Raw genomic sequence first — 55,490 nt, 5'->3', positions numbered from 1 at the left:
GTGGCCGGCATGGTTGCGGAAACGGGTGCGCGAGGACTGGCCGGAGGACGCGGATGCGATCTTCGCCGCCAGCGAACGGGAAGCCCCGCTGTGGTTGCGGGTCAACCGGAGGCGTGGCGCCCGCGATGCCTATCGGCAACGGCTGCTGGATGCCGGCATCACGTCCGTCCCGGCCGACGGCCTGGCCGACGCGCTGGTCCTCGATGCGCCGGCGGCGGTCACCACGCTGCCCGGATTCGCCGCAGGCGACGTCTCCGTCCAGGACGGCGCGGCGCAGCGGGTCGCCTACCTGTTCCAGGATCTCCCGCCGGGCGCGCGCGTGCTCGACATGTGTGCCGCGCCCGGCGGCAAGACGGCGCATCTGCTCGAACGCGATCCTTCGCGGCAGATGCTCGCACTGGATGTCGACGAACGCCGCCTGCAACGCGTCCGCGAGACCCTGCAGCGTGTCGGCGTGGACGCTGCGCTGCGCGCCGCCGATGCGACCGACACCGACGCGTGGTGGGATGGTCAGCCTTTCGATGCCGTACTGCTGGACGCTCCGTGTTCCGCGACCGGCATCGTGCGCCGGCAACCCGATGTTTTGCTGCACCGGAGGCCGGAGGATCTGGTAGCGCTGACCGCACTGCAGGCGCGGCTGCTCGATGCGGCGTGGCAGGTGCTGCGTCCGGGCGGCCGGCTGGTTTACGGGACCTGCTCGCTGGTGCGCATGGAAAACGCGGTGCAACTCGACGCCTTTCTCGGACGACATCCTGACGTCACGCCCGAGATGTTGGGCGACGATTACGGACATCTCGATGGCGCAGGGCGACAGCGCCTCCCTGGCGAGCAGGGCATGGATGGATTCTTCTACGCGTGCATGCGCAAAACGTGAGTCGTGTTGCAGGACGCTCCAACGATCGCTGACCCGGGCGCCATGTCAGGCGAAACCGGAGCTGCGTGCGGCATACTTCACGTGTGGAGGCGGCAGTTCCAGTTCACGTTGCGTTGACGCGTGGTCCAGGAGATGGCGCAGACTTCCCCGGTGAAGGAAGTCCGTGGTCGCCGCCGTCCATGATCGAGCCGTTGCCACTCGCAGGATCCGAGGACATGCAGGGAAGACTTACACGCCGACAGGAGGTCGCGCGCGCGCTGGCGTGGTGCGCGGGCTTCAGCGCCAGCGCACTGCTGGTGGTGCCGAAGGGCCTGTCGGTGTTCGCGGTGTTGATGCTCGCGGCGTCGCTGGCCGCCTTGCCGGATGTATGGCGTGCGGATCGCCGTGCCCCGCGTGCGCTGTACGCGCTGCTGGTCGTCGCCCTGGTGGTGATCGCCGTCGTGGCCGCGTCCATGTGGGTGCGCGGCGCGCCGCTTTCGGTGCTCGACAATCCTTCCCGCATGCTGTTGCTGCCCTGGTGCGCCTGGCTCGTCTGGGCGACGGGCGTGCGCATGTCGGGCCTCTGGTACGGCGCGCTGCTGGGAGTGCTGATCGCCTGTGTGGTCTCGATCGTGCAGGCCTCGTGGGGTATCGAGCGGGTGGGCAGCGACGCCAATCCCATCGTCTTCGCCAATGCGGTGCTCGCCCTGCTGGTCGTGTCCGTGTTCTGCCGTCCCCGACCGGGCGGATGGCCAACCTGCCTACTGCTGGCCGCCATGATCGTGCTGGCCAATGTGGCCGTGATCCTGAGTGGCAGCCGCGGCGTGCTCCCCGGGCTGGCGCTGATCGTGCTGATGCTGCTGCTGGGCAGTGCCTCGCGTCACCGCTGGTGGCGACTGGGCGGCGCGCTCGCCGTGCTGGCGGTGCTGTTCACGGCGATGTGGACGGTGCCGTGGCTGTCCTCGCAGTTCCGGCTGGACGAGTTGCATGCCGACGTGTCCGGGCTGGCGCATGGGCAGGTCGACAAGCCCATCAGTGCACGCATCGCCTTGCTGTCGGTAGCGTGGGAGGCGTTCCGCGAGGCGCCGCTGACCGGTGCGGGCGTCGACGCGTTTGCGGCCCAGGTCGACGCCAGCGTCTATTGCCGAGGCGCCGAGCGGCATTTCTGCGGACTGGCCCATGCCCACAACGATGTCGCCCACTGGGGCGCGACCCTGGGCGTGCCGGGCCTCGCAGCGCTCGGCGCCGTGTACCTGGTGCCATTGCTGATCGCTGCGCGCCGCCTCCGCCAGACGCGCCCTGGGCTGCCGCTCGGGCCCGCCTGGACGGCCGCGCTGCTGGTCGTCGCGTATCTCGTATCCGGACTGACCCAATCGATGTTCGCGCATGCGCTCAGCACCAGCGCCTTTGTGGTGTTCGTCGGGCTGCTACTGGGCGGCACGCTGGTAGAGCCGGCAACGCCGGGCCGCCACGTCGATTCACATTAATAAACCCGAGTGAAACATGGCGGTATCGACGCCGGTTTCTCTCATACGTCAGTCAGAGACCGCTTCCTAGAATCCGCGCTCCCCCGCAAGACCTCTCCATATGCTGCGCGTGAACCTGATCGGCTGGGACAACGGCGTCGGTCTGAGCCGCGACCTGCGTCTCATCGAACACGTGCTGCGGGAAGCTGGTCTGCAGGTCCACCTGCAGCCGGCGCGCGGGCGCGGGAAGCTGCGGAAATGGCTCGGGCCGTGGCTGCAGCGCGCGCGCTTCGGTGCCCGCCGCCTGCTGAGGCGCCAGCGCTATCACCTGAACATCATGCTTGAGCACGTCAAGCCCGAGTATCTGCAGGCGGCCGAACGCAATGCCTTCATTCCCAACCCGGAATGGTGCCTGCCCAGTGATCTCCGACGCCTGCGCCACGTCGACGGGGTCATGACGAAGACCCACCATGCTGCCGCGATCTTCCAGCGACATCGTGGCAACGTGGCGCCGATCGGGTTCACCAGCAGCGACCGTTATCTGCCCGGGGTCGAGCGCACGCGCACCTTCCTGCACCTGGCCGGGCGCAGCAGCGCCAAGCGCACGCGGATGGTGCTGGAAACCTGGATGCGGCATCCCGAATGGCCGACATTGACCGTCGTGCAGCATCCGCGCATGGCGGAATTCCGGCCGCGGGCGGCGAACATCGTCCATCGCGTGGACTATCTCGACGACGCGGAACTGCGCGAGATCCAGAACGCCAACCTGTTCCACGTGTGTCCTTCGGAAACCGAGGGTTTCGGCCATTACATCGTCGAGGCGCTCAGTGTGGGCGCGATCGTGCTGACGACCGATGCCGAACCGATGAACGAACTGGTGACCCGCGAGCGGGGCATCCTGATGCCGCATGCGCGCACGGGAACGCAGCAATTGGCGGTGCGTTATCTGGTCGAGTCGGAAGCGCTGGAGACGGCCGTCGCCACGGCGCTTGCGCTGAGCGACGGGGAGTGTGCGCGACTGCGCGAGGAGGCCCGGCGTTTCTTCCTGGCCAACGATCTGGCCTTCCGGTCACGCCTCGTGGACGCGGTCCGCAGCCTGGCCGGTTCACCGGACAGTCGTGCCGCCCCCGAGCGCAAGGACGACTGGAGCACCGGCCCCGTGGACGTGCAGTCGGCGCAGGCCTGAGGCGACACCCCTGCGTGCCTCGGCCGGCGTCTGCACGGTCATGGATGCCGTGCCCGCGGCATGCCAGACCCCTGCCACGCGTCCCGCCACGCCTGGAACATCAGCACGCTCCACAGGTGGGTGTGCCACTTGCGCTGGCCCCTGAGGAAGTCCGACCAGACCGCGCGGATGGCGGCCGGATCGAAATGACCCTCCTCGCGTAGGCGACGCTGGTCCAGCTGCGCCTCGGCCCACTCCCGCAAGGGGCCGCGCAGCCAGTCGCCGACCGGGGCGCCGAAGCCGGATTTGCCGCGGTACACCAGCGGCTCGGGCAGATACCGCGACAGCAGCTTTTTCGGCAGGTACTTGAGCTCGCCCTCGCGGTACTTCATCGACAGCGGCAGCGACCAGGCGAATTCCACCACGCGCCAGTCCAGCAGCGGCGCGCGCGCTTCCAATGCGACGGCCATGCTGGCGCGATCGACCTTGGTGAGGATGTCTTCGGGCAGGTAACAGGCGAAGTCCATCGCCATCAACTGGTCGGCCGGCGTGCCGTGCCGGAGCAGCGCGGCGGGGTCGTCGTAGGCGGTGGCGCGCCGCTGCGCGCCATCGACGACGCGTTCCGGATGTCGCCAACGGCTGATGCGATGGCGCGCCACGTGCTGCAGGTCGCGCGTGGCGAGTTCGGCACGCAGCGCCGGCAGGCCACCCAGCCGCGCGCGTTCGCCGGGCTCGCCGGCCAGTCGCGCGAGGAGGCGTCGCGGCAGGCGTTCCAGGCGCGCATCGTTGCGCAGCGCGCGCAGGTAGCGGCCGTAGCCGAAGAACAGTTCGTCGCCGCCGTCGCCCGACAGCGCCACCGTGACGTGCTGCCGCGCCAACCGGCACAGCAGGGCGGTCGGCAGTTGCGAGGAATCGGCGAACGGCTCGTCGTAGATGCGTGCGATGGTGGGAACGAGATCCAGCGCCGCACGTCCGTCGGCCCGCAACTCGGTATGGTCGGTGCCCAGCTGGCGTGCCACGGCGGCGGCATGGGCGCTCTCGTCGTGCACGGCATTGTCGAAGCCGATCGAGAAACTGCGTACCGGACGGGTCGCCTGCGCCTGCATCAGCGCGGTGACCAGCGAGGAATCGGTGCCGCCGGACAGGAACGCGCCCAGGGGCACGTCCGCCTCCATGCGCAGCGCCACGGCATCGCGCAGCAGGCCGTCCAGCGCCTCCAGCGCCGATGCGTCGTCGCCATCGAATCCTTCGCGAATCGCCGCGTCCTGTCGTGCCCGCGCATCCCACCAGCGAAGCGCATCGGGCAGCGTGCGCGTCGCCACGTGCGCCCCGTCGAGTCGCACCAGCGCCCCTGCCGGCAGTTTGCGGATGCCTTTGAGGATGCAGTGCGGCGCCGGGATGTAATCCAGCCGCAGCAGCAGTGCCAGCGCATCCGGATCGGTCTCGGCCTGCAGCGACGGGCACGCGCGCAGCGCCGCCAGTTCGCTGCCGAACAGGAACGTGCCGTCGCCGGTCCAGCCGTAATGGAGCGGCTTCTTGCCCACGCGGTCGCGCGCCAGCCAGAGCGTTCGCGAGTGCCGGTCCCAGGCGGCCAGGGCGAGCATGCCGTTGCCTCGGGCCAGCGCCGCGTCGACACCCCACCGGGCGATCGCGGCGAGCAGGACTTCGGTGTCCGAGTGGCCGCGGAAGACCTGTCCTCCGGCAGCCAGCTCGCGGCGCAATTCGCCATGGTTGTAGATCTCGCCGTTGAAGGCGATCACCCAGCGTCCATCGTCCGACACCATCGGCTGATGGCCTTCCGGGCTCAGGTCGATGATCGACAACCGCCGGTGCGCGAGGACCAGGCCCGCGTCCGCGTCGACCCAGGTGCCGGCATCGTCGGGCCCGCGATGCGCGATGGCCGCGCCCATCGTCCTGCCCAGGCCATGCAGCGCGTGTTCGTCGTAGCGTCCGGAAGGCGCGATGGCGCCGGCGATGCCGCACATCGGGCGTCAGTCCTGCGGTGGCGTGGAGACGGGCAGGCCATGCTGCAGCATCCACAGCATGATCGCCTTCTGCCGGACGTAGTTCGCGCGCACGTAGGCGTAGACCAGTCCATGCCAGCCGTCGCGGAAGCCGCCGCGCAGCAGGTAGCCGCGCCAGAACCGCCAGGCGGGCGACAGCACCAGCGCGGTCAGCGTCGCGCGCCGCCCGCGCGCGAAGTCGTACTCGGCCATCATCCGCGCATAGCGCTGCGTCTTGGCCAACTGCTGTTCCAGCGAGCGGTAGGGGTAGTGGATCAGGTCGCCGGCCAAGGTCCGTACCGGGCCGTCCACCGACGCGGCCTCGTGTACCTCGCGCTTGCCGCGCCAACCGCCACGCCTCCGGTCGAACAGCCGCAGTACGCGGTCCGGGTACGCATTGCCGTGGCGCAGGAAACGGCCGAAATAGTCCGACAGCCGCGCGAACCGGAAGCCGGCCGCGTCGTCGAAGCCTGCCGCCTGCGCCGCCAGGATCGATGCCCGCAGCGTCTCGCCGATGCGCTCGTCCGCGTCCAGGCACAGCACCCAGTCGTGGCGGGCCTGTTCGACCGCGAACTGCTTCTGGCTGCGGAAGCCGTCGAACGGCCGCTGCAGCACGCGTGCGCCCGCTGCCTGCGCGATGGCGACCGTCGCATCGGTCGAATACGAGTCCACCACCACGATCTCGTCGCAGAACGCCAGCGACGCCACGCAATCCCCGATGCGGTCGGCCTCGTTGAACGCGATAATGCAGGCCGAGATCGCAGGCCGGTGGGTTGAGGACACGTCGATGGCGGAGTACCTGATGTTCGGGACGGAGCGCTATGCGCTGCCCATCTTGCAGCCGCTCGCCGATGCGCTGCAAGACGCCGGACATGGCGTACATGCCTGGCTGGTGGATGGCGCGCGCGGTGCGGCGCTGCGCGGCGACGTACGCACCGTCGCCGATGCGCGCGCGGCGGTCGCGCTGCGCCCGCAGGCGGTGTTCAGCGCCGCCAACTGGGTGCCGACCTTCGTGTCCGGCGCGAAAGTGCAGCTGTTCCACGGCTTCAACGTGGAAAAGCGCGACTCGGCACGCGGCCATTTCCGCGTGCGCGGCCTGTTCGACCTGTACTGCACCCAGGGGCCGGCGACGACCGCGCCGTTCGCGGCGCTGGCCGCGCGCGAGGGCCACTTCAAGGTGGTCGAGACCGGTTGGCCGAAGCTCGATCCGCTGTTCAGGGGCGCCGATCCCTTGGCCGACGCATGGCGGGCCGAAGCCCGTGGCCGCCCCGTCGTCATGTTCGCCTCCACCTTCACCGAACGGCTGAGCGCGGCGCCGCACCTGTTCGATGCGATCGCCGCCGAGGTCGAGCGGGGCGACCGGTTCTGGCTGCTGACCCTGCATCCGAAATGCCCGGAGGCATGGTTCGTCCGTTACCGTCGCCTGTGCGGACCGAACGCGGCGTTCGTCGATCCGGTCGATCTGGTCAGTGCGCAGCGCGCCGCCGACGTGCTGGTCGCCGACACCACGTCCGTGGTCAGCGAGTTCGTGGTGCAGCGCAAGCCGGTGGTGACGTTCCGGAACCGCGCGCCGAAGCCGCACATGCTGGAATTCGAGGCGCCCGAGGACTTGGGCGCGATGCTGCGGCAGGCGTTCGATCCGCCGGCGGCGTTGCGCGATGCGCTGGCGGCGTACGCCGACGATATCCATCCGCGTCGCGATGGACTGTCCTCGCGACGCGTGATCGCGGCGACCGACGCCCTGATCGACGGGCGACTCGGTCCGCTGCGGCGCAAGCCGGCGGGCAGCCTGCTGCGTGGCCTTCAGATCCGCCGCGAGCTGGGGTACTGGGGCCTGCCCGGCCGCTAGTGCGGTTGCATCGTCTTCCGGACGTCATCCATTGACGGCACAATCCCGTATGCGAACGCTGCGAAGGGGGCACGCCGCCATGAAGATCACCGTCATCGCCAGCACGTACAACGCCGAGGAATGGCTGGAGAAGGTGCTGCTGGGATATCGCTTCCAGACCTTCCGCGATTTCGAACTGATCGTCGCCGATGACGGCTCGCGCGATTCCACCCGCGCGCTGGTGGAGCGTTTCGCCGCCGACTACCCGGTCCCACTGCGGCACGTGTGGCACGAGGACGACGGCTATCGCCGGCAGGAGATCCTCAATGCCGCCATCCTGCAGGCGCGGCACGACTATCTCCTGTTCACCGACGGCGACTGCATTCCGCGCCGCGATTTCGTGCAGGTGCATGCGGAACAGGCCGAACCCGGACGCTTCCTGTCGGGCGGCTACTGCAAGCTCAGCATGAAGCTCAGCAAGGCGATCTCCGCCGACGACATCCGCGACGGCCGCTGCTTCGACCGCGACTGGCTGCGTGCACAGGATCGCCTGGGCCTGTCGAACACGCTGAAGCTGGGCGCGGGCAAGGCGAGTGGCCGATGGCTGGATGCGATCACCACCGCGCGGCCGACGTTCAACAACTGCAACTCGTCGGTCTGGAAGGCGGACCTGCTGGCGATCAACGGCTACGACGAGCGCATGAAGTACGGCGGCCCCGATCGCGAACTCGGCGAACGGCTGGAGAACAACGGGATCCGCGGCAAGCAGATCCGCCACCGCGCGGTGTGCGTGCACCTGGACCATGCACGCGGCTACAAGACGCGCGAATCGGTCGAGCGCAATCTGGCCATCCGCGCGCAGACCCGCGCCAAGCGCATCACCTGGACCCCGTACGGCATCGACAAGTCCGCCGGTACGCGGGCCGGCTGACGCCGCGCCTCAGTCGCGTGCGCGGTCCGGCAGCGCCGACCACGCGGCGATCACGTCGGCCGCGGGAATGTCGCGCACGCGACTGGCCTCGCCCCGCTCGCCACCCAGCACCGTGATCGTGCCGGGGCCGATCGGGCGCCATTTCGCGGGCGATGCCGCGCCGAACATCACCACCAGCGGACAGCCCAGCGCCGCGGCCGCATGCGCCGGACCGGTATCCACGGACACCAGGCTGTGCGCCTGTTCCAGCAACGCCAGCAGGCGCGGCACGGGCAGTTCGCGGGCGGCGTTGTGCAGGCGCGGGTCGCGACCGGCAGCGGCCGCGATCTCGTCCAGTACGCCGTGTTCGGCGGGCGATCCGCACAGCACGATGCGGGCCTGCGGCAGGCGTTGCCAGACCGCCGCCGCCAGCGCGGCCCACGCGGCGGGCGGCCAGTATTTGGGGTGCGACACGGTGGCGACATTGCCGCGCTTGTGGGTGCGCTTGTTGCCGGGCTGGAACAGGACACAGGTCCCTTCGAGCCCATGCCGCGCGCGCCAGTGCGCCAGGTCGGTGCGGTCCTGGTCGGTGACGCGCAGGCACGGGAAGCGGTAGGCCGACGGCTCGACCTGCGCGGTCGGGTAAGGATGGCGGGGGTCGCGCATGCCGATGCGCAACCAGCGGTCCGGCCACAGGCGGGTGGTGCCGTTCTCCTCGTCATCGTCCTTGCGCCGCTGCACGATGTCGTCCGGATGCAGGTCGCCACGATCCAGCAGCCGCAGCGTGGGCGCGTCCGTATCGCAGACGTATACCGGCCCCCGGCCGCGCTGTCGCAGCCAGCGCACGGCCTTCCACTGGCTCGGGCAGAGCAGGTAAGGCGTGTTGCGGCTGGTGACCAGCTGCACGTGCCCGACTTCCGGCATCGGCGCCAACAGCGGCGGCGTCCATGCGCCCGTGGTCAGCACGTCCACGCGCTGGCCATAGCGCGCGTGCAGCAGGCGGATCAACGGGGTCAGCATCACCATGTCGCCCAATGCGCCGCAGCGGACGATCAGCGGGCGTGCCATGCCGCTCACGGGGTCTTCCCCAGGGCATGCAGGTGGCGGTATTTGTCGATGACGGCGCGCGCATGGCTGGCGTGGAACCACCAGCCCTGGCGGCCGTCGCGCCATGCGCCACGCAGCAGGTACATCTTCAGCCAGTACGCGGCGGCGTGCGTCCAGGGACTCAGCGCGGAGCAGCGTTTGCCGTCGGCGTGCCGCTGCTCGGCCCACAGGCGGGCGTAGCGCGCATTCTTCGCACGGTGCGCGTCCAGCGTGCGTGCGGTGTTGTGCTCGATGACGATGTCGCAGTCCTTGACCCGCTTGCCGGCAAGATCGGGCTTTTCGTGCACGCGCATCGGCAGGTAGCGATGGTCGGGGCGGACCAGTCGCTCGGTCCGTTCGGATCCGCTGAGCATGCGGCCCAGGAACCAGTTGCAGCGCTTCAGTCGCCACACGTCGGCCTGTTCGACCTCGCCGCTGGCGAACAGCGCGCGCAGCCGCGCTTCGCTGCCCTCGGCCAGCCACTCGTCCGCATCCAGCAGCAGCAGCCACGGCTGCGTGGCGCGGCGGATGGCTTCGTTCTTCTGGCCGGCGAAGCCCAGCCAGTCCTGGTGTTCGACGCGCGCGCCATGCGACCGCGCCAGGGCCACGGTGCCGTCGTCGGAACCGCAGTCCAGCACCAGGATTTCGCGGCACACGTCCTGCACCGACGTCAGGCAACGACCCAGCCGGTCGGCTTCGTTCCTGGTGATGATCACGGCGGAGAGCGGAAGCGGAGCGGTCATGGCGCAGGCGGCGGCGTCGGCACCGGTCACCAGCGCAGGCGGCGTTGCGCCAGCGCGTGGGTCAGGCGTTCGTGGACGGCCACCGCTTCGGCCTCGGGGACGAAGCGCAGCGCCAGCGGCGCGGACAGGCCGCTGGCGCCGGCGGTGTCCAGCCACAGCGTCGCGGTGCGCAGCCGATGGTCCAGCGGCGAGCGCGACAGGCGGAGCGCCTGCAGTTTGTCGATTTCCGCGAAGCGCCAGTAGCGGGACCACCAGCCGCTGCGCACCGCCACCAGATGGTCGTCCAGCGTCCACCCCATGCGCTGCGCCTGCCGGCGCGCGGCGTACGCAGCCGCCATGATCCACGCCAGGCCGGGCAGCCAGACCCAGGCGCCGATATGCCAGGCCGCCAGCGCCGTCACCGGCAGCAGCCAGGCGAGCGACGGCAACCACAGCCGCCAGCGCGCGGATGCATGCACGCCCTGCCAGTCCTCGCGCGGCCACCGCACCTGCGGCAGCAGGTGGCCGATCAGTGTGTCGCAGGCTTCCGGCGTCGCCACGGGGGCGACCTCCTTCAGCGCGCGCGAATCCTGCTGTCCCGACTTCTCGGCCACCGCCGTGTCGATGCGCAGCGAGCGGCGCTTGAACAGTCGGTGCAGCACGCCTTCGTGCAGCGTCCACGCCTGGATGCGCCGGCGCGCGACGCTGGTGCGAAGCCGCGCGAAGAGGCCGCGCTCGACCATCAGCCGGCGCGGCTCCTCGGTCAGGCGGAAGCCGTGGAACTGCGAGAGCGCCAGCGCCACGGACAGCAGGCGCACCAGCGTCAGTGCGATGCCGACCAGCGCGATGCCCCCCGCGGCGCCACCCAGCCAGCCCAGGTGCAGGCCTTCCGCATAGCCGTACGCCTGCTTCGCCCCTTGGCGGAAGAACTGCTCGATCATGTTCTCGGGCAGGATCTGCCAGGCGGCGCCGAAGCCGGCGGCCACGACGATCATGCCGCGATTGGAGATCAGCCCCAGCCGCAGCACTTCGCCCGTCGACAGCGACAGCAGCGTGGTGCCGGCATCGCGCTCAGGCCTGTCCTGTCCCGCCACCGGGGCGGCGGCGTCGTGCGAGCGGTGCCGCACCAGGTCTTCCAGCGCCAGCGCCTCGCGCAGGCCGAGCACGCGCATCTCCGCCTCTGGCTTGGCGCCGCCGGCCGACTCCAGCTTCACTTCGGCCACGCCGAACACGCGATGCAGCAGCGACTGGTGCACCACCACGTTGTGGATGCGCGGGAACGGGATCTCGCGGCGCGACCGGTGCAGCAATCCTTCCCGTACCGTCAGGCCGTCGCGCCCGATCGTGTAGCGGTAGGTGAAGTACTGCAGGATGGCCAGCACCACCAGCACCACGATGCCGATGACCGGCGCGAGCGAGGCCCACAGATCGCCGTCGCCACTGCTCCTGCGGGCGCCGAACACCACCAGCGCGACCAGCGGGAAGATGAACTGCTTGAGCTGCTGCAGCAGCACGAACAGCCAGGACCACGGATGCAGGCGGCGCTCGTCCGGCGGCGCGCTCGGGAGGGCGTCGTCCATCACAGCGCGTCGTCGTGATCGACCTGCGTCGCCAGCCGCTCGCGCAGGCGCTCGGCATCGTCCGCGTCCAGCCCCGCCACCGACACCGCGGCCATCCGGGTGCCGGCGGTATGCACCACTAGCGTCGACAGTCCCGCGCCGCGCTCCAGCGGGCCGCGCTTGAGGTCCAGGTGCTGCACGCGGGAAATGGGCACGTGCGTTTCGCTCTGCCACCAGTTGCCGCGGCGCACGGCGAAACCGCGCTCGTCCAGCCGCCAGCGCGTGCGCCGGTGGCGCCGGACGGCGATCCACGCCCCGATGCCGGCCCCCGTCACCGCCGCCAGCGGCACCGCCAGCCACGGCGACACCACGTCGCTGGCGCGTGCGAGGAAGAACGCGGGAAAGCCCAGCGGGAACGCCAGCATCGCCCCGCCCAGGGCGGCCAGCCACGCGCCGCGGGTGGGCAGCGTCTGCCAGTCCGGCCGCAAGGCGTCGTCGGCCACGAGGGTCTGCGGTTTGTCACTCATGCGGCTGGCGCGTCCTTGATGGTGAAAGCGTGAGGGAAACGCGGTGGCCGCGTGCTGGCCGTCGTCCCCGTCGGCGTCAGCGGTAAGGCGTGTCCTCGCCGCTGCCCGCAGGCCGCAGCGTATAGCGTTTGTAGGTCCACTGGTACTGCGCAGGGTCGCGGCGCGCGATCCGTTCGACCGCGGCGTTGAGCGCGGTGACGGCCGTCACCGGATCCGCGTCGGCGATGGCCGGCGGCGCGGGCTCGACATGCAGCGCGAAGTCCGGCCCGGGCCCGATCCGTTCGCACCACGCGAACAGCACGATGGCGCCGGTGCGTTCGGCCAGCCGCGACACCAGCGTCATCGTTAGGGCCGGCTTGCCGAAGAACGGGGCGAATTCGCCATCGCCCGCCTTGGGTTGCTGGTCGGGCAGGATGCCGACCGATCCGCCTTCCTTCAGCACTTTCCACAACTGCCGCACCGCCGGGCCTTCGGCGCGCACCTGGCGGATGTTGTCGGCGCCGCGCACGCGCAGCAGGAAGGCGTCGCCGACCGGCGAGGCCGGCGGGCGGTAGACGATCGCCAGCGGACCGCGCGAAGCGAGCCACTGGTTGAGCAGTTCCCAGTTGCCGAAATGCGGCGCGGCGACGATCACGCCCTTGCCGCTGGCCAGCGCGGCGTCGTACAGGGCTTCGCCATGGCGCTCGCGCAGGTGGGCGAGATTCTCCGCGGGCGGGCGGGTCCAGAACCGGAGCGTTTCGAGCGCCTGCCGGGCGGTCGTCCGCAGGATGGCCTGGTGCAGGTCTTCCCGCTGGCCCGGCAGCAACTCGGGGTAGGCGATCTCGAGGTTGCGGCGCGTCACCCGGCTTTCGCGCGCGTCCGCCTTGCGCCAGGCCCACGCGATCAGGTCGCCGAGGGCGCGCAGCCAGGACCAGGGAAGGCGGCCGACCAGCGCGGCGGCGTGGTAGCCAAGGGCGGCGAGAGTGTCCGGTTTCATCCGTCGAGTGTAGCCAACCGGCGCGATGCTTCCCGCTGGCGCGACCTGCCGGGCCCGCTATCCTGTCGCCCTCCCGTCCGGAACGTTGCCCAATGCTTTCCCTGATCCAGCGCGTGACCCGGGCCTGCGTGTCCGTCGATGAGGTCGTCGTGGGCGCCATCGACGGCGGCCTGCTCGCGCTGGTGGCGATGGAGCCGGGCGACAGCGAGGCGCAGATCGCGCGCATGGCCGAGCGGCTGCTTGGCTACCGGGTCTTCGCCGACGACGCGGGCCGCATGAACCGCTCCCTCGCCGATACGGACGGCGGCCTGCTGCTGGTCAGTCAGTTCACGTTGGCGGCGGACACCCGCTCCGGCATGCGTCCCAGCTTTACCACGGCCGCCCCGCCCGCCGATGCTGAACAGGGCTTCAACCGTCTGGTCGCGATCTGCCGGCAAAAACATTCGGGAAGGGTGGAAACCGGGCGTTTCGGTGCCCATATGGTGATCAGCCTCGTCAACGACGGGCCCGTGACCTTCCTGCTCCGCCCCTGACGTTGCCCTCTTGACGGGCGTCGCCCGACAGAGCCCAACCCGGTCCGGGCTGGTATAATACGGGGTTCTCCCTTCCTCACTCCCGGTGGCGCAACCTCCATGGCCAACGAACGTCCTGCGCAGCAGTCCGACATCAAGCTCTTGATCAGCAAGGGCTTGGAGCAGGGCTATCTGACTTACGCCGAAGTCAACGATCACCTCCCGGACGACCTGGTCGACCCGGAGCAGATCGAGGACATCATCGGCATGATCAACGGCATGGGCATCGATGTCCATGAAGTCGCCCCCGATGCCGAAACCCTGCTGCTGGCCGACGGCAACACCGGCAATCGCGAAGTCGACGAGACCGCGGCCGAAGAAGCCGCCGCCGCGCTGACCTCGCTCGATACCGAAGGCGGCCGCACCACCGACCCCGTGCGCATGTACATGCGCGAGATGGGCACCGTCGAGCTGCTGACGCGCGAAGGCGAAATCGCCATCGCCAAGCGCATCGAGGAAGGCCTGGGCCAGGTGCAGGCCTCGCTCGGCAACTTCCCGTGGTCGATCGAACTGCTGCTGGAAGAGTACGAACTGCACAAGGCCGGCAAGAAGCGCCTGGCCGAAGTGGTGGTCGGCTTCAACGACATCGAGGAGCCGCCCGTCGAAGTGCCGGCGGCCGAAGAAGTCGTGGAAGCGGCGGACGATGCCGACGACGAGGACGATGCCGGCGACGATACCGCCGAGGAAGCCGCGCCGACCGGTCCGGATCCTGAAGAAGTCGCGCGCCGCATGCAGGTGCTGGCCGACGGCTACACCAAGTTCAAGAAGTCGTATGCCAAGAACGGTGCCGACAACAAGGCCGTGGCCAAGCTGCGCGCCGAACTGGCCGAGACCTTCGTCACCCTGAAGCTGCCGCTGCCGCTGACCGACACGCTGGTGCGCAAGCTGCGCGAGGTCGTGGCCCAGGTGAAGGACCACGAGCGCCGCGTGCTGCACCTGTGCGCCAACGTCGCCAAGATGCCGCGCAAGGAGTTCCTGCGCGCGTGGGAAGGCAACCAGACCAACCTCGGCTGGGTCGACGAAGTGCTGAAGCGCAAGCAGAAGTGGTCGTCCGGCCTGCGCGACGTGCGCGAGCAGATCGTCGCCGAGCAGGAAGCCACCATCGCCGTCGAACAGGCGATGCACCTAACGCTGGCCGACATCAAGGACATCAGCCGTGCGATGGCCTACGGCGAAGCCAAGGCGCGCAAGGCCAAGAAGGAAATGGTCGAGGCCAACCTGCGCCTGGTCATCTCCATCGCCAAGAAGTACACCAACCGCGGCCTGCAGTTCCTCGACCTGATCCAGGAAGGCAACATCGGCCTGATGAAGGCGGTGGACAAGTTCGAGTACCGCCGCGGCTACAAGTTCTCGACCTACGCGACGTGGTGGATCCGCCAGGCCATCACCCGCTCGATCGCCGACCAGGCGCGCACCATCCGCATCCCGGTGCACATGATCGAGACGATCAACAAGCTCAACCGCATTTCCCGCCAGATGCTCCAGCAGTACGGCCGCGAGGCCACGCCGGAGGAGCTGGCCAAGGAAATGGACATGCCCGAGGACAAGATCCGCAAGGTGATGAAGATCGCGAAGGAGCCGATCTCCATGGAAACGCCGATCGGCGACGACGAGGATTCGCACCTGGGCGACTTCATCGAGGACACCAACGTGGAGTCCCCGATCGAGAACACCACCAACATCAACCTGTCGGAAACGGTCCGCGACGTGCTCGCCGGCCTGACCCCGCGGGAAGCCAAGGTGCTGCGCATGCGCTTCGGCATCGACATGAACACCGACCACACCCTGGAAGAGGTCGGCAAGCAGTTCGATGTCACGCGCGAGCGCATCCGCCAGATAGAAGCCAAGGCGCTGCGCAAGCTGCGCCACCCGTCGCGGTCGGAGCAGCTGCGCAGCTTCCTCGACATCGACTGACGCGAAGCACCCAACGTCTGCACCAACGAAGCGCGGCCCTCAGGGGCCGCGTTTCGTTTTGGTGCGAAGCGCGACGTCCGGCGGCGTTCGCCTTTTCATCTTCATCACGCCGGCGTGATTAGACTACCGCCACCCCACGAGTCAGACCTCCGCGTGCAGCGACGGGACGCAGTCAGATCCGTCCTCGCCATGGCGTTGCTGGGCACCATGCCCCGCGTGATGGCGCAGGCCACTCGAGCAGCGAACACCGCTGCGACGCCCACACGATTCAATCTGGAAACGGTTCCACGCCTGGCGCGTGCGCTGGCTAGGCAGCCCTACCGCGCGCCAGACGAGCAGCTGCCGGCGTCGCTGGATACCGGCTACGACGCCTATCGCGACCTGCGTTTCGATCCGCAGCAGGCGCTCTGGCGCAAGGAGGCGCTGCCGTTCCAGGTGCAGATGTTCCATCGCGGCTTCCTGTTCAAGCAGCGCGTGGACCTGCACCGCGTACACGACGGTATCGCCACGCCCATCGCCTATTCGCCCGAGCTGTTCTCGTTCCCGCCGGGTGTCGATCCGGGCGTGCGCGACGACATCGGTTTTGCGGGCTTCCGCGTGCATACGCCGCTCAACCAGCCCGCGGTGTACGACGAACTGATCGCCTTTCTCGGCGCGAGCTATTTCCGTGCGCTCGGCAAGGGGCATGCCTACGGCCTGTCGGCGCGCGGCCTGGCGCTGGGCAGCGGCGATGCGGGCCCCGAGGAATTCCCGGTGTTCCGGGCGTTCTGGATCGAGCAGCCCGTGTCCGGCGCCGATCACCTGGTGGTGCATGCGCTGCTCGACAGCCCGAGCGTCACCGGCGCGTTCTGCTTCGACATGAAGCCCGGCATCGAGACAGTCATCGACGTGCAGTCCCGGCTCTATCCGCGTGCCGATCTGACGCGCGCCGGCATCGCGCCGTTGACCAGCATGTTCGAGTTCGACGCCGGCGATCGGGTCGGCACCGACGACTATCGTCCGGCGGTGCACGACTCCGACGGGCTGGCGATCTTCAACGGTGCCGGCGACCAGATCTGGCGTCCGCTGAGCAATCCGCGGCGCGTACAGGCAAGCGCGTTCGCCGACGAGCGACCGCGCGGTTTCGGCCTGATGCAGCGTAAGCGGGGATTCGCCGACTATGCCGACATCGAAGCGCGCTACCACCAGCGGCCGAGCCTGTGGATCGAGCCGATGGGCGACTGGGGCAAGGGTGCGGTGACGCTGGTCGAGATTCCCACCGGCGACGAATACCACGACAACATCGTCGCGTTCTGGCGGCCCCAGCAACCGCTGCGCGCCGGGCGCGAGCACCGTTTCGATTACCGCATGCACTGGTGCGACACGCATCGCTGGAAGGCCGACCTGGCGGTGGTGACCGATACGCGCATCGGGGCCGCCCCCGATCCCGCGCGGCGCCTGGTGGTGCTCGATCTGGAGGGCGGACGCCTGGCGTCGCTGCCGCGCGACAGCCGGTTGACGCCGGATGTGTGGGCGGCGCGCGGTGACGTGGTGGGCGCCGTGGTGTATCCCAATCCGGAGACGCAGGGCTGGCGCCTGAGTTTCGAGTTCCGCCCGCAGGCGCCGGGCGCGGACGATCGCGATGTCGAATTGCATGCACGCGTGCTGGAGGGGCACGCGCCGTTGTCCGAAACCTGGTTGTACCGCTGGAGCCCCTGACATGAGCGACGCCTCCCGTCCTCCATCATCGTCGCCTTCGTGGTTGCCACCCGAGTCGCCGTTGCCCATGCCGGTGCAGGATCTGCGCAGTGGCTGCCTGTCGCCGCGTCGTCTGCCGACATCGCCGACGGGAATAGCCGCGCGGCGCGCGCTGGTGATGGGCAATGCGGTGCTGATGACGCTCTTCGCCACCTACCAGATCTGGTGGGTGCTGCGGGGCGATGGCATCAGCGTGCTGGAAGGGGTGCTGCTGGCCCTGTTCGTCGCGCTGTTCGCGTGGATCGCGCTCTCCTTCTCCAGCACACTGGCGGGATTCGTGCTGCTGGTGTCGGGTCGCACGCAAGCGCTCGGCATCAATGAGCACGCGCCCTTGCCGGTGCTGGCCACGCGCACCGCCCTGCTGGTCCCGACGTACAACGAGGACCCGGGCCGTGTGCTGGCCGGCGTGCAGGCGATGCACGAATCGCTGGCCCGGACCGGGCAGGGCCTGTGCTTCGACTTCTTCATCCTCAGCGATACGACCGATCCGGACGTGCGCCATGAAGAAGCCGTGGCGGTACGCGCACTGCTGCACCGACTGGGGCCGGACGCGCGCGTGTTCTACCGGCGCCGCGAGAACAACACCGAACGCAAGGCCGGCAACATCGCCGACTGGGTGCGTCGCTTCGGCGCCGCGTATCCGCAGTTCCTGATCCTGGATGCGGACAGCCTGATGACGGGCGAGACGCTGGTGCGCTTGGCGGGGGCGATGGAGCGTCAGCCGACCCTCGCGCTGGTCCAGACGCTGCCGATGATCGTCAACGGCCGCACCTTCTTCGCGCGCATGCAGCAGTTCGCCGGACGGGTCTACGGTCCCGTGGCCGCGCACGGCATTGCGTGGTGGCATGGTGCGGAGGGGAACTACTGGGGCCACAACGCCATCATCCGCACCGTCGCCTTCGCGCGACACGCGGGGCTGCCCCGCCTGGGCGGCGGCAAGCCGTTCGAGGGCGCGGTGCTGAGCCACGATTTTGTCGAAGCCGCCCTGCTGCGTCGCGGCGGCTGGGCCGTGCACATGGCGCCCGGTCTCGGTGGCAGTTACGAAGAGGGGCCGCCGTCGCTGATCGACATGCTGGTGCGCGACCGCCGCTGGTGCCAGGGCAACCTGCAGCATGGCGCCGTGGTGCCCGCGCGTGGACTGCACTGGATCAGCCGCTTGCACCTGCTGGTGGGGATCGGCCACTACGCCACCGCGCCCATGTGGGCGATGCTGATGCTGGTGGGCCTGGCGATTCCGCTGCAGCAGGCGGGCTTCCACCTGGCGCAGCCGCATCTCGATGGCTTCACCCCGGCGCTGTACTGGCGCGGCGGCGATCCGGAGCGTTTCCTGTGGGTGTTCTATTTCACCATGTCGGTGTTGCTGGCACCGAAGGCGATGGGCTGCATCGCCACGATGCTCGATGCGTCCCTGCGCCAGCAATGCGGCGGCGCGGTGCACATCGCCGGCAGTGCCGTGCTGGAAACGCTGATGGCGGCGTTGATGGCGCCCGTCACCATGTACGTGCAGTCGCGAGGCGTGGCCGAAGTGCTCGCCGGACGCGATTCGGGCTGGGAACCGCAACGGCGCGACGACGGCAGCGTGCCGCTGTCCAGCCTGGTGCGCCGTTACGCCGGCCTCAGCCTGTTCGGCGCGTTCAGTGGGCTGATGGCCTATCTGGTCTCGCCCGCGCTGGCGGCGTGGATGGGCCCGGTGGTGCTGGGCATGGTGCTTGCCGTACCGATCAACCTGCTGACCGCATCGCCCGCGCTGGGCGACCGCCTGCGCCGCGCAGGCTGGTTGCGCACGCCGGAAGAAGCCGCGCCACCCGCGATCCTCACCCGCGCGCTGGAACTGCGCTCGCCGCCTCGCCAGGACCCGTCGGCCGACACCGCCTCCGGTACAATCCCGGCCGCGCAGGGCCTATAGCTCAATGGTTAGAGCAGAGGACTCATAATCCTTTGGTTCCAGGTTCGAGTCCTGGTGGGCCCACCAACACTGTCCAAGAGTTTGCCGTTCTTCCTGCTGCGCGTCTTTTCTCCTTATGTCTCGCTACTCCCGCAACATTTGCGGGGTCTGGCCACGATTAGGGGTATGCCTCTGATCGTGGGCGGTCCAACCTGATCGGCGCCCGCGCGGGGCAGGGCAGGCTTCGACCCGCGTGATTCGTCTAGGCTCGCCTGCGCAGTTTTGCGGGCAACGCCTGATGGATAGCACTGGCGGCAATCGCAGCATGACCAAAAGCTACCGCGATCTGATTGAGATCGGTCACCACGTCGCCAATGGCATAGAGTCCGGCAATCGAGGTCTCCATGCGTTCATCGGTCATCACCGCTCCTTGTGCGTCAATCTTCGCTCCGGCATCGCGCGCCAAGTCGCCGCGCGCCGGTGCACCCATGGCGGCATACACGAGATCGAAGCGATGGGTACGCCCTGTCAGGTCGGTGACGTCCCAACCTCCTTCGGTACAGGTCAACGTCTGTAGCGGCGGAAGAACAACGACACCGTTCGCATCGGGCTGTCGTGAGGCTTCCGGATTCCCTCCCTCCGTAGGTACGACGGTGACGTCTGCGGAGAATGTGGACAGGTAATGCGCGTTGGAAACCGCTCTGTCCAAAGGCCCGACGACGGCGATGCGTTGGTCCGTGGCTTCATACCCGTCGCACAACGCGCATGACCTGAGCAGGCCGTTGCGCAATGCCGCCTCGGGATCGCCCGAGACCAAGGTGGGCAGATGATCGACCACGCCTGTAGCCAGCAACACTATCGGGGCGTGCCACGCCTGACCATTGGCCTCTACCCGCCATCCTGTCCTGGTCCGTTCCAGGAGGTCGGCCCGAATGTGGTGAATCGTTGCCGCGTACGTGGATGCCTGGTCACGCAATCTGCGAAGCAATTCGGTGCCCGAAACGCCCATGGGGAACCCGGGACAGTTATGGCTCTCAGGTATCCAGCGGGCGCGGCTACGGCCATCGTCGAATACGACCACGTGCCGGTGAAGCCGTCTGAGGTAAGTGGCGGCGGTCAGACCGGCCGGACCGCCGCCTACGATGATGCAGTCGAGTTCCATCGAAAAGGTCACCGGAGGGACTGGCAGCAGCCTGCCACGTAACGCTGAATGTTGCACGCCATGGCGCGCCATTCTCGCAAGCTTGGATAACGAACGTCCGCAGCTCGTCGCGCGACGAACGCGGTGGCCCAGGAAACGTGATCACAAGCTTTCCACGAGAGCTTCGAGAGCCTGCGCATTGCGCTTCTGGCGCCGTCGACGGCGCCGGAATAGCCAGTGTGCGGGAGCCGAGCATCAATCACGTCCAGGAGGAGCATCGTATGCGTTTCCCACGTCTCGGCAGGTCCGAAGGCAAAGGGTGGCGGCACAAGAAGGCTGCTATTCGCCGATGCGTCGAAGCGGATCCAAGCTTGCTGCTACCGACCACCGAGCTCAGATTGGCGCGACTGTTCGAGACGCTCTCGGAGCGCGACCAGCGGCGGGCCCGCCGATACATCGCTCGAATCTCTTCGGCATGCCATACCGTGAAAGTAGTGCCGCAAGCTGCCATGCACTCGTAGGAAGTTGCCCACGCCCTCGAAACGCGACGGGATCCCTTTCCGCCCTCTGGTAGGCGTTCTGCTCGACTGTGGTCGTGCAAGGAACACGTGATTGCGGCGTCTCACCATGCGCATCATGTCGCGGCATGCCGCAGGTATTTCTATGCTGAATCGACCGGCATCGAACCTTCCGGAAACATTTGCTCTTCACCAGGCAGGGCACACCATCCGTCTGCCGACATATTCCGTGTCGGACAACGGAGAACCGAAATGGGCCAGGGTCAGAACAACCAGAACCAGAACCAGCAGAACGAGCGCGACCAGGACCAGAACCGCCAGCAGAACGAGCAGCAGAACCGCGAGCAGCAGGATCGCAACCAGCAGAACCGGAATCAGCAGGATCCTGAAGAGGAATAGCGCCAGGAGCTACAGGGTCGCTGATGCAATGCGTGAAAGAAAGGCCCCGCTCGGGGCCTTTTCTGAGTCCGGACCCCGCTTGAGAAGAGGCATGTCACCGAAGCTCGGTTCCACCGTGTGGCGCTTGGCTAGTAACGGCAGCCTGCCATTACGCAGGGTCGTTCGCGCCAGTTGAACCAGACACGGATATCGATCGACGGTCTCGGCGGGTGGTCCCAAGGTGCATGCAGCGCGATGGTGGCATCGGCGAGATCGGTTGGCACCGTCGCATGGGGCGATCCGCAGCAGGCCGGGGCTGCGCGTGGGCCAACTGAACGAGGCGCTGCCCCGGCCTGTTCGGTCAGCCCGTAGCGCCAGCCCCCGGGCCCGCACCCAGCTCCGCCCCGGTCACGGGATTGGAGTCCGGATCCGACGTGGTTCTGGCGGCCATCGCCTCCAGCGCGGCCTGCTGCGCCTCCTCCAGAACCACCGAGGCACGGCCATCGCCGCCGTCGACGGCAGCCTGTGCGTCGCGGTCGTCGATCCGTTCCCACGATTCGCCGCTGTTCCAGGGTCCCCGCACATCGCCTTCGCCCTGGGACATGTCGTAGAAGATGTCGGTGAACGCGGGATCGCCGGGCAGCTTTCCGGGAGGGAAGTTCGGCGTGATGGCGTACAGCGCTTTCTCGAAGGATTTCTGGTGCGCCACTTCGCGTGTCATCAGGAACGTCAGTGCGTCCTTGATGCCGGGGTCGTCGGTCACGTTGATCAGACGCTCGTATACCAGCTTGGCCCGCGACTCTGCCGCGATGTTGGAACGGAGGTCCGCCGTGGGATCACCGATGGTATCGATGTAGGCGGCTGTCCAGGGAACGCCACTGGAATTCACCAGCGCAGGTCCGTTGCCATAGAGGATCGACTCGGTCTGGCTGGTGCTGTTGCCGCTCAGCGTACGCATGGCGGCCATCTCTTCGAGGCCTTCGGCCATATCGGCCTTGGCGCCCTTGCCGAGCATGGTGATGATCGAACCAATGATTTCGAGATGGCTCAGTTCTTCCGTTGCGATGTCGTAGAGCAGATCTTTCCTGCCGGGATCATCCTCGGCCAACGCCTGCGTGAAGTAGCGCATCGCAGCGGCCAACTCGCCCTGCGGACCGCCGAACTGCTCCAGCATCAAGGTCGCGAGTAGAGGGTCCGGCTTGGCCACGCGGACGGTGTATTGGAGACGCTTGTTGTGCATGAACATGAGGGGCTCCTGGAGGTTGTCGCGCCGACGCGCTGACGGAACCGAATCTAGGAGCGCCATGGTGATGCGGATATGACGAGGAAAATGCGTTGGCGCGTACCAGACGGATACACAACCTCCTCATGCGCACACGCCAAGAATGCTCCGGCACATTCCGTGCCATATGGAGACCGAAATGAACAAGTTCCGCGCCGTTCTATTGCTGCTCGCCCTCTGCGCTGCGGTTGCCCTCGCCGGTTGTCGGAACGACAACAACGACAGCAATCCGAACGATGCCGCGACGGAGACCGTCTGATCCATGGCCGCCGATGGCGAGCAGGGTGGCACGGACGCGCTCGGCCGCTTCTGGGTATCGCGCCATCGCCTGACGGGCTGGCTCGGTGCCGTCATCCTCATCGGTGGTACGGCCTCCCTCATGTCGCATGCCTGGAGCGCGGTGGCGGCGAACGTCGCCATGCAGCAGGCTTTGTTGGGGGGATCGATAGCCGCCATGGCGACTGCATTGGGAGCGTGTCCGGTCCTGCTGTCGAGACGGTTGTCGGAACGCTGGCTGGATGCCTTGCTGGGCTTCGGGGCCGGCGTCATGTTGGCGGCCTGTGCCTTCTCGCTGATCCTTCCTGCATTGGAGGTAGCGCGCGGGCTCCCGCTTTCAATCGAGGGCGTATCGCCCGCGAGTGCAATCGTTGGAGTGGCGGTCCTGGTTGGCAGCGTATCGATGATGGCCGTGGATCGCTTGCTTCCCCATGAGCACTTCATCAAGGGTGTCGAAGGCGCAGCCTCCAACAGGGTGGGGCGGACATGGTTGTTCGTGGCGGCCATCGCGCTGCACAACCTTCCGGAAGGGCTGGCCATTGGCGTCGGATACGCCAATCCCGAGGGGCTGCCGCAGGCGAACGCGCTTGCGCTTGGCATCGCCATCCAGGATGTGCCGGAGGGGTTGGTGGTGGCGATCGCACTCCTGGCTGCCGGCTACCGGCGCCTGACGTCCGTCGCCATCGGGGCGGCCAGCGGCGTGATCGAGCCGATAGGGGCGGTGCTGGGCGCCGCCGTGGCAACGCAGTCGCTGGCGGTGCTCCCGTGGGGTCTGGGATTTGCGGCAGGTGCCATGCTGTTCGTCATCAGCCACGAGATCATCCCGGAATCCCATCGCAAGGGGCATGAACGTCTCGCGACCACCGGCCTGATCGCGGGCTTCGTGTTGATGATGATGCTGGACACTGGGCTCGGGTAAGGGCGCTCCTCAACCGACGACATCCTTTGCGCTTTGCGTCGGACATTCTGGAGTCCCACACGCCGCTTCACTTTCTGCCCACGCGATGCCTCCTACGGTGGCATTCGCCATGCCGGGCACTGTATGCCGCAGGAGCGGCGCTCCACGCGAAAACCCATCGGAGATACCACGATGACCGACGACAAGCGCAACGTAGGGTCGCCCGACCGCGACCGCATCAATCTGGGCGAGGATTACGAGGTCCAGTACTGGTCGAAGGAACTGAGGGTCACACCGGAGAGGCTTCGTTCGGTCGTGGAGGCCGTCGGCCCGAGCGTGAAGGCGGTGCGGGAACATCTCGGCGCCTGAAGACGTGACGCTGCAGGACTATCGGCGCAAACGGCGTTTCGACAGGACGGCCGAGCCGGAGCCGGGTGCGCTTCCGCGCAGGGCCGGGCGTGCCATCTTCGTTGTCCAGTTGCACCATGCGAGCCGACGGCACTACGACTTCCGCCTGCAGGTCGGGGATGCCCTGAAGAGCTGGGCGGTCCCGAAAGGCCCGAGCTACGATCCCGGCGTCAAGCGCATGGCGGTCGAGGTGGAAGACCACCCGTTGGACTATGCGACATTTGAAGGCGAGATTCCCAAGGGCCAGTATGGCGGTGGCCACGTTGCCCGATTCGATCAGGGGGTGTGGGCGACCGAAGGCGATCCTGAGGAGCAGCTGGCAAAGGGCCACCTCCGGTTCGAGCTGTTTGGCGAAAAACTGAAGGGTGGCTGGCATCTGGTGCGGTCGGGCAGACCGGCCAGGCAGCCACAGTGGCTGCTCTTCAAGGACAAGGACGAGTATGCGGGCACATTGGAAGCGGACGATCTGCTCGCTGATGTGGCCGCTGCACCCGAGGAAGACCTCAAGCGCGCTGGCAGTGGAAAGCGTGCAAAGAAGAAGCTCAGCGCCTTGCCGGCGACCCGCAAGGGCCGCAGGAAGGACTGGGCCGCGCTTGCAGGTGCGTTGACGAGGGCGAAGAAGTCGAGGCCGCCGAGCTGCCCGTTCGAGCCCCAATTGGCCAAGCTTGGAGACACGCCGCCGGAAGGCGAGCATTGGATCCACGAACTCAAATGGGACGGGTATCGCATCCTGACGACGATTGCCGGGGGCCGCGTGCGATTGTGGTCGCGCAACGCGAAGGAGTGGACGGACAAGATTCCGGAGATTCGCGCGGCCATCGAACGACTTGGCCTTGCGTCGGCGGCGCTGGATGGTGAGCTGATCGCAGGGGCGGGCACCAAGCAGGATTTCAATCTTCTGCAGGCCACCTTGTCCGGCGAGCGCCAGGGCGCACTCACCTATGCGCTCTTCGACCTGTTGCACCTGGAGGGCGTGGATGTGACGGCCGCGCCACTTCTCGAGCGCAAGACGCTGCTGCAGGCGGTATTGGAAAACGCGCCGCGCCACCTCGCCTTCAGCTCGCATATCGAAGGGGAGGGAAGCGCCGCATACGACCTGGCCGGCAGGCGGCACTTCGAAGGCATCATTTCCAAGCGCGCCGACCGAGGTTACCAGGGAGGGCGTAGCGACGACTGGCGGAAGACCAAACGGCTGGCTTCCGATGAATTCGCCGTGGTGGGTTACACCGCGCCCAAAGGTCGTCGCACCGGCTTCGGCTCGCTGCTGCTTGCGCGCCCCGACCCGGAGCATGGCTGGCGTTACGCAGGCCGGGTGGGCACGGGCTTCGATGACGAACGCATGCGCCAGGTTACCGGCCTGCTGAGCGAGGGTGGCAGCAGGAAACCCACCGCCCATGTCGGCACGACCGACACGGACCTGCGTACCGCCACGTGGTTCGCGCCCCGGTTCGTCGTCGAGGTGTTCTATCGCGGTGTCGGGCGACAGGCGCTGCTCCGCCAGCCTTCGCTGAAGGCCGTGCGCCCGGACAAGGACATCGCCGATCTCATCGATACGGACAGAGGGAACACCATGGGCACCACGAAAGCAACCAGGCCACGCAAGCCAGCGACGCCGCAGCGCGGAAAGGCGCCGCCCGCCGCCCAGCTGCCGACGCTGTCCAGCCCAGGCAAGATGCTGTTCCCGGATGACAGGATCACCAAGCAGGACGTCTGGGACTACTACCTCGCCGTCGCCGAGCATCTTCTGCCGGAAATCGAGGGCAGACCGGTATCGATCATCCGATGTCCTTCCGGTATCGCGAAGCCATGCTTTTTCCAGAAGCACATCACGGCAGGTCTGGAACGGGTCGCTGCCGTCAGTCTGAAGGAGGAGTCGGGGGTCGCGGCCGACTATCTGGTAGTCGAGGACGTGCCGGGCCTGATGGAACTCGTGCAGTTCAACGCGCTGGAGTTCCATCCGTGGGGCTCGCATGCGGTCGCGCCGGAGCGCGCCGACCGGGTGGTGTTCGATCTGGACCCGGGGCCCGGTGTTCCCTTTTCCGAGGTCAAGCGCGCCGCCGTGGACATCCGCAAGCTGCTGGCGCAGCTCGAACTCGAATCCTTTCTCCGCGTGTCGGGCGGAAAAGGGTTGCATGTCGTCGTGCCGCTGAATCCCGGGTGCGACTGGGACCTGACCAAGCGCTTCGCGCACGGGTTCGCGGACGCCCTGGCGCAATCGGAGCCTCAGCGCTTTCTGGCCACGGCAACCAAGAGCAAACGCAACCGCCGCATCTTCGTCGACTATCTCCGCAATGGTCGTGGCGCGACGGCCGTGGCGTCCTACTCCATGCGGGCCCGTCCTGGCGCGCCCGTCGCCATGCCGTTGAGCTGGAGCAAGCTGGCCAAGCTCACCCGATCCGACGCGTTCACCATCAATGACGTGCCCGCGAAACTGAGAAGGCGTCGCAAGGATCCGTGGGAAGGTATCGGAACGCTCAAGCAGAATCTGTCACGGTGGAGCGATGGCGGGTAGGGCCTCCGCACCTGGCCATCTCGAGGAGCTCGGGGTGGGCGACGACGAACTCGCCACGACCGTCTGGACCATCGGGCATTCCACGCGGACGCTCGATGCCTTCGTGGGCCTGCTCCATCACCATGGCATTGCGGCCATCGCAGACGTGCGCCGATTTCCCGGCTCTCGCCGCTATCCCTGGTTCGGTAGCGAGGCCATGGCGGCGAGTCTCCGCTCCGCCGGCATCGCGTATCGATGGCTGCCACAGCTCGGCGGCAGGCGGCGACCGCGGAAGGATTCGCCGAACGGCGCATGGCGGAATGCCGCCTTCCAAGGCTATGCCGATCATTTGGCCAGCGCCGAGTTCGCGGAAGGACTTGCGCAGGTCGTCGCGCTGGCGCCGCAGGCGCGCACCGCGCTGATGTGCGCGGAGTCGTTATGGTGGCGGTGCCATCGGCGCCTGATCGCAGACCTGCTGGTGCAGCGCGGATGGACGGTACTGCATGTTCTGGACGAGGATGCGCCAAAACCCCATCCGCTGAATGTCGATGCGCGCATTCGGGATGGCGTACTCGTTTACCCGCCGAAGACGTGATCAACGCGATCCGGTCCAGCGGGTCACATCCTCTTCAAGCCGACCACGCAACACTGGCGACGTGGCTCGCTTCCCATCCTCGCCGGACGAGCCGCTTTGACAGGGCCGGTGTCCGCACCGGCCCTGTCTCTCCGGATTGACGCCGTGTTGACCCGGGACATGCCCCACTGCCTGTTGGTCCCTTGTCGGAGCACGCGATGGGTCGGTTCGATTCAGAAAGATTCCGTGAGCTACTGGAACGCCTGCGGCCCGCTGGCGGTGTCGCACGATGCCTGCACTATCCGGGCATGACCCCGATTCCCGAAGGGTTCGACCGCTACGCCAGGCACGACGCACACGTGAGGGGATTGGCGTGGAGAGACGTGTGTCCGGCGTACGCACTGGCGCTGGTATCCCGCGGCAGCTACGCGCTGCCGCAGGACGATACCGAGATGGAGGTGCTCTGGGACGAGCTGGGCGGTGATTCCACACGCGTGTGGCCGGAGGTCAGGGACGTGGTGGCGCGCGCCTGGACGTGGCTGGATGCGCACCACCCGGACGCGCCCGCGCCCGGTTCGGGTGGGTAGGCCGCATGGCGCGCCGGAAGAAAGCCCTCAGGATTGCGACCTTCAACGTCAACGGCATCAACACCCGGCTGCCGCACCTGTTGACCTGGCTGGAGCGGGAGCAGCCCGACATCGTCGGCCTGCAGGAGTTGAAGGCCGTGGATGCGGCGTTCCCGCAGGCTGCGTTGGCGGACGCGGGCTATGGCGCCATATGGCAGGGCCAGCGATCATGGAACGGGGTAGCGCTGCTCGCACGCGGACAGGAACCGGTGGAAAGCCGACGGGGACTGCCCTGGAGTCCTGGCGACGACCAGAGCCGGTACATCGAAGCGGCGGCGCACGGGATCATCGTCGGCTGTCTCTACCTGCCCAACGGCAATCCCCAGCCCGGTCCCAAGTTCGACTACAAGCTGAAGTGGATGGGCAGGCTGCAGCGGCATGCGCAGTCGCTCGTCGATCTCCCGCACCCGGTCGTGCTGCTGGGGGACTTCAACGTCGTCCCCACGGACGAGGACATCTACGATCCCAAGAGCTGGCGGAAGGATGCGCTGCTGCAGCCTGCATCCAGAGAGGCCTTCGCCACGCTGTTGCAGCAGGGATGGACGGACAGCATTCTGGAGATCCACGGGCCGGGCAGTCGCATCTACACGTTCTGGGACTATTTCCGCCAGCATGCAGAGCGGGATCGCGGGCTGCGTATCGACCACCTGCTCACCAATCCCGTGCTCGCGAAGCGCCTGATCGATGCGGGTGTGGACCGCTGGGTCAGGATGCTGGAAAAGGCCAGTGACCACGCGCCCACGTGGATCGAGGTCAAACGCTGATCGACGCGTTCACCCGCTGCGACCAGGATGGTGCTGGCACGTCGGGCAGAAGAAGGTGCGTCGCCTGCGCGTGCCGAGTTCCTCCAGCGTAAGCGGTCCGCCGCAGGCTGGGCACGTCTTCTTCGCATGCACCTGCCAGTGGCGCTTGAGTACGCCCGCCTTCTTCCACGCCAGGAAGTCGAAGCTGTAGTCACGCGCCTGCGCGATCAGGCGGCCCAGCTGGCGCGGCGGAATCCGGCCGACCGGCGTGGCGGGGTGCAGCCGGATACGGAACAGCACCTCGTTCTTGATGATGTTGCCGACGCCCGCGAAGATGTCCTGGTCCAGCAAGGCGTCGCACACCAGGACATCCGGCTGTGCGCGAAGCTTGGCGCGTGCGCGGGTCGCGCTCCATTCGGGTGACAAGACATCTGTCCGCCAGTCGTAGACCTCGTCCAGCGGTTCCTCGATGTACTTGAGGGACGACGCATAGACGTTCAGCACGCCATTGTCGAAGCGTAGCGATACCCGGGGGACGGCCGGCTTCTCGTCATCGATCCGGTAGGAGCCGAACAGCAGCATGTGCACGCGCAGGCTGAACCCGCTGAACTCCAGCAGGAAATGCTTGCCCCAGCTCCTGACCGACCGCACGCGTCGGCCCTGCATGCGTGCGATATCGAGCGTACTGTTGCCGGTGACGGCGCGGACGGTCTTGCCGCGGAACTTCGCGGCGGCCTCCCGCATGATGACCAGGGAAGGACCTTCAGGCACGTCCCCGTTTCCTTGCTGCGCGGGTACGCACGATCTCCTGCAGCCGCGCTGCATTGGCCGTGGCGAAACCGTGGGCCGTGTTGTCGAAGATGATCCAGGGCGAGGTCGCCGCCTGGCTTGCCGCGATGTCGGCGGCAAGCGCCGCCAGCGCTGCTTCGTCATAGTCGCTGTAATACATGCGTGGCGCGCCGTGCCAGCGCCAGTACGGCCAGCCTGGATGGCCGCCCGGTGTGGCGGCGGCAGGCACCACCGCGGGATCGGCCGCGACGCGGCTGATTCCGTGCTCCCTCATCAATGCGTCGGCCTTCTCCGTGAACCAGCTGGCATGGCGCGGCTCGCAGGCACAAGGCGCCTGGGTGCGACGCCGCAACAGGCGGAAGAAGACGGACGCCACGCGGGCATCGAATGCATGTGAGGGCGGCAGCTGCAGCAGGTAGCCGCCCAGGTGTCGTCCGAGCCCCCTTGTCTGTGCCAGGAACGCCTCGAGCGGGGGAGCGGCGCCCCGCAAGGCCAGGTCGTGGGAAATCAACCGCGGCAGCTTGACGGAAAAGCGGAAGCCGGCAGGCACCGACGCCGCCCATCGCGCATAGGTTTCCAAACGATGCGGCCGATAGAACGAGGAGTTGATCTCCACGATCGGGAAGCGCGTGGCATAGCGGGACAGCACGCTGCTGCCCTCGCCGAAGAGCGTCCGGTACGGGCGCGGTGTCGCCCAACCCGCGCATCCGACACGCGCCGCCTTCACGGGAGCCGCCGGGTGTTGCTGCAGGGGGCGATTCAGGGCGTCAGTACGACCTTGCGGCATTCATCCTCGCGATCGTTGAACATCTGGTATCCGCGCGCAGCATCGTCCAGCGTCATGCGGTGCGAGATGATCGCCTCCGGTGCCAGTCGCCCCTCACCGATCGCCTCCAGCAGCTCGGGCATGAAGCCCTGCACGTGGGTCTGCCCCATCTTGAAGGTCAGGCCCTTGTCGAAGGCGTCGCCGAACAGGAAGCCGTGGATGAAGCCGGCGTACACCCCCGGCACGCTGACCGTTCCGCCCCGGCGGGTGGCGGCGATGCACTGGCGGAGCGCCTTGCCGCTCGAACCCTCCAGCTTCAGTGTGGTCAGCAGGGTTTCGGTGGCGCTGCCCTTGGCCTCGAAACCCACGGCTTCGATGCTGGCATCGACGCCGCGTCCGCCGGTGGCTTCGATGATCGAGCCGGCGGGGTCGTCGTCGTCGTCGAAGTTGATCGGAATGACGCCATACGTCGTCTTCGCGAAGTCCAGGCGGTACGGGTTGTGGTCGATCATGAAGATCGTTTCCGCCCCGAGCATGCGTGCGCAGGCGGCTGCCATGTAGCCTACGGGTCCCGCGCCGAAGATGGCCAGTGTCGAGCCTTGCTTGACGCCTCCATTCAGCACCGCCTGGTAGCCGGTGGGCAGGATGTCCGAAAGGAACAACACCTGCTCGTCGCTCAGTACATCCGGTACCGGAAGCGGTCCGACATTCGCCTTCGGTACCCGCACGAATTCGGCCTGCCCGCCGGGGACGCCGCCATAGAGGTGGCTGTAGCCGAACAGCGCCGCGGGAGGCTTGATGTTCTTGGGGTTCATGGAAGCCCCGCGCCCGGTGTTGGTGGTCTCGCAGGCGGAGTACTCGTTGAGCAGGCAATGGAAGCATTGCCCGCATGCGATGACGAAGGGAATCACCACGCGATCGCCCCGCTTGACGCGGGTGACGGCAGATCCGGTGTCCTCGACGATGCCCATGAACTCATGGCCGAGGATGTCGCCATCCTTCATGCCGGGAATCTTGCCGCGGTAGATGTGCAGGTCGGAGCCGCAGATGGCGGTAGCCGTGACACGCAGCAGGATGTCGTCGGCCTCGACAATGGAGGGGTCGGGTACCGTCTCCACGCGGACGTCTTTGGAGCCCTGGTAGGTCAACGCTCTCATGGCATGCATCTCATAACGGGCGGATCTCAAAGCTCCCGCATCGCCGGTCAACAGGTTGTGAGCACGCAACGACGATGTCGGTGAGACGTGTTGGCCGCCGCTTCTTCATAACCTCACCATGCCGCCGTCACTAGGGTGGAGCCTCACTCATTCCAAGGCGAGCACCCGCGATGGCCATCAAAGACATGCAGGACCTCTTCATCCATGAACTCTCCGACATCTACAGCGCCGAGAAGCAACTGACGAAGGCGCTTCCCCGTCTTGCACGCGCGACCTCGAACCCCGATCTCGCAGAGGCGTTCACCTTCCATCTGGAAGAGACGCAGGGACAGATCGAGCGCATCGACACACTGGTGGAGGAGTTGGGCATCAAGCTCAAGCGCATCAAGTGCGCGGCGATGGAGGGACTGGTGGAAGAGGGCAAGGAGGCCATCGAGTCCATCGAGGAAGGCCCGCTGAGGGATGCCGCGCTGATCGCCGGTGCGCAAAAGGCCGAGCACTATGAGATCGCCAGTTACGGCACGCTGGCCGCCCTCGCCAAGCAACTGGGCCACAGGAACGCACTGGCCGCCCTGCTGGAGACCCTGGAGGAAGAGAAAGCCACCGACGAGAAGCTGACGATGCTGGCCGAGCAGGGCGGCAATCAGGCGGCGGCAGAGGACTGAACGTCATGCGTCGCCCCCGCGCGGACTCCATGATCGAGATGGATCAGCTCGAGCGAAGGTTCGATCATCTCGGCCATGGGGCGGTGGTCACCGATTTTTCAGCGATCGTCCGGGAGTGCGACCGCGTGGTCGCACTCCTGCCCGCCGCAGACCGATCCTGGGCCCGCGAGCGCATCGAACAGCTGCGCGCCCGCCTCCACCACAGAACGCCGGAGAGCGGCGGCGATCAGGCACACGGCGCTGCGCAAGACCCGAACGGACACGTCGCGCCAGGAAAAGACCGACGCCTGCCATGAAGACCGCGCGTACCCATCCCGTCTGGCGGGACGTCATGGCGGAAACCGCGTCCTGGTGGCGCGACGCACCTCCGCAGGAGCCGGACGTGGTCGTCATCGGTGCCGGCGTAGCCGGGCTGAGTACCGCGCTGCAGCTTGCGCGGGCCGGGCGCGATGTGTGCGTCCTTGAGCGTCATGGCATAGGGTCGGGAGAGACGCTGCGGACCAGTGCACATCTCGCCTCGGCGCTGGATGATCGGTTCACCGCGCTGGCGCGCTATCACGGTGAGGAGGGCGCAAGGCAGGCCGCTGCCAGCCACGCCGCCGCGATCGACTGGATGGCGGACATCGCCCAAGCCGGGAACATCGACTGCGACTTCCAGTATGTGCCGGCTTTCCTCTTCTCGTGCCACAAGCGAACCGACGACCTGGCGGATGAAGCGCAGGCGGCGAGCCAAGCCGGTCTGCATGCCGTACTGCAGGCCGAGGGGCTGGCGTCGCTGCCTGCGCTGGGGCCCGTGATTCGTTTCGAGCGGCAGGCTCGAGTGGACATCGGGTCCTACCTGTTGGCGCTGGCACGACAGGCCCGCGACGCGGGTGTCGTGTTCGTGCGTGCGGATGTCACCGGCGTAACGGGCGGCTCGCGACCGGAGATCGCGTGCCGGAACGGTAGGGTGTTGCGCGCCCGGGCCGTGGTCGCGGCGACCAATGTGCCTGTCCACGACACGGGCGCGACCTACCTGAAGCAGGCCGCGTACCGCACGTACGTGGTGGTCGGCTGTGCACCGGAGGGGAGCATTCCGGATGCGCTGTACTGGGACGATGGGGATCCTTACCACTACGTCCGTTTGCGCAGGCCGGACGAGGGCGATGGCGCGGACGTCGAAATCCTCGTCGGAGGCGGCGACCACAAGACCGGACAGGACGATGATCCGACCGTCTACGCGCGCCTGCAGGACTGGACGCGCGTCCACTTCCCTTCGGTCACGCGCTTCACGCATGCATGGTCGGGCCAGGTCCTCGAGCCGATCGATGGACTGGCGTTCATCGGTGCCGATCCCGACAACGAAAATGTGTTCCTGGTGACCGGCGATTCCGGTAACGGGCTGACGCACGGCACGGTGGCCGCGATACTGCTTGGCGACCTGATCGCCGGACGCGACCACCCTTGGGCGGCGCTGTACGCGCCGGGGCGCCATCGCCTGAAGAGTGCGCCCACGTGGTTGCGTGAGAACGCAAACGCTGCGTTGCAGTACCGCGACTGGCTGGCACCGTCGCACGAGCAGGCGCTGGCAGTACTCCCGCGCGGGAGCGGGGTCGTCGTCCGTCGCGGTGTGCACCGTGTTGCGGTGTATCGGACCGGCGACGGCGCGCTGAACGCGCACAACGCGCGGTGCACGCACTTGGGATGCGTGGTCCGCTGGAGCAGCGAAGAGAAGTCATGGGACTGTCCCTGCCATGGCTCGCGTTTCGATGCGGCGACGGGCGGCGTGCTCAACGGTCCCGCGAGTGAGCCGCTGGAGCCCTTCGACCTGCACGGGGATGACGCGCGTGACGCGGACATCCCGTGACCGCCACGCTGTGGGGCTTGTATGCGGGATACCTGCTCTGGCTGCTGGCCGGCTGCGTCGACTTCCATTGCCATCGCCGCACGGATCTCGCGCAGACCTCCGGCTTGCGGGAGTCGGTCCTTCATCTGCTGCAGACCGGCCTGATGGGCGTCATGTTGGTGGCATGGATGCTGTTCCAGCCCAGCCTGGCGCTGGCGATGCTGATGGGCGTACTGGTACTGGCGCACGCGATGGCCGGCTACGCGGACACGCGGGTCGCATGGCCACGCAGGGCCATCACGCCGCTCGAACAGCACGTGCACAGCGTGCTGGATACCGCCCCATGGATCGTCCTCGGCGTCGTGCTGTACCGCGATGGCGGCCTGGCCATGCAGCAGGGCTGGGACTGGGCGTGGCGTTCCCAGCTGCCGCCGGCCTCAGCGTGGGCGGCGGTGCTGGCGCCTGCGTTGCTGTTGTGCGTGCTGCCCTTGCTGCAGGAGCTTCGGGCGGCGTGGCGGGCGCGCGGCGAGCCGGGTGCTCATCCATAGGCCGGCAGCGAAGGCCGCGTAGACGGCCACCATGCCCGCCGGCCCCACTTTGTGTTCGAATCCGGGGCTCAGCCGCCGTGGCACCACGTGGTAGTCCACCGCGTAGGCCAGGGTGGCGATGCCCGCCGCACGTACGGCACGACCGCTTGGCGAGGCACCGGCCGGTCGCGTGGCTTCGTACCCGGTGGCCCAGAGGAGAGAGCTGGCGTGATGGATGACATAGCCGACGGCCGTGTGCCGCCAGGAGAGCGCACGCGCGAAGCGGGCCCGCGGATACCAGAGCCACTGGCTGGTGGCGTTGGTGCCGGTGGCGGCCGAGCCGACGCGCCACCGGCTGCAGGCCGAGACCGCGAGCGTCGACAGCACGCTGGCGATGCTGCCGCTGCGGACCACATCGCGCCAGCGGACAGGAGGTTGCGCGTGCTGGTGGCCGGCGGTCGCGGCATGATCGGGTCTCGGCTGGTACGTGCGCTTGGTGAGCGGGGTCATGAGGTGATCCTGGCGACGCGCGGCGGCAGTGGCAACGGCGTGGTGCTGGATTTCGCGCACATGCCCAGCCAGGCCGAGCTGATCCGCGCGCTGAGGGGTATCGACGTCGTCATCAATGCGGTCGGTATCTTCCGCGCCTCAGGGAAGCAGAGCTTCGATGCACTGCATGTGAAATCGCCGGCGTGCCTGCTGGAGGCGGCGCGCGCGGCGGGGGTCCGCCGGTTCGTGCAGCTGTCCGCGCTCGGCGCCGATGCCGCGTCGTCGATTGCGTACTTCGCCAGCAAGGGCGAGATGGATGCTCGCGTGCTGGCATCGACTTCACCTGCGGGCATCGTCGTACGCCCCTCGTTGGTGTTCGATCCTCGCGGTGCCAGCACCCGCTGGTTCGCGATGCTGGCCGTCCTGCCGGTCACGCCGTTGCCTGGCGGTGGCCGGCAACCGGTGAAGCCGGTGCATGTGGAGGACTTGGCGGAGGTCGTGGTGACGCTTGCCGAGGCGGGGACTGCCGGTATGTGCCTGGATGCGGTGGGGCCCCGTGCCCTGCGACTGCGCGACTATCTGCAGCACTTCAAGCGATGGCTCGACGCGGGCGGCCTGTTCGTTACGGTACCTGCGTGGTTGGCAAACGTCGCCGCAGGCGTCGCCAGATGGCTGCCGCAGGCGCCGTTCGACCGGGATGCGCTGCGGATGCTGGAGCAGGGTAACGTCGCGGCCGCCGACGGGATGGTGCAATGGCGTGGCGCCGCGTTGCGTGATCCGGCGGATTTCACGAAAGACGCATCGGACCTGCGCACGACGGCGTGGCTGGGCTGGCTGCTGCCCACCATGCGGATCACGGTGGCGGCGATGTGGATAGTGACGGCGCTGGTATCGCTGTGGGGATATCCACGCGAGGCCAGCCTTGCGCTGCTGGCGCGCACCGGGCTGCAGGGCGAATGGGCCACGACTGCGTTGTGGAGTGCGGCACTGCTGGATCTCGTGCTGGGCCTGGCGGTACTGCGGCCCCGATGTCGCACGCTGGTCTATCTTTTCCAGGGGCTAGTGGTGGCTACCTACACCCTGATCATCACCGTGTGGCTGCCCGAGCAATGGCTGCATCCCTACGGCCCCGTGCTGAAGAACGTTCCCCTGCTCGCCATGATCGCCTGCCTGTGGGCGCTGGACCGTGGACATGGACCTGATCCTCGTTAAATACGTACATGTGCTGTCGTCGACGTTGTTGTTCGGCACCGGCGTCGGGACGGCGTTCTACCTGCTGGTCGTCAGCCTCACCCGGGACGCCCGCGTGGTCGCCGTCGTGGCGCGCTACGTGGTGGTCGCGGACTGGCTGTTCACGGCCACCACGATCATCATACAGCCGGTCACGGGCCTCTATCTGGCACACCGGCTGCAGATCCCGTGGGGCACGCCATGGCTGTACTGGTCGCTGGTGGCGTTCGTTATCGCCGGAGCGTGCTGGCTGCCGGTGGTGTGGCTGCAGATCCGCCTGCGCGACATCGCCGTGCAGGCCGCCGCTGCGGGTCAACCCCTGCCGGCTCGCTACAGTGCCTACCTGGGATGCTGGGCGGCGCTGGGCGTGCCTGCCTTGATCTCGTTTCTCGCGATCTTCTTCATGATGGTCGCCCGTCGTGTGCCTTTCGCAGGCTGACGTACTCCTTCACATTCTGTTGTCCCCGCCAAGCGAAGAGTCGGTCATCGGATCTGCAGGCGATCGACATGTCTTCACGCACCTCGTTCCTCCACCGCAACGGCTTGTCGCTGGTACTGCTCGCGTTGTTTCTCGGCTTCTGGGTGGCGCAGGTCATCACCGGGCATGCCGCGTACAACCAGGAGCGTCTGGATCAAGACCTGACGCTGCTCTCGCTGTCGGCTTACCTGCGAAGCGGGCACTTCATTTCTGCCACCTTCGAGAACTGGGAAAGCGAGTTCCTGCAGATGGGCATGTATGTGTTGCTGACCGTAAGCCTGCGCCAAAGAGGCTCCGCGGAGTCGCGGCCGCTCGATCCGGAGCAAGAGGAGGAGCGTATCGAGGCAGGTTCCGCCCCTTGGCCGGTGCGCATCGGGGGTGTCTGGAAGACGTTGTACGCCCACTCGCTGTCGATGGCGTTCCTGCTGCTGTTCTCAATGACCTTCGTCCTTCACAGCTGGGGCAGCTGGCTGCTCGAGAACGAGGAGCGCGCAGCTCAGGGGCAGGTTTCCCTTTCCTGGACAGCGCATCTGCTGGACAGCCAATTCTGGTTCGAGTCGATGCAGAACTGGCAGAGCGAGTTCCTCGCGGTGCTGTCCATCGTGGTCCTGTCGATCTTCCTGCGCCAGGACAAGTCGCCCGAATCCAAGCCGCTGCGTGCGCCACATTCGCAGACGGGGACCTAGCGCTTTCATAAGCTCTTCCCATGGCGGATGGGAGGGTACCGGCATGGACGCCCTGCTGCTCTCCCGCATCCAGTTCGCCTTCGTCATCAGCTTTCATGTGCTGTTCCCGGCTTTCACGATCGGGCTGGCGAGCTGGCTGGGCTTCCTGGAGTTCCGCTGGCTGCGCACGCGCGACACCGTTTGGCGCGACCTCTACTTCTTCTGGCTGAAGGTCTTCGCCGTCTCGTTCGGCATGGGCGTGGTCAGCGGGATCGTGCTGAGCTTCCAGCTGGGCACCAACTGGGCGGGTCTGAGCCGGTTCGCAGGGGCAGTCCTGGGGCCGCTGCTGGGCTACGAGGTACTCACCGCGTTCTTCCTTGAGGCCAGCTTTCTCGGCGTCATGCTGTTCGCCTGGTCACGCGTGCCCCCGTGGCTGCACTTCCTGTCCACCTGCATGGTGGCCCTGGGTACGTTGCTGTCCACGTTCTGGATCCTGTCGGCCAACAGCTGGCTGCACACACCGCAGGGCCACGAGATCGTCGATGGCATCGCTCGCGTCGTGTCCTGGCGCGAGGTCATCTTCAATCCGTCGTTTCCCTACCGCCTGGTGCACATGACACTGGCCGCCTATCTCACCACATGCTTCGTCATCGGCGGCGTGGCCGGGTGGTATCTGCGCAAGGGCATGCATACCGATCCCGCGTGGCGCATGCTGCGGCTGGCGACGGTGTTCGCACTGATCACGGTACCGCTGCAGATCGTGGCCGGTGATCTGCATGGCCTCAACACGCTGGAACACCAACCGGCGAAGGTGGCCGCGATCGAGGCGCACTGGCGGCCGGCGCCTCCAGGGGAGGGCGTACCTCTGGTGCTGTGGGCGGTGCCGGACGAGACCGCCGCACGCAACCGTCAGGAGGTGGCGGTACCGAAACTGGGCAGCCTGGTGCTGACGCGCTCGTGGGATGGCGCGGTACCGGCGCTGGAGACGTTCGCGCCGTCCGAGCGTCCACCGGTACGGCCGGTGTTCTACGCCTTCCGCATCATGGTCGGCATCGGTACGCTGATGCTGCTGCTGGCGCTGGTGTCGGGATGGTCGTGGTGGCGCGGACGACTGCGGGAGAGCCGCAGGCTGCACGTGGCCTGGAATCTGATGCTGCCGGCCGGCTTCGTGGCGATCATCGCGGGCTGGTTCGTCACCGAGATCGGGCGCCAGCCGTGGCTGGTGTACGGCCTGCTGCGCACGGCATCCGCGGTCAGCGAGGTGAGCGCGACCAGCGTCGCCCTGTCCCTGGTCGTCTACGTGCTGGCTTACGCGATCGTGTTCGGTTTCGGCTTCGCCTACCTCTACCGCATGCTGCGTCGCGGTCCGCTCCCGCACGAACCCGAACCGGACACGGAAGAGGGCGAGCGTACGCCGGCGCGGCCCATCAGCGCATCCGATGCGTCGCTGGAGGATGGCTGATGGACGTGGCGTACTGGTTGCCCGTAGCCTGGTTCGCGGTCATCGCGTTCGGCGTCTTCATGTACGTGGTGCTGGATGGCTTCGTCCTGGGGCTGGGCATTCTGGTCCCATTCGCACGGGACGAGGCGCAGCGCGATCTGATGATGAATACCGCCGCGCCGATCTGGGACGGCAACGAGACATGGCTGGTGCTCGGGGGAGCCGGACTTCTCGCGGCGTTTCCAGCGGCATATGCCACGATCCTGCCCGCGCTGTACCTGCCTGTGTTGATGATGCTGGTGGCGCTGGTGTTCCGCGGCGTCGCGTTCGAGTTCCGGTTCAAGGCCCAGCGCACGCGGTGGCTGTGGGGTTGGGCCTTCGCCGCCGGATCGTTGTGCGCGGCGTTCTGGCAGGGGGTGATCCTGGGTGCGCTGGTTCAGGGGCTGCCGGGCGTTGGCGACGGGGCCTGGGCCTGGCTGCGGCCCTTCGCGTTGATGACCGGATGCGCGCTGGTCGCGGGCTACGCCTTGCTGGGCGCGACCTGGCTGATCCTGAAGACCACCGATGAGGTGCAGCGGCTGGCGCGCCACTGCGCGCGCCCGCTGGTCGTCGTCGTGGCGGGCTTCATGGCACTGGTCAGCGCGGGCCTACCCTTTCTGAGCGCGCGCGTGATGGAACGCTGGTTCACCGGCGGCGCGTTCTGGCGACTGGCGCCGGTCCCGATGCTCGCCCTTGTGGCGGTATGGCTGCTCTGGCGGGTCACCGTCCGCGAGGGACGCGACGCGCGCCCGTTCCTGCTGGCGCTGCTGCTGTTCGCGCTGGCCTATGCGGGCCTGCTGCTCGGCCTGTGGCCATTTCTGGTGCCGCCGGTGCTGACGATATGGGATGCCGCGGCACCGCCGTCGTCGCAAGGTTTCTTGCTGGTGGGTGTGGTGTGCCTGTTGCCCTTGATCCTCGGATACACGGCATGGTCGTACTACGTGTTCCGCGGCAAGCTCCAGCCCGGCCAGGGATATCACTGATCGATCACAACCTTTCCACCTCGTTGCCGGCAGATTGGAACGCCCACCCATATCAGGCAGGCATCCATGGCACGCGACATCCTGAAAACCCTCAAGGCCGAACATGACCAACTGCGCGCACTGTTCGCCGAGCTCGGAGAGACGACGGACCGCGGCGTCAAGAAGCGCCAGTCGCTTCTGGAGCGGATCGAAAGCGCGTTGATCCCGCACGCCAAGTGGGAGGAAGAGATCTTCTATCCCGCCTTCCGTGACCGGGCCGACCGCGACGGCCAGCAGGTCTACGCCGAGGCATTGACCGAGCACCATGCGGTCGAGAAAACGGTGATCCCGGAGGTGCACGCTGCCTCGCCGGGCACGCCCGAGTTCGCCGGACGCGCCAAGGTTTTCGGCGAACTCATCGACCATCATGCGACGGAAGAGGAAACGACCATGTTCAAGATGGCGCGCGCCCTCTTCAATGCGCAGGAGCGCGCCGAGCTGGACGAAGCGTATGCGGAGTGGAAGGAGTCCGCCGGCGCGCAGGCGGTCATGGCAGGCGAGAAGGCCAAGGCGGCCGTCAAGGGCGCCGTCAAGAGCCTGACCCAGTAACGGGATTCCAACCGATCAGGAGAGCGAGATGAAGATCAGCGAGATGATGAGCGGCAACGTCTGCGTGGTGGCGCCTGACGACCGCCTGTCCCATGCGGCCACCCTGATGGCCGAGCACGATGTAGGCAGCCTGCCGGTGGGCGAGGACCAGCGTCTGGTCGGCTTCCTGACGGATCGCGATATCGCGGTGCGTGCGGTGGCACGAGGGCTGGGCGGAGATGCGCGCGTGCGGGAGGTCATGTCCACCGAGGTCAAATACTGTTTCGACGACGATGATGTCGACCATGTGGCGATGAACATGGCCGATCTGGAAGTGCGTCGCTTGCCGGTGGTCAACCGGGACAAGCGTCTGGTCGGGATCGTCTCGCTGGGCAACTTCGCCCAGTCGGGGGAGCGCGGCGCATCGCAGGACTTGCTGGAAGGCGTCGCGGCGCGGCATTGACATGCTGTTCGCATCGGCTGCGCTACAACGCTACTGCGCCCGATCCGCTTGAGCCATTGGCCCTGCGGATCGCGGCGCGACCTTCAGCGACCGATGCGATCCTTTCATGCGCCTGCCCGATGCTCCGCACGCGCCCCACGGGGCTCTCCGGTGACTTCGGGCGCTTCGGCGTACGCCATCGGATGCGGCCGTGCACGGATGGACCTTCATGATGGCGGATAAGGTGCTGGTGCAACGCCAGCTCTGGGCCGATGTCGTGGTCGCCGGCCGGCAGGTAAGCGAGGGCGTCGGCAGCGCGTGGCATGCGTGGCGTGGTGCGCTGGAACGGGCGGCAGAGCACTGGCCCGTCCTGGTCGCGATGGGTGTACTGCTGCTGGCCTTCCTGGCGTTCGTGCGTTTCAGGCTCCTGGCGGTCATCGTGACCCGCCAACGGCGCCACTGGCCGCAGCATCGCCTCGGTGAAACCACGGGCGCGCTTGCGGAGATGATCACGAGCGGTGTCGCCATGTGGCTCGCCGGATCGTTGTTCCTGCAGATGTTCGTGTGGGCGGCGCAGCCGGAGCCGGAGGTGCGCGCCATGGCCCGGACGCTGGTCGCGGTGCTGACCTTGGCGTCGGTGATCGCCGCGACAGGGCGAGGACTTTTACGTGTAGCGGCGTTCGGGTCGTTACCGGAAGGCGCTTCCTTCGCGCTGCGTCCGGTCGCTGCGGTGATGGCGGCCTCGCTGGTGGCGGTCGCGCTGGTTGAACAAAGTGTGGGCCTGCGCGCGATGGAAGAGGCGGCTGCCGGCGCCGTCCGGATGGCGTCCATCCCGTTGCTGGCCCTCGCCCTGGCCTTCCTGCTGTCGCGAAGCGCGCGCGCCCTGAGCCTGACGACACCCGGGGATCGACAGCGACGCATCCACGTCGTGCGCGCCGGCCTGCTGCTGGGATGGATGGTGCTGGCGCTGGTGATCGGCAGTGCGCTGACCGGCTATCTGGCCTTGTCCGCCTTCTTGGCCAAGCAGGCGGTCTGGAGCGTCGTCGTACTCGCGTGGTGGCTGCTGCTCGTATGCCTCATCCACGACGCGGGCGACTGCGCCGTGCGGCAGAAGAAGGGGCTTCAGCAGTGGTCGCGCCGGCTTGGCATCGGGACGCGCAGGCTGAGCCAGCTGGTCGTGCTGGCCACCGGGACGGCGACGGTCGTGGTCGTCTGCCTCGCGTTGGTGCTGTTGAGTGCGCCCTACGGGCTGGGCCCCGGCGATCTGGCGGGACGTGTATTCGATGATGGGGGGCGGCTCCGCGTGGGCAACCTCAGCTTCAGTCCGCTCCAACTGGTGCGCGCCTTGTTCGTGTTGGCGGTCGCGGTGCTGGCGAGCCGGCTGATCGCACGCTGGATGTCCACCCGTCTGTTGCCGACGACGCGGCTGGACGCGGGTGTACAGGCATCGGTGACCGCGCTGGTGGGATACGCAGGCGTCATCATCGGCATCGGCCTTGCACTGGCGGCGCTGGGCGTGGAAGCCAACCGCATCACCTGGGTGGTGAGTGCGCTCACGGTCGGCATCGGCTTCGGCCTGCAGGCGATCGTGCAGAACTTCATCTCCGGCCTGATCCTGCTGATCGAGCGTCCGGTCAAGGTGGGCGACTGGGTGGTCGTCGGCGACGCCGAAGGCGATGTCAGACGCATCAACGTGCGCGCGACCGAGATCGCGCTGCCGGACCGTACCACGGTGCTCGTCCCCAATTCGGAGCTGATCACCAAGGCGGTGCGCAACCGCACCTTCACCGCAGGCGAAGGGCTGGTCAAGGTCCTGCTGCCCGTCCCGGTCGTGGCCGACATCGCGCACGTCGTGGGCATCGTCGAGCGTGTCGTCGGTGAGCAGCGCGAACTGATGCGCGCTCCGCCGACGCAGGTGCAGGTGGAGGAAATCCGCGACAACAAGGTCTGGATCAGCGTCTCGGGCTACGTGGACGGCCCGCGCCAGGTCAGTCGCATACGCGGCGAGCTGCTCTACGCGCTTGTCCAGCGACTCCAGTCCAGCGGTATCGCGCTGGCCTGAACCTCAGTTCCGGACCTGCAACGAGACCAGACCTTCGGGGTCGCGCTCGACGAAGGCGGACACGCGTCCGCCTTCGGAACGGAACACCAGGTCGACACGCTGCTCGCCGACGGCGACGTCGTGGATGGTGACGTCCTGGATGCCGAACGGCAGCTCGGCACGATGCACATGGATCGCCTTGGCAGCGCCGTCCACCTGCACGCCCAGGCATGCCTGCAGCAGCATGAAGGCCGAGCCCGCAGCCCACGCCTGCGGCAGGCAGGCGACGGGGTAGGCGACGGGCGGCGCACCCTGCGTGCGTGCGAATCCGCAGAACAGCTCCGGCATGCGCATGTCGAAGTGGACTGCTGCTTCGAAGGCGCCACGCAACAGCCGGGTCGCGGCACCGCGGACGCCGCTGGCCGCCAGGCCGCTGGCGCACAGCGCGGAGTCGTGCGGCCACACGGAGCCGTTGTGGTAGGAAATGGGATTGAAGCGTGCTTCTCCGCGCGCCACGGTGCGGATGCCCCAGCCGGTGAAGAACGCCGGCGACATCAGTTGCTCCGCAACCGCCAGCGCGCGCTCAGGAGGCGCCAGGCCGAACTGCAGCAGATGGCCCGCATTACTGGTGCGCACCGCGCACAACGCGCCTTCGCCATCCAGCGCCAGACCGTAATAGCGAACGTCGTCCATCCAGAACAGGCGGTCCACCGTGGCCCGAAGTTCCTGCGCCCGCCGTGTCCAGTGTTCCGAGGCGCGGGAATCCCAGCGTTCACCCAACTCGGCCATCGTGCGCATGGCCGCATAGGCGTAGCCCTGTACTTCGACCAGCGCGATGGGTCCCTCGGCGAGCCGGCCATCGGCGTGGAAGACCGAATCGCCGCTGTCCTTCCAGCCCTGGTTGGCCAAGCCGCGGTCGCTGGCGCGGGAGTACACCAGCAGGCCACGCGGATCGGCGTCGCATACGCGCTCGATCCACTGCATGGCGGCCAGCAGTGCCGGCCAGAGTTCCTGCACGGTCTGCAGATCGCCGGTCCGCCGCAGGTAGGCGCCCGCCAGGGCGATGAACAGCGGTGTCGTATCCACGCCGCCGTAGTACAGGCCGAAGGGCAGTTCCTTCAGTGCGGACATCTCGCCCTTGCGCGTCTCGTGCATGATCTTGCCGGGCGCAGCGTCGAGGAAGGGCGACTCCTCCTTGGCCTGATGCTCGGCGAGGAAACGCAGCACGCCCTTGGCCAGGCCGGGATCCAGCCATAGGGTCTGCATGGCGGTGATCACCGCATCGCGCCCGAACGGCGTGGAGAACCAGGGAATGCCGGCGTAGGGGTAGGGCCCCGTATCCAGTTCGCTGGTCAGCAGCGCGAGATCGGAGCGGGATCGGCGCATCCACTGGTCGAACAGGGGCCCGCTGCTGGAAACCCGTGCTCCCCGACGTTGCCGGCGGCGCATGTGCCTTCGCGCATCCGATGCTTCATCCCGGTAGCGCTGTCGGGAAGGAGCCGCCTCGCGCTCCACGCCGATCTCCGTGTACAGCTCCTCCTGCGCTCCCGGTGCCAGCACCAGGACGAATTCGATGCAGCCCGGCTCCACCTGCGCCGGTGGTCGTGAGAACAGCACGGTCGAGGTGCGCTGCACACCGTCCAGCCCCTCATAGCCGAACGCATAGCCCCATTCGTCGCTCTCCGGTCCGAGCAGGCGCCCACGGGCGGCGCGCCGGCTGCCCCGCACTTCGAACATGTCGACGAAGTCGGCATCCAGCCGGAACCGCAGTGGCAGGCGGGACGGACGGTTGCCGTAATTGGTGCAGGTGATCCGTTCGAACATCCGCTGTCGGCACAGGAACCGGCTGCGGGTGATATGGATGAGGCCTTCCGGTGCGCCCATCTCGTCGATCGCGGACAGCGCGCGGTTGGTCAGGTGGGCGACGAACAGCACATTGTCCTGGGTCACCGCCGAACTGAGCAGGGCCGGCGCCTGATCGCCCAGCAGCATTTCGTAACGCGAGACGATGCGCGTATCGTGGACGAAGAAACCTTCCGCCGGCGCCACGACGTTGCCGATGGCATCGGCGACCAGGAAGCTGTCGCCGTCCTTGAGCACATAGCGGGCAAGTGGTGCGGACGCGCCCTCCATCGGTCAGGCCTTCATCCGGCGAGGCGCACCCTCCACCATCCGCAGGTAGAGACGCTCGTAGTCGGCCGCCATGCGCTGCGCGTCGAAGCGCTGCTCGAATCGAGCGCGGACGTCCGCGCGATCCAGCTGTCGACACCGCTCGATCGCGTCGACCGCCCCGGCAATCGTATCGACGACGAAGCCGGTCCGGCCTTCGTCGATGACTTCGGGCACGGAACCTTCGCGCCACGCGACCACCGGCGTCCCGCAGGCCATCGCCTCGATCATCACCAGGCCGAAGGGCTCGGGCCAGTCGATCGGAAAGAGCAGTGCGGCCGCATTGCCCAGAAACTCGGGCTTGCCCGCATCGTCGATCTCGCCGATGAACTCCACCCCGCCGCCGGCGAGCATCGGTTCGATGACCTCGTGGAAATAGCGCTTGTCGGCCGCGTCGACCTTGGCGGCGATCTTCAACGGCAGGCCCGCCAGACGGGCGATCTCGATCGCGCGGTCCGGCCGCTTCTCCGGCGAAATGCGGCCGAGGAACGCCAGGTAATCGCCGCGCGGAGCGGAAGGCGGACGCAGCACGGACAACGGCATGCCGTGGAGGACGGTCTGTTGCCAGTTGGCCCATGCGATCGGCCTGCGCTGGTGGTCCGAGATGGACACCAGCGGGAACGTGGACCAGCGCCGGTACGCTTGCGGCAGATCCTGCTTGTCCTGCCGCCCGTGCAGGGTGAACACGCACTTGTCGGCGATGTCGTCGAACAGCGGCAGGGGCAACAGGTCGATGTGGAAATGCAGTACGTCGAAATCGTCCGCAACTTCCCGGATGCCGTGCAGCATCGACAGGTGGGCTGCGACGGCGGACTTCAGGGGCGCAGGATCGAGCCGGAGCGCGACGTCGCGATGACTGACCAGCTTGGCGGCAGTGACCGAATCACCGCTGGCGAACAGGGTGACGTCGTGCCCGCGTGCGACCAGGGCCTCGGTGAGATAGGACACCACGCGTTCGGTACCGCCGTACAGCTGGGGCGGGACGGACTCGAACAGGGGCGAGATCTGCGCGATTCTCATGAGGCCACCCCTTCGCCCAGCGCACGCACGGCCATGTGCGGAAGCGCGCGAGGAACGGATGCGGGCATGGGCCCGGCGCCCGCCTCCAGACGTGCCAGGAATCCGTCCGCCCACGCGCCGATGCTGCTTTGCTGAAGCGTGTCGTGCATGGCGGACCAGCGTGCCTGGCGCTCGGCGCGCGGCATGCCACGCGCGCGGGCGATCGCGTCGGCCATTTCGTCGATATCGTGCGGGTTCACCAACAGTGCATCTCCCAGCTGGTGGGCCGCGCCGGCAAAGCGGGAGAGGATCAGTACGCCGGGATCGCGCGGATCCTGCGCCGCCACGTATTCCTTGGCCACCAGGTTCATCCCGTCCCGCAGCGGCGTCACCAGCGCCAGGTCCGCGGCACGGTAGAAGCCGGCGAGCACATCATGCGGGTAGCAGTGATTGACGTAACGGATCGGCGTCCAGTCGGGACGTGCCAGGCGGCCGTTGATATGGCCGGCGAAGCGTTCCAGCTGCTCACGCAGGTCGCGGTACTCGGGAACGTCACCGCGGCTCGGCGGTGCGATCTGAAGGTAGGTGAGACGCCCGATATCGTCGGGATGGGCGTCGAGATACGAAGCGAACGCCTGGAAGCGTTCCGGCAGTCCTTTCGAATAATCCAGCCGGTCCACGCCGATCGCCAGGCGGCGATCCTCGAGGCTGCGGCGCAGCGCCGCCACCGCCTCGCAGCCGGCGGCCGAGACCGCATCGCGGGCAACCTGGGCGGCATCGATACCGATGGGAAATGCCTCGATGGTGCATGTGCCCGCGTCGATCCCCATCGCGTCGAAATAGCGCTGCAGGTTGTCCGCGTCGGCCTGGGTCTGCACCCCGACCACATCGTAGTGGGCGAGGGCGGAGAACAGCTCGCGATGATCCGGCAGCATGCACAGCACATCCCATGACGGGAGTGGAATATGCAGAAAGAATCCGATGCGCTGGCCAAGCCCGCGCGCCCGCAGCGCAGATGCAAGCGGGATGAAGTGGTAGTCATGGACCCAGACCTCGTCGTTGCCGCGCAGCTCGCGTGACAGCGCGTCGGCGAAGCGCTCGTTGACGGCGAGATAGCGCGCGTACTCGCTGCGGTCGAAATGGATGAGGTCCACCCGGTAGTGCAGCAGGGGCCAAAGCGCGCGGTTGGCGAACCCGTGGTAATAGCCCTCGAACTCATCCTCCGGTACGTCGATCAGGCAGAAGCGGATGCCGTCGCCGATCTGTACGCGGGAAGGTCCATCACCGAACTCGCCGCTCCATCCGAACCACACGCCACGACGCTCCTTCAGCACGCCGTGAAGCGCGACCGCCAGGCCACCGGCCTGGACTGCGCCCGGCAGCGCCACGCGATTGGATACCACGAACAGTCTGCTCACTTCCTTTCTCCTTGTCGGTCTGCTCCGCATGCTTCTTCCGCTAGCCAGTGCAGCACCTCCTGTGGGTTGCGCAGCGTGAAGCGCGCTGCGCTGGCGCGTCGTTCCTCACCCACCCGCACACTGATTCCACCCAGTGCATTGACAGCGACGAAACCGGGCTCGTCCGCCGGATCGTCGCCGGCGAACACCGGCACGCGCCCGGCGAACGGCGCGCGGCGCATGAAGTCGGCGATCGCCATGCCCTTGTCCATGCCGTCGGGACGGATCTCTATCCCGTGGTGCCCGATGTGCAACCGGTGGCTTGGCATATCGATTTCGAAACGTCGTGCAAACGCGGTCATCGCATCGGCCGCGGCCGGCGCGGCGCGCCAATGCAGGTACAGGCACGGGCCATGCGCTTCGACCAGGGCGCCCGGATATCGATCCGCAAGGCTGACCGCTTCCTCCACCCAGGTTGACGCCACGGGCGGAAAACGTGAGTCGGATGCGCCGGGTCGCTGCTGAACGCCGTGGAGGCAGGCGGCATGGGCGGGCACATGTGGCCGCATGAGCGCATCGAGGGCAGCCAGGCTCCGACCTGTCACCAATGCCAGCGCGCCACCCAGACGATCCTGCAACCGCATCACTACCTGGCGAACACGGTCCTCCAACACCACCGCGTCAGCCCGCGCCACATGCGCCGTCAACGTGCCGTCGACATCGAGGAACAGCGCCCAGTCATCGCGCGGGGGAGGAGGAGATCGATCGCCTTCGTTCTGGCTCATGACCCCAATCTAGGGGGCCGCACGTGATACCGGCGTGGAGCCGGATGTAAAACTCAATCCCGCGCTTTCGCGGGAATGAACGGCGAGACCGGATCGCTCGCCGGAAAGGTTTCCTCAAGTGCCTCGTCCTGGTTGTCGCTCGCGTGGTCTTCGCGCACGCGGCGTTGGCGTTCCGTCTCCCGGACAGTGCGAGGCTCGTCGGGCGCAGGCGGATCCTTACGATCCCGGGTCATGTCGAATCTCCGCGTCGGTAACGTGAAGGAGTGGAGTGCAAGGGAGCAACGGGCGGCCCGAAGGACTGCTGCATGCATTGAGAGAGCCGGGGATGCACACTGCACCCCGGCTCATCCGGCGAGCTACACCAGTATTCGCCGCACAAGGATCACGAGGGGGCCGAAGGCGAACTTGGCCGGGATGCGTCCTTCGGTTGCGGACGGGGCGCATAGCGCCGGCGGGTCGCGACCATCGCCGCAAGCTGTGGCGCCCGCGCCTTGCTCCAGCGTGCGCCCCATCGGATGCCGGCTGCAGGTGATCGTACTGCTATGACCTGGGGCGGCGACAGCGCCGACCCTTTCTGGACGCGGATCTCCACCACCCACCCCATGCGCTGCCGGCGCACCTCGAGAATGTCGACGTTCTCCAGCATGAGGCGATGCCGTCCATCGCTGTCCTCGACCCAGCGGAAGCAGTCGGGAAGACGTGCGGGAAGTGCCTTGGTCATGCCCGGGCCCCCTCAGTGCGATCTACCATCCCCGACTCGCCGCTCGCCTCGGCGCAATGCGCGCAGCAGAACATGCGGCCGTCGCTTTCCGCACCGTGGCCGATGATCCGGCAACCGCAGTGGTCGCACGAGGGCGCAAACGCGTGGATGGCGCACTCGAACGAATCGAAGGTGCCGCGTCGGCCCTGCTGCTCGATCGTGAAGGCCTTGTCATAGGAATTTCCGCAAACATCGCAGCGGTTCATGAGGTACTCCTTTCAGTTCTGGATGGAGTGGCGCCCCACACGGGCGTCACTCCTGTTCTGCCGACGGCTCCGCTCATGGCGATGATGCGTTGCTGTCCTCGATCGTCTCGTCCGTACCGGCCGCATCGGAACGCACCGACGTCCGAGGCTGCGCGCCCGCAACGCGGATTTCGTTGCACACATCGCGCACGCCGCTGCAGCCATCGGCGATGTCCTCCGCGCGATGCTTCATCCAGCGGCTTTCGACCGTACCCCGAAGCGTGGCGACGCTATCGCTCACCTCTACCTCGATACCGCTGGCATCCAGCAATGCGTCTTCCGTCAGCCGCTCGTTGAGATCCTCGGCGATCCGTTCGTCGGAACGGCGGTAACCCTTCGGCCCGTGGCCACGAAAGCCGCCGTAGTCGTCCTCTCCTTGCCGTCCGCGATAACGGTCGACGCCGGCACCGGCGTACTGACCGTATCCACCCTGACCACGTTCGGGCTGGCCGTAGCCGCTGACGCCCAGATCCGCGTCCGCCGAACGGCGATAACCATGCCGGCCCTGGCTGTAGCCCGTCCGATAACCAAGCGAATCACTGCCATGTCCCGGCATGCCGGCGCGCCCTGCGTTCTGGCTGTCGGCATCGAAGCCGCCCTCGTTCTCATACTGCTCGCGTGCGTAGGATCGGCCCGCACCCGACCGGGAGGATGTCTCCGCATACCCGGCATAGTCCTGCAGGTCTGGTTCGCGTCCGGGTTGCGGCCCGAACGGCGCACGGCGACCCTGCCTCGCGCTCTCCGCACCGCGGAACGGAGCCTCGTCGCGCATGCGATCGCTGTGTTCCGTCCATGTGCGCGAGCCGCGCGCTCTGCCTCGGTCTGCGGCCTCCTCGTCGCCCCCGGTGCGATACACCGCGTGGCGCTGCTGGTCTTCTTCGTAACGGCTCATGTCGTGTCTCCGGTTGTTCCACCAGGCGCGGCTCTCGTCGAGCAGGCGCGCCCCCAGGGTTTGCAGATCGCCGATGGCGGCCTTGAATTCGGTTCCTACATGTTTGTCCACCTACGCTTCTCCAATGGCACGTATGTAGGGTTACGCAATGTGCGTGCCAGTCCCGATGCGGCCGAGAACGCGACGAGGGCCGGATTCGGCACGTGAATGCAGGCAGATGTTTCAGCCCAATGAACATCTTTCTTGGGGTTGGTATCCAACGACCAGGGAGCAGCCGTTTCGGGTGTTGGCATGGTGATTGCGTGGCATGTCCCACCTGAGAAAAGATGGAATCCACACATGAACATCCGACACCACGCCATCATCGTGCTGTTCGCGCTTTTCGGTGTCGGCTCGACAGGCTGCGACCGACGGGACGATCCCTCGGTCGATGGCGACAGCAAAGTGGTGGGCTCTCCGCCCGGTGAAATCGTCGACACCGGTGCTGACGCATCGGCCCAAGCCGACAGGATGCCGCGTTACCGCACGCCGGACAGGCCGGCCTGTAGCGGCGAGGGGCGCGATGGCTGCGACGAGCGCGTGGATGTCGATAACAACTCGCAGCGTACGGAACAGGCGACCGAGGCTTCGCACCGGGAGCCATGATTGGCCATCGTTTGAAGGTGCTCAGCCGGCGGGCGGTGGTCCCGTATCCGATACCGCAAGCAGGTCCACGCAACGCCCCAGCGCACGCTCCATTCGGTCCAGCGCCTCATGCACCTCACGCCGGTCGCTGTATTCCAGTTCGCGCCGCAGCAGCAGCAGGCCGACGGCCAGCACGTTCAGCTCATTGCGCAGTGCGTGCAGGCGTCGGCCGCTCAGCACGAGCGTCTTCTCGCCAGATGGTTGTGGACGGTCCTGACGCTGACGCCCAGGCTCCGTGCCGCCGCGGTCTTGTCGCCTTGATGAAACGCGAGTGTCCGGTCCAGTAGCCGATCCTGGACCTCCTGGAACGTCATGCCGACCCGGAAGCGAAGCTCGTCAGCATCCGCCATATCCGGCAGATGCTGCAGAGGCACCACATGTACCTCGCGGCCCTCCTGACGCAGATACGCGTACTCCGTGGCCGCGCGCAGTTCGCGCACGTTACCGGGCCAGGGATACTGTTCGAGCAGGGGTATGCAATCTGGTGCCAGCACCTTCGTGTTGCCGGTTTCCCTGTTCATCGCCTCGACGAAGCGCTGCGCGAGCAGGCCGATGTCGCCACCGCGCACGCGCAGCGGAGGCAGCGTGATCGGATAGCGCGCCAGCCGGTAGTACAGATCGGGACGGAGGCCTCCCACAGCACCCTCGGCCCGATGGGTCGCCGCCACGATGCGGACATCGACGGGAATCTCGGCGTTGCCACCGAGCCGCACCAAGTGGCCGGTCTCCAGCACGCGCAACAGATAGACCTGCAGCGATGCAGGCATGTCGCCGATTTCATCGAGGAACAGCGTCCCGCCCTGCGCCTGCTCGAAAACACCGAGATGGCGTGCGTTTGCGCCGGTGAATGCACCGCGCTCGTGGCCGAACAGCTGGCTGCCGAGCAGTTCGCCGGGAATGGCCCCACAGTTCACGCACACCAGCTTGCCGGCGCGGCCACTCTGGGCATGGATGGCACGCGCGGCCAGTTCCTTGCCGGTACCCGTCTCGCCGGTGATCAGCACGCTCAGCGCGGTGGGGGCAACGCGCGCGATGTCTTCCCGCACGCTGCCCATGACGTCGCTGTGCCCGACCAGAAGGTGGGACTGCGCTTGCCTCGCGTGCTGCCGAAGCTCGAACTGCGACAGCGTCTGCCGCAGCAGTTGATCCAGTTCCTGCGGACGGAGCGGTTTGCCGATGAAGCGGGTGGCGGGCGTGGCGACCGCGCGACGGATCTCGTCGCGGTCCTCAGTGCCCGACACGAACACGATCTGTCCGGAATGTGCGTTCGGCATCCGGGCGATCACGTCCAGACCGGTCCCGTCGGGAAGCGCCATGTCGAGCATGGTGAGATCGGCGTCGTGTCGCGCCAGCCAGGGACACGCTTCGGCGACACTGTGGAAGCGATGGGTATCGAAGCCCCTGCTGCGCGCTACCTGGGCGAGGAAGGCACTGAAGTCCTGATCGTCATCAACAATGGCAAGCGTTGGTGCTAGCACGGAACATCTCCTGTCACCGTCAGACCGTATAGCGCACGAGGCGTTACTTCGGTGCGATGGGATCGTGGACGGACCGATGCAGGAAAAATCTGCGCGATCGTGAAGAAATTTCACGGCATCGCAGTTCCATGACCCGATGCGCCGGCTTCACGAAGTGGCATGTGTCTTGCGTCACATCCCGGAACGCACGCGTTTCAAGGAACCGCCATGCGACTCACCACTCTGATGTTTGCTGTCCCCGGCCTGTGGATGCTGGCAGCTTGCCAACCCGATGAGACGGATCGCGTGGAACCGTCGACGAGAACCGAGCGCCCGGCGCCCGCAACTGCAGCGGCGGCGGATGGCACTGCCAGCGTATCCACACAAGGACCGGCGACGCTTCGCCTCTCCCGTGGAAGTCCTTCCTATCTGGTGGACGGCAGCGGTGCCTCGATGTATTTCGTGGAAGGCAACACCGATGGCTCGCAATGCGATGCGACCTGTGAACACGCCTGGCCACCGGTGATGTCCGCGTCCGCCCAGGCCGAGACCGGCGTCCAGCCATCGCTGATGGGACGGCTCGAGCGCGCAGACGGACAGACCCAGCTGACGTACGGCGGTCATCCGCTCTACCGTTATGCCGGGGACGCCGGTGCAGGACGCACCTCGGGACACGGGGTGCAGGACCGTTGGGGAACATGGCACCTCGTGTCGCCATCAGGCGACGCGCTGGAACACGAGGTCAGCGCCGACAATCCGACGGAGCGTGATCCACCGTCAGCGGATGACACGCGCCCCGACCATGTGAATCGACCCTGATGTGTCATGCCGCGTCGCGCACGGCATCCACAGTGGCGCTTCCTTATCGCCGGAGCCGTTCGTCCGCATGGAATGTCTCGACGAACTGCAGCGCGCACTCACGATAGGCAGGGTGCCGGGGATTGAAGAGGAGATTGAACGAGGCTGGCGCTACCGCGCTGGGAATGCGCAGCGCCAACGCCTGGCACGAAGCCAGCCAGTCATCACCCACCTGCTGTACTTCGGGACGGTATGGCCAGTCATTCCAGCCTTCTGGCAACACGTCGAGCGTCGTTATCGCGTCAGCGCGAAGCGCCAGACGCCCGCAGCACAGTGTACTGGGCACACGCTCCTGGTGGACCAGGAACTCGAGCAGTGCGGTGGACGCGGCACAGGAAGCGTAGACGGCGGGGCAACGGCCACTGGTCCAGCGTGCCGGAGTACAGGTCGGCGTGAACAGGTCCTCGCGACGGTCCTGCTGGTCGATCTGGAAAGCCATGATGGTGTCCATGGATGGGGAAAGTGGAGTTGGGGGCTCGCACGCTACGGTATCGGCTACATGGAGGATGTGGATGCGGTCTGTGGGCGTGGCTTCGGTAGCGCAGAGCCAGCCGCGCGATGTCCGTTCCGCATTGGCCTGCCGCCCGTTCACGCTCGCGTGACGTCGCAGCCTGAATAGTGTGCTTCCGGATCCCGTCTCTGATGTTATCGGGAGGCTTGATCGTGGAGGCTCGATGGACGTTGGAACGACGGAAGGCAACGAGCGGCTGCAGCTGGCGTTGAAAGCAGGTGGGTTGGCGACCTGGGACTGGGATATCCGGAGCGGTGAGGTCACCTGGTCCGACGAGCATTACCGCATCCAGGGCTACAGTCCCGGCGCCGTGATTCCAAGCTTCCAGGCCTGGCTGGATCGCGTCCATCCCGATGACCGCGAAGAGGCGATCCGCGTCCTTGAAGAAGCGCGTGCGCAGCGCACCGACTATGCGCACCGGTTCCGGTGCCAGTGGCCCACCGGGGCAGTGCGCAACTGTGCGGCACGCGGACTGTTCTTCTACGATGACGCCGGTAACGCGGTGCGGATGATCGGGGTGATGGAGGACATCACCGACGAGCATGAAGCCGAGCGCCTGTTGCGCGAAAGCGACGCGCGCTTCCGCCAGTTCGGGGATGCGTCCTCCGATGTCCTCTGGGTCCGCGACGCGACCACGCTGGCCCTTGAGTATCTCAGTCCCGCTTTCGACACGATCTACGGGGAGGATCGCTGCGTCCTCCTGGCACACCCGGCACTGGCGCGCTGGCTCGACCTGATCGTGCCGGAAGATCATGCGGCGCTGCTCGCCGATATCGAGCGCGTGAGGGCGGGCGAGCGCGTGATCAGCGAATACCGCACCCTTCAGAAAGGCAGCACTCGCCTGCGTTGGATGCGCAATACCCAGTTCCCCATCCGGAACGAGCGGGGCGACATCGTGCGGATCGGAGGCATCAGCCACGATGCCACGCGGGAACGCGAAAACGCGGACCGCATGCAGGTCATGATGGCCGAGCTGCAGCACAGGACGCGCAACCTGATGGCCGTCGTGCAGTCCATTTCGATCCGGACGCTCCGCGAGAGCCAATCGCTGGGCCAATTCCAGCCTCTCTATCTCGAACGGCTGTCGGCGGTGGCACGCGTGCAGGGATTGTTGTCGCGCCTGCCCGAGGGCGACCGGGTGACGTTCGATCAGTTGCTGGGGGAAGAGTTGCAGGCCCACGGCATCGCCCACGGCCGGGTCGACGTGCAGGGGCCCTTGGGTGTTCAGCTGCGCTCTTCCGCACTGCAGATCCTGGCGCTGGCGCTGCACGAACTGACGACCAATGCGGTGAAGTACGGCGCGCTGGCCTGCGAGCATGGCCGTCTGTCCATCCACTGGAGCGTGCTGCCGTGCGAAGACGGCAGGCACGCGCTGCATGTGGACTGGAGGGAGGTCGGGGCGTCCTGCGAACCTGCGGACTATGCGACATCGGGAGGCTATGGCCGCGAGCTCATCGAGCAGGCGCTGCCCCACCAACTGATGGCGCGGACGTCGTACGCGATCACGCGGGACGGCGTTCACTGCCGACTGGAAGTGCCGTTGGACCAGATGCTCGACGGTGTGGCGTCACAGCGTCACGGAGCCGCCTGACACGGTAAGCAACGTACCGGACGTGTAGCTCGCCGTGTCGGCCGCCAGCATCACGTAGGCCGAAGCGAGTTCGGCCGGCTGCCCGGGCCGTCCCATGGGCACGTGCGCGCCGAACTCGGTGACTTCCTCTTCGGACATACCGGCGGGGATGAACGGGGTCCAGATCGGACCCGGCAGCACCGCGTTCACGCGGATGCCCTTGTCGGCCAGGATACCCGCCAATCCGATGGTCAGGTTGGCGACGGCGCCCTTGGTGGCCGCATACGGCAGGATGTTGGGGCCGGGCTTCTTGGACTGCACGGAGGCGGTATTGATGATCGCTGCGCCTGGCGCCAGGTGCGGCAGCGCCAGCCTGACCAGATTGAAGACCGCGTGCACGTTGGTGGCGAACGTCTTTTCCCATTCCTCCAGGGTGATTTCCTCGAAGGACTCGTAGTATTTCTGGTAGGCCGCGTTGTTCACCAGGATGTCGAGACCCTGCAGCGAGGACACCGCTTCCT

At 67.1% G+C, this 55,490-nt stretch carries 55 protein-coding genes, 1 tRNA gene and 2 pseudogenes (2 of these 58 running past the window's edge); 34 read left to right on the top strand and 24 right to left on the bottom strand.

The features are described from left to right. The 3 genes from rsmB to VGN58_RS15540 all read left to right on the top strand — a co-directional run. A protein-coding gene (gene rsmB / locus VGN58_RS15550) for a 16S rRNA (cytosine(967)-C(5))-methyltransferase RsmB (protein ID WP_327484086.1) crosses the window boundary here: on the top strand, positions 1-874 show its 3' portion. The gene continues 422 nt to the left of window position 1, outside the view; the window shows 874 of its 1,296 coding nt (coding positions 423-1,296); the start codon falls outside the window, past its left edge; it ends in the stop codon at positions 872-874. Positions 875-1,089: 215 nt separating this feature from the next. Continuing rightward, positions 1,090-2,340 carry an O-antigen ligase family protein gene (locus VGN58_RS15545; RefSeq protein ID WP_327484085.1) on the top strand — a complete coding sequence of 417 codons (1,251 nt, stop codon included), beginning with the start codon at positions 1,090-1,092 and terminating at the stop codon, positions 2,338-2,340. 100 nt (positions 2,341-2,440) lie between these two features. Continuing rightward, positions 2,441-3,505 carry a glycosyltransferase gene (locus tag VGN58_RS15540; protein ID WP_327484084.1) on the top strand — a complete coding sequence of 355 codons (1,065 nt, stop codon included), beginning with the start codon at positions 2,441-2,443 and terminating at the stop codon, positions 3,503-3,505. Positions 3,506-3,543: 38 nt separating this feature from the next. On the opposite strand, the gene asnB is transcribed toward VGN58_RS15540, so the two are convergent. Next, positions 3,544-5,469 (bottom strand): asparagine synthase (glutamine-hydrolyzing), encoded by a 1,926-nt coding sequence (gene asnB, locus VGN58_RS15535; protein ID WP_327484083.1) that lies wholly within the window; start codon positions 5,467-5,469, stop codon positions 3,544-3,546. Positions 5,470-5,475: 6 nt separating this feature from the next. After that, positions 5,476-6,270 carry a glycosyltransferase family 2 protein gene (locus tag VGN58_RS15530; protein WP_327484082.1) on the bottom strand — a complete coding sequence of 265 codons (795 nt, stop codon included), beginning with the start codon at positions 6,268-6,270 and terminating at the stop codon, positions 5,476-5,478. 4 nt (positions 6,271-6,274) lie between these two features. Here VGN58_RS15530 and VGN58_RS15525 point away from each other — a divergent pair, with 4 nt between their 5' ends. Both VGN58_RS15525 and VGN58_RS15520 read left to right on the top strand, forming a co-directional pair. Beyond that, positions 6,275-7,336, top strand: coding sequence for a CDP-glycerol glycerophosphotransferase family protein (locus VGN58_RS15525; RefSeq protein WP_327484081.1), 1,062 nt, complete (start codon positions 6,275-6,277; stop codon positions 7,334-7,336). A 79-nt stretch (positions 7,337-7,415) separates the two neighbouring features. Further along, positions 7,416-8,246: a glycosyltransferase family 2 protein gene (locus VGN58_RS15520; RefSeq protein WP_327484080.1), complete on the top strand. Its 831-nt coding sequence runs from the start codon at positions 7,416-7,418 to the stop codon at positions 8,244-8,246. A gap of 9 nt (positions 8,247-8,255) precedes the next feature. Here the strand turns inward: VGN58_RS15520 and VGN58_RS15515 are convergent, their stop codons facing one another. The 5 genes from VGN58_RS15515 to VGN58_RS15495 all read right to left on the bottom strand — a co-directional run bounded on the left by VGN58_RS15515 (position 8,256) and on the right by VGN58_RS15495 (position 13,095). After that, positions 8,256-9,293, bottom strand: coding sequence for a glycosyltransferase family 9 protein (locus tag VGN58_RS15515; protein ID WP_327484079.1), 1,038 nt, complete (start codon positions 9,291-9,293; stop codon positions 8,256-8,258). Positions 9,294-9,298: 5 nt separating this feature from the next. After that, positions 9,299-10,054: a glycosyltransferase family 2 protein gene (locus tag VGN58_RS15510; protein ID WP_327484078.1), complete on the bottom strand. Its 756-nt coding sequence runs from the start codon at positions 10,052-10,054 to the stop codon at positions 9,299-9,301. A gap of 26 nt (positions 10,055-10,080) precedes the next feature. Continuing rightward, positions 10,081-11,613, bottom strand: coding sequence for a PH domain-containing protein (locus VGN58_RS15505; RefSeq protein ID WP_327484077.1), 1,533 nt, complete (start codon positions 11,611-11,613; stop codon positions 10,081-10,083). Continuing rightward, the gene (locus VGN58_RS15500; RefSeq protein WP_327484076.1) at positions 11,613-12,119 is read right to left on the bottom strand and encodes a PH domain-containing protein; all 507 of its coding nucleotides are present in this window, start codon (positions 12,117-12,119) and stop codon (positions 11,613-11,615) included. Before VGN58_RS15500 ends, VGN58_RS15505 begins: the two co-directional genes overlap by 1 nt. Positions 12,120-12,195: 76 nt before the next feature. Beyond that, the gene (locus VGN58_RS15495; protein WP_327484075.1) at positions 12,196-13,095 is read right to left on the bottom strand and encodes a lauroyl acyltransferase; all 900 of its coding nucleotides are present in this window, start codon (positions 13,093-13,095) and stop codon (positions 12,196-12,198) included. 92 nt (positions 13,096-13,187) lie between these two features. Here VGN58_RS15495 and dtd point away from each other — a divergent pair, with 92 nt between their 5' ends. From dtd to VGN58_RS15470, 5 genes are all read left to right on the top strand, one after another. Further along, positions 13,188-13,628, top strand: coding sequence for a D-aminoacyl-tRNA deacylase (gene dtd, locus VGN58_RS15490; RefSeq protein WP_327484074.1), 441 nt, complete (start codon positions 13,188-13,190; stop codon positions 13,626-13,628). Between the two features lie 99 nt (positions 13,629-13,727). Beyond that, the gene (gene rpoD / locus VGN58_RS15485; protein WP_327484073.1) at positions 13,728-15,581 is read left to right on the top strand and encodes an RNA polymerase sigma factor RpoD; all 1,854 of its coding nucleotides are present in this window, start codon (positions 13,728-13,730) and stop codon (positions 15,579-15,581) included. A 189-nt stretch (positions 15,582-15,770) separates the two neighbouring features. Next, the gene (locus VGN58_RS15480) at positions 15,771-17,279 is read left to right on the top strand and encodes a glucan biosynthesis protein G (protein ID WP_327484072.1); all 1,509 of its coding nucleotides are present in this window, start codon (positions 15,771-15,773) and stop codon (positions 17,277-17,279) included. 1 nt (position 17,280) lies between these two features. Continuing rightward, positions 17,281-19,224 (top strand): glucans biosynthesis glucosyltransferase MdoH, encoded by a 1,944-nt coding sequence (gene mdoH / locus VGN58_RS15475; RefSeq protein WP_327484071.1) that lies wholly within the window; start codon positions 17,281-17,283, stop codon positions 19,222-19,224. Next, positions 19,215-19,290: transfer RNA gene (locus VGN58_RS15470), tRNA-Ile, on the top strand. The genes mdoH and VGN58_RS15470 overlap by 10 nt, the downstream gene beginning before the upstream one ends. A 175-nt stretch (positions 19,291-19,465) precedes the next feature. Here the strand turns inward: VGN58_RS15470 and VGN58_RS15465 are convergent. After that, complete coding sequence (locus VGN58_RS15465; RefSeq protein ID WP_327484070.1) at positions 19,466-20,365, bottom strand: NAD(P)/FAD-dependent oxidoreductase; 900 nt, start codon at positions 20,363-20,365, stop codon at positions 19,466-19,468. A 749-nt stretch (positions 20,366-21,114) separates the two neighbouring features. Between VGN58_RS15465 and VGN58_RS15460 the strand changes: the two genes are divergently transcribed. Further along, entirely contained in the window at positions 21,115-21,261 is a 147-nt protein-coding gene (locus VGN58_RS15460) for a hypothetical protein (protein WP_327484069.1), read from the top strand. 340 nt (positions 21,262-21,601) lie between these two features. On the opposite strand, the gene VGN58_RS15455 is transcribed toward VGN58_RS15460, so the two are convergent. Further along, positions 21,602-22,486 carry a manganese catalase family protein gene (locus tag VGN58_RS15455; protein WP_327484068.1) on the bottom strand — a complete coding sequence of 295 codons (885 nt, stop codon included), beginning with the start codon at positions 22,484-22,486 and terminating at the stop codon, positions 21,602-21,604. A gap of 298 nt (positions 22,487-22,784) precedes the next feature. Here VGN58_RS15455 and VGN58_RS15450 point away from each other — a divergent pair, with 298 nt between their 5' ends. The 7 genes and pseudogenes from VGN58_RS15450 to xth all read left to right on the top strand — a co-directional run bounded on the left by VGN58_RS15450 (position 22,785) and on the right by xth (position 28,559). Further along, on the top strand, positions 22,785-23,717 hold the full coding sequence (locus VGN58_RS15450; protein WP_327484066.1) for a ZIP family metal transporter: 933 nt from the start codon (positions 22,785-22,787) through the stop codon (positions 23,715-23,717). A 171-nt stretch (positions 23,718-23,888) separates the two neighbouring features. Beyond that, positions 23,889-24,065 carry a DUF3606 domain-containing protein gene (locus VGN58_RS15445; RefSeq protein ID WP_327484065.1) on the top strand — a complete coding sequence of 59 codons (177 nt, stop codon included), beginning with the start codon at positions 23,889-23,891 and terminating at the stop codon, positions 24,063-24,065. Positions 24,066-24,069: 4 nt separating this feature from the next. After that, positions 24,070-24,483, top strand: a pseudogene (locus VGN58_RS18385) (DNA polymerase ligase N-terminal domain-containing protein); the annotation flags it as partial. Between the two features lie 264 nt (positions 24,484-24,747). Next, a pseudogene (gene ligD / locus VGN58_RS15440) lies at positions 24,748-26,616 on the top strand (DNA ligase D); the annotation flags it as partial. Then, on the top strand, positions 26,606-27,190 hold the full coding sequence (locus VGN58_RS15435; RefSeq protein WP_327484063.1) for a DUF488 domain-containing protein: 585 nt from the start codon (positions 26,606-26,608) through the stop codon (positions 27,188-27,190). The pseudogene ligD and the gene VGN58_RS15435, both read left to right, overlap by 11 nt. Before the next feature lie 287 nt (positions 27,191-27,477). Beyond that, positions 27,478-27,756, top strand: coding sequence for a hypothetical protein (locus VGN58_RS15430; protein WP_327484062.1), 279 nt, complete (start codon positions 27,478-27,480; stop codon positions 27,754-27,756). 5 nt (positions 27,757-27,761) lie between these two features. Next, complete coding sequence (gene xth, locus VGN58_RS15425) at positions 27,762-28,559, top strand: exodeoxyribonuclease III (protein ID WP_327484061.1); 798 nt, start codon at positions 27,762-27,764, stop codon at positions 28,557-28,559. A gap of 9 nt (positions 28,560-28,568) precedes the next feature. Here the strand turns inward: xth and VGN58_RS15420 are convergent, their stop codons facing one another. The 3 genes from VGN58_RS15420 to VGN58_RS15410 are packed head-to-tail and all read right to left on the bottom strand — an operon-like array spanning position 28,569 to position 31,250. Beyond that, positions 28,569-29,309: a DNA-formamidopyrimidine glycosylase family protein gene (locus tag VGN58_RS15420; protein WP_327484060.1), complete on the bottom strand. Its 741-nt coding sequence runs from the start codon at positions 29,307-29,309 to the stop codon at positions 28,569-28,571. After that, positions 29,302-30,114: a DUF72 domain-containing protein gene (locus VGN58_RS15415; RefSeq protein WP_414710806.1), complete on the bottom strand. Its 813-nt coding sequence runs from the start codon at positions 30,112-30,114 to the stop codon at positions 29,302-29,304. The genes VGN58_RS15420 and VGN58_RS15415 overlap by 8 nt, the downstream gene beginning before the upstream one ends. After that, entirely contained in the window at positions 30,087-31,250 is a 1,164-nt protein-coding gene (locus VGN58_RS15410; RefSeq protein WP_327484058.1) for a zinc-dependent alcohol dehydrogenase, read from the bottom strand. The genes VGN58_RS15415 and VGN58_RS15410 overlap by 28 nt, the downstream gene beginning before the upstream one ends. Positions 31,251-31,420: 170 nt before the next feature. Between VGN58_RS15410 and VGN58_RS15405 the strand changes: the two genes are divergently transcribed. The 13 genes from VGN58_RS15405 (at position 31,421) to VGN58_RS15345 (ending at position 42,663) form a co-directional block, all read left to right on the top strand. After that, positions 31,421-31,915, top strand: coding sequence for a ferritin-like domain-containing protein (locus tag VGN58_RS15405; RefSeq protein WP_327484057.1), 495 nt, complete (start codon positions 31,421-31,423; stop codon positions 31,913-31,915). A gap of 29 nt (positions 31,916-31,944) precedes the next feature. Continuing rightward, positions 31,945-32,211: a hypothetical protein gene (locus VGN58_RS15400; RefSeq protein ID WP_327484056.1), complete on the top strand. Its 267-nt coding sequence runs from the start codon at positions 31,945-31,947 to the stop codon at positions 32,209-32,211. Beyond that, entirely contained in the window at positions 32,208-33,761 is a 1,554-nt protein-coding gene (locus tag VGN58_RS15395; protein ID WP_327484055.1) for an FAD-dependent oxidoreductase, read from the top strand. The genes VGN58_RS15400 and VGN58_RS15395 overlap by 4 nt, the downstream gene beginning before the upstream one ends. Further along, on the top strand, positions 33,758-34,288 hold the full coding sequence (locus VGN58_RS15390) for a hypothetical protein (protein WP_327484054.1): 531 nt from the start codon (positions 33,758-33,760) through the stop codon (positions 34,286-34,288). Before VGN58_RS15395 ends, VGN58_RS15390 begins: the two co-directional genes overlap by 4 nt. Positions 34,289-34,520: 232 nt before the next feature. Continuing rightward, entirely contained in the window at positions 34,521-34,736 is a 216-nt protein-coding gene (locus VGN58_RS15385) for a hypothetical protein (RefSeq protein WP_327484053.1), read from the top strand. Then, positions 34,709-35,968: an SDR family oxidoreductase gene (locus VGN58_RS15380; protein ID WP_327484052.1), complete on the top strand. Its 1,260-nt coding sequence runs from the start codon at positions 34,709-34,711 to the stop codon at positions 35,966-35,968. Before VGN58_RS15385 ends, VGN58_RS15380 begins: the two co-directional genes overlap by 28 nt. Then, entirely contained in the window at positions 35,949-36,425 is a 477-nt protein-coding gene (locus tag VGN58_RS15375; protein WP_327484051.1) for a DUF2269 domain-containing protein, read from the top strand. Before VGN58_RS15380 ends, VGN58_RS15375 begins: the two co-directional genes overlap by 20 nt. A 68-nt stretch (positions 36,426-36,493) precedes the next feature. Beyond that, the gene (locus VGN58_RS15370; protein WP_327484050.1) at positions 36,494-37,150 is read left to right on the top strand and encodes a DUF6766 family protein; all 657 of its coding nucleotides are present in this window, start codon (positions 36,494-36,496) and stop codon (positions 37,148-37,150) included. A gap of 43 nt (positions 37,151-37,193) precedes the next feature. After that, on the top strand, positions 37,194-38,591 hold the full coding sequence (locus VGN58_RS15365) for a cytochrome ubiquinol oxidase subunit I (RefSeq protein WP_327484049.1): 1,398 nt from the start codon (positions 37,194-37,196) through the stop codon (positions 38,589-38,591). Continuing rightward, positions 38,591-39,592 carry a cytochrome d ubiquinol oxidase subunit II gene (gene cydB / locus VGN58_RS15360; RefSeq protein WP_327484048.1) on the top strand — a complete coding sequence of 334 codons (1,002 nt, stop codon included), beginning with the start codon at positions 38,591-38,593 and terminating at the stop codon, positions 39,590-39,592. Before VGN58_RS15365 ends, cydB begins: the two co-directional genes overlap by 1 nt. A gap of 66 nt (positions 39,593-39,658) precedes the next feature. After that, a complete protein-coding gene (locus tag VGN58_RS15355; protein ID WP_327484047.1) occupies positions 39,659-40,180 on the top strand; it encodes a hemerythrin domain-containing protein in 522 nt (173 codons plus the stop codon). 28 nt (positions 40,181-40,208) lie between these two features. Next, the gene (locus tag VGN58_RS15350) at positions 40,209-40,622 is read left to right on the top strand and encodes a CBS domain-containing protein (protein ID WP_327484046.1); all 414 of its coding nucleotides are present in this window, start codon (positions 40,209-40,211) and stop codon (positions 40,620-40,622) included. A 208-nt stretch (positions 40,623-40,830) separates the two neighbouring features. Then, complete coding sequence (locus tag VGN58_RS15345; protein ID WP_327484045.1) at positions 40,831-42,663, top strand: mechanosensitive ion channel domain-containing protein; 1,833 nt, start codon at positions 40,831-40,833, stop codon at positions 42,661-42,663. Positions 42,664-42,666: 3 nt separating this feature from the next. On the opposite strand, the gene VGN58_RS15340 is transcribed toward VGN58_RS15345, so the two are convergent. The 8 genes from VGN58_RS15340 to VGN58_RS15305 form a co-directional block, all read right to left on the bottom strand. Further along, positions 42,667-44,775, bottom strand: a complete 2,109-nt coding sequence (locus VGN58_RS15340; RefSeq protein ID WP_327484044.1) for an amylo-alpha-1,6-glucosidase — start codon at positions 44,773-44,775, stop codon at positions 42,667-42,669. 3 nt (positions 44,776-44,778) lie between these two features. Continuing rightward, on the bottom strand, positions 44,779-45,831 hold the full coding sequence (locus tag VGN58_RS15335) for a glycosyltransferase family 4 protein (protein ID WP_327484043.1): 1,053 nt from the start codon (positions 45,829-45,831) through the stop codon (positions 44,779-44,781). Further along, positions 45,828-47,228 carry an alpha,alpha-trehalose-phosphate synthase (UDP-forming) gene (locus VGN58_RS15330; RefSeq protein ID WP_414710830.1) on the bottom strand — a complete coding sequence of 467 codons (1,401 nt, stop codon included), beginning with the start codon at positions 47,226-47,228 and terminating at the stop codon, positions 45,828-45,830. Before VGN58_RS15330 ends, VGN58_RS15335 begins: the two co-directional genes overlap by 4 nt. Next, on the bottom strand, positions 47,225-47,992 hold the full coding sequence (gene otsB, locus VGN58_RS15325; RefSeq protein WP_327484042.1) for a trehalose-phosphatase: 768 nt from the start codon (positions 47,990-47,992) through the stop codon (positions 47,225-47,227). Before otsB ends, VGN58_RS15330 begins: the two co-directional genes overlap by 4 nt. 53 nt (positions 47,993-48,045) lie before the next feature. Next, positions 48,046-48,225 carry a hypothetical protein gene (locus VGN58_RS15320; protein ID WP_327484041.1) on the bottom strand — a complete coding sequence of 60 codons (180 nt, stop codon included), beginning with the start codon at positions 48,223-48,225 and terminating at the stop codon, positions 48,046-48,048. 149 nt (positions 48,226-48,374) lie between these two features. Then, a complete protein-coding gene (locus VGN58_RS15315) occupies positions 48,375-48,713 on the bottom strand; it encodes a hypothetical protein (RefSeq protein WP_327484040.1) in 339 nt (112 codons plus the stop codon). Continuing rightward, positions 48,710-48,958 carry a hypothetical protein gene (locus tag VGN58_RS15310; protein WP_327484039.1) on the bottom strand — a complete coding sequence of 83 codons (249 nt, stop codon included), beginning with the start codon at positions 48,956-48,958 and terminating at the stop codon, positions 48,710-48,712. Before VGN58_RS15310 ends, VGN58_RS15315 begins: the two co-directional genes overlap by 4 nt. A 73-nt stretch (positions 48,959-49,031) precedes the next feature. Beyond that, positions 49,032-50,000 (bottom strand): BON domain-containing protein, encoded by a 969-nt coding sequence (locus VGN58_RS15305; protein ID WP_327484038.1) that lies wholly within the window; start codon positions 49,998-50,000, stop codon positions 49,032-49,034. Positions 50,001-50,228: 228 nt separating this feature from the next. Between VGN58_RS15305 and VGN58_RS15300 the strand changes: the two genes are divergently transcribed. Further along, positions 50,229-50,534: a hypothetical protein gene (locus tag VGN58_RS15300; protein WP_327484037.1), complete on the top strand. Its 306-nt coding sequence runs from the start codon at positions 50,229-50,231 to the stop codon at positions 50,532-50,534. A gap of 21 nt (positions 50,535-50,555) precedes the next feature. Here VGN58_RS15300 and VGN58_RS15295 read toward each other — a convergent pair whose 3' ends face one another. Continuing rightward, entirely contained in the window at positions 50,556-50,753 is a 198-nt protein-coding gene (locus tag VGN58_RS15295; protein WP_327484036.1) for a hypothetical protein, read from the bottom strand. After that, positions 50,747-52,051, bottom strand: coding sequence for a sigma-54 dependent transcriptional regulator (locus tag VGN58_RS15290; protein WP_327484035.1), 1,305 nt, complete (start codon positions 52,049-52,051; stop codon positions 50,747-50,749). The genes VGN58_RS15295 and VGN58_RS15290 overlap by 7 nt, the downstream gene beginning before the upstream one ends. A 207-nt stretch (positions 52,052-52,258) precedes the next feature. On the opposite strand from VGN58_RS15290, the gene VGN58_RS15285 reads away from it, so the two are divergent. Beyond that, a complete protein-coding gene (locus tag VGN58_RS15285) occupies positions 52,259-52,849 on the top strand; it encodes a hypothetical protein (protein ID WP_327484034.1) in 591 nt (196 codons plus the stop codon). Between the two features lie 43 nt (positions 52,850-52,892). Here VGN58_RS15285 and VGN58_RS15280 read toward each other — a convergent pair whose 3' ends face one another. Next, entirely contained in the window at positions 52,893-53,327 is a 435-nt protein-coding gene (locus VGN58_RS15280) for an RES family NAD+ phosphorylase (RefSeq protein ID WP_327484033.1), read from the bottom strand. Positions 53,328-53,562: 235 nt separating this feature from the next. Here VGN58_RS15280 and VGN58_RS15275 point away from each other — a divergent pair, with 235 nt between their 5' ends. After that, on the top strand, positions 53,563-54,990 hold the full coding sequence (locus VGN58_RS15275) for a sensor histidine kinase (protein ID WP_327484032.1): 1,428 nt from the start codon (positions 53,563-53,565) through the stop codon (positions 54,988-54,990). Here the strand turns inward: VGN58_RS15275 and VGN58_RS15270 are convergent. Continuing rightward, positions 54,967-55,490, bottom strand: the 3' portion of a protein-coding gene (locus tag VGN58_RS15270) for an SDR family oxidoreductase (RefSeq protein WP_327484031.1). The gene runs 343 nt beyond the window's last position; the window shows 524 of its 867 coding nt (coding positions 344-867); its start codon lies off the right edge, out of view; it ends in the stop codon at positions 54,967-54,969. The two genes, VGN58_RS15275 and VGN58_RS15270, sit on opposite strands and share 24 nt — an antisense overlap.

Source organism: Pseudoxanthomonas sp. (assembly GCF_035999195.1).
Classification (GTDB): Bacteria; Pseudomonadota; Gammaproteobacteria; order Xanthomonadales; family Xanthomonadaceae; genus Pseudoxanthomonas_A.
This window is presented reverse-complemented; position numbering and strand designations above follow the sequence as displayed.

Bases quoted from the DNA above. Each gene is read 5' to 3' on its own strand.
- VGN58_RS15335 (WP_327484043.1), bottom strand. From the start codon at position 45,831: ATGAGAATCGCGCAGATCTCGCCCCTGTTCGAGTCCGTCCCGCCCCAG.
- VGN58_RS15405 (WP_327484057.1), top strand. From the start codon at position 31,421: ATGGCCATCAAAGACATGCAGGACCTCTTCATCCATGAACTCTCCGAC.
- rpoD (WP_327484073.1), top strand. From the start codon at position 13,728: ATGGCCAACGAACGTCCTGCGCAGCAGTCCGACATCAAGCTCTTGATC.
- VGN58_RS15300 (WP_327484037.1), top strand. From the start codon at position 50,229: ATGAACATCCGACACCACGCCATCATCGTGCTGTTCGCGCTTTTCGGT.
- VGN58_RS15370 (WP_327484050.1), top strand. From the start codon at position 36,494: ATGTCTTCACGCACCTCGTTCCTCCACCGCAACGGCTTGTCGCTGGTA.
- VGN58_RS15395 (WP_327484055.1), top strand. From the start codon at position 32,208: ATGAAGACCGCGCGTACCCATCCCGTCTGGCGGGACGTCATGGCGGAA.
- cydB (WP_327484048.1), top strand. From the start codon at position 38,591: ATGGACGTGGCGTACTGGTTGCCCGTAGCCTGGTTCGCGGTCATCGCG.
- VGN58_RS15415 (WP_414710806.1), bottom strand. From the start codon at position 30,114: ATGCCGCAAGGTCGTACTGACGCCCTGAATCGCCCCCTGCAGCAACAC.
- VGN58_RS15355 (WP_327484047.1), top strand. From the start codon at position 39,659: ATGGCACGCGACATCCTGAAAACCCTCAAGGCCGAACATGACCAACTG.
- VGN58_RS15340 (WP_327484044.1), bottom strand. From the start codon at position 44,775: ATGGAGGGCGCGTCCGCACCACTTGCCCGCTATGTGCTCAAGGACGGC.
- VGN58_RS15315 (WP_327484040.1), bottom strand. From the start codon at position 48,713: ATGACCAAGGCACTTCCCGCACGTCTTCCCGACTGCTTCCGCTGGGTC.
- VGN58_RS15510 (WP_327484078.1), bottom strand. From the start codon at position 10,054: ATGACCGCTCCGCTTCCGCTCTCCGCCGTGATCATCACCAGGAACGAA.
- VGN58_RS15435 (WP_327484063.1), top strand. From the start codon at position 26,606: ATGGCGGGTAGGGCCTCCGCACCTGGCCATCTCGAGGAGCTCGGGGTG.
- VGN58_RS15480 (WP_327484072.1), top strand. From the start codon at position 15,771: ATGGCGTTGCTGGGCACCATGCCCCGCGTGATGGCGCAGGCCACTCGA.
- VGN58_RS15520 (WP_327484080.1), top strand. From the start codon at position 7,416: ATGAAGATCACCGTCATCGCCAGCACGTACAACGCCGAGGAATGGCTG.
- VGN58_RS15375 (WP_327484051.1), top strand. From the start codon at position 35,949: ATGGACCTGATCCTCGTTAAATACGTACATGTGCTGTCGTCGACGTTG.
- VGN58_RS15320 (WP_327484041.1), bottom strand. From the start codon at position 48,225: ATGACCCGGGATCGTAAGGATCCGCCTGCGCCCGACGAGCCTCGCACT.
- VGN58_RS15400 (WP_327484056.1), top strand. From the start codon at position 31,945: ATGATCGAGATGGATCAGCTCGAGCGAAGGTTCGATCATCTCGGCCAT.
- VGN58_RS15445 (WP_327484065.1), top strand. From the start codon at position 23,889: ATGACCGACGACAAGCGCAACGTAGGGTCGCCCGACCGCGACCGCATC.
- VGN58_RS15275 (WP_327484032.1), top strand. From the start codon at position 53,563: ATGGACGTTGGAACGACGGAAGGCAACGAGCGGCTGCAGCTGGCGTTG.
- otsB (WP_327484042.1), bottom strand. From the start codon at position 47,992: ATGAGCCAGAACGAAGGCGATCGATCTCCTCCTCCCCCGCGCGATGAC.
- VGN58_RS15410 (WP_327484058.1), bottom strand. From the start codon at position 31,250: ATGAGAGCGTTGACCTACCAGGGCTCCAAAGACGTCCGCGTGGAGACG.
- VGN58_RS15500 (WP_327484076.1), bottom strand. From the start codon at position 12,119: ATGAGTGACAAACCGCAGACCCTCGTGGCCGACGACGCCTTGCGGCCG.
- VGN58_RS15430 (WP_327484062.1), top strand. From the start codon at position 27,478: ATGACCCCGATTCCCGAAGGGTTCGACCGCTACGCCAGGCACGACGCA.
- VGN58_RS15545 (WP_327484085.1), top strand. From the start codon at position 1,090: ATGCAGGGAAGACTTACACGCCGACAGGAGGTCGCGCGCGCGCTGGCG.
- VGN58_RS15450 (WP_327484066.1), top strand. From the start codon at position 22,785: ATGGCCGCCGATGGCGAGCAGGGTGGCACGGACGCGCTCGGCCGCTTC.
- VGN58_RS15455 (WP_327484068.1), bottom strand. From the start codon at position 22,486: ATGTTCATGCACAACAAGCGTCTCCAATACACCGTCCGCGTGGCCAAG.
- VGN58_RS15495 (WP_327484075.1), bottom strand. From the start codon at position 13,095: ATGAAACCGGACACTCTCGCCGCCCTTGGCTACCACGCCGCCGCGCTG.
- VGN58_RS15460 (WP_327484069.1), top strand. From the start codon at position 21,115: ATGGGCCAGGGTCAGAACAACCAGAACCAGAACCAGCAGAACGAGCGC.
- mdoH (WP_327484071.1), top strand. From the start codon at position 17,281: ATGAGCGACGCCTCCCGTCCTCCATCATCGTCGCCTTCGTGGTTGCCA.
- VGN58_RS15280 (WP_327484033.1), bottom strand. From the start codon at position 53,327: ATGGCTTTCCAGATCGACCAGCAGGACCGTCGCGAGGACCTGTTCACG.
- VGN58_RS15540 (WP_327484084.1), top strand. From the start codon at position 2,441: ATGCTGCGCGTGAACCTGATCGGCTGGGACAACGGCGTCGGTCTGAGC.
- VGN58_RS15350 (WP_327484046.1), top strand. From the start codon at position 40,209: ATGAAGATCAGCGAGATGATGAGCGGCAACGTCTGCGTGGTGGCGCCT.
- xth (WP_327484061.1), top strand. From the start codon at position 27,762: ATGGCGCGCCGGAAGAAAGCCCTCAGGATTGCGACCTTCAACGTCAAC.
- VGN58_RS15515 (WP_327484079.1), bottom strand. From the start codon at position 9,293: ATGGCACGCCCGCTGATCGTCCGCTGCGGCGCATTGGGCGACATGGTG.
- VGN58_RS15465 (WP_327484070.1), bottom strand. From the start codon at position 20,365: ATGGAACTCGACTGCATCATCGTAGGCGGCGGTCCGGCCGGTCTGACC.
- VGN58_RS15310 (WP_327484039.1), bottom strand. From the start codon at position 48,958: ATGAACCGCTGCGATGTTTGCGGAAATTCCTATGACAAGGCCTTCACG.
- VGN58_RS15285 (WP_327484034.1), top strand. From the start codon at position 52,259: ATGCGACTCACCACTCTGATGTTTGCTGTCCCCGGCCTGTGGATGCTG.
- dtd (WP_327484074.1), top strand. From the start codon at position 13,188: ATGCTTTCCCTGATCCAGCGCGTGACCCGGGCCTGCGTGTCCGTCGAT.
- VGN58_RS15345 (WP_327484045.1), top strand. From the start codon at position 40,831: ATGATGGCGGATAAGGTGCTGGTGCAACGCCAGCTCTGGGCCGATGTC.
- asnB (WP_327484083.1), bottom strand. From the start codon at position 5,469: ATGTGCGGCATCGCCGGCGCCATCGCGCCTTCCGGACGCTACGACGAA.
- VGN58_RS15525 (WP_327484081.1), top strand. From the start codon at position 6,275: ATGGCGGAGTACCTGATGTTCGGGACGGAGCGCTATGCGCTGCCCATC.
- VGN58_RS15365 (WP_327484049.1), top strand. From the start codon at position 37,194: ATGGACGCCCTGCTGCTCTCCCGCATCCAGTTCGCCTTCGTCATCAGC.
- VGN58_RS15505 (WP_327484077.1), bottom strand. From the start codon at position 11,613: ATGGACGACGCCCTCCCGAGCGCGCCGCCGGACGAGCGCCGCCTGCAT.